General features: G+C 60.7%; 26 protein-coding genes (1 of these 26 cut by a window edge). 18 read left to right on the top strand and 8 right to left on the bottom strand.

The window, feature by feature from the left end; translation table 11 throughout:
• Positions 1–301, top strand: a 301-nt coding sequence (locus VI215_10315; protein HEY6192702.1) for an amino acid decarboxylase, incomplete at its 5' end; no start/stop codon positions are given.
• Positions 302–593: 292 nt separating this feature from the next.
• Here the strand turns inward: VI215_10315 and VI215_10310 are convergent.
• The 6 genes from VI215_10310 to VI215_10285 all read right to left on the bottom strand — a co-directional run bounded on the left by VI215_10310 (position 594) and on the right by VI215_10285 (position 11843).
• Entirely contained in the window at positions 594–1097 is a 504-nt protein-coding gene (locus VI215_10310) for a hypothetical protein (protein HEY6192701.1), read from the bottom strand.
• Between the two features lie 232 nt (positions 1098–1329).
• The gene (locus tag VI215_10305; GenBank protein ID HEY6192700.1) at positions 1330–5820 is read right to left on the bottom strand and encodes a S8 family serine peptidase; all 4491 of its coding nucleotides are present in this window, start codon (positions 5818–5820) and stop codon (positions 1330–1332) included.
• Between the two features lie 48 nt (positions 5821–5868).
• Positions 5869–8019, bottom strand: coding sequence for a T9SS type A sorting domain-containing protein (locus VI215_10300; protein ID HEY6192699.1), 2151 nt, complete (start codon positions 8017–8019; stop codon positions 5869–5871).
• A 78-nt stretch (positions 8020–8097) separates the two neighbouring features.
• A complete protein-coding gene (locus VI215_10295; protein ID HEY6192698.1) occupies positions 8098–8490 on the bottom strand; it encodes a response regulator transcription factor in 393 nt (130 codons plus the stop codon).
• 180 nt (positions 8491–8670) lie between these two features.
• Positions 8671–9342: a response regulator transcription factor gene (locus VI215_10290; protein HEY6192697.1), complete on the bottom strand. Its 672-nt coding sequence runs from the start codon at positions 9340–9342 to the stop codon at positions 8671–8673.
• Positions 9339–11843, bottom strand: a complete 2505-nt coding sequence (locus VI215_10285; GenBank protein HEY6192696.1) for a PAS domain S-box protein — start codon at positions 11841–11843, stop codon at positions 9339–9341. The genes VI215_10290 and VI215_10285 overlap by 4 nt, the downstream gene beginning before the upstream one ends.
• A 332-nt stretch (positions 11844–12175) precedes the next feature.
• Between VI215_10285 and VI215_10280 the strand changes: the two genes are divergently transcribed.
• The 17 genes from VI215_10280 (at position 12176) to VI215_10200 (ending at position 44333) form a co-directional block, all read left to right on the top strand.
• The gene (locus VI215_10280; GenBank protein HEY6192695.1) at positions 12176–13294 is read left to right on the top strand and encodes a LacI family DNA-binding transcriptional regulator; all 1119 of its coding nucleotides are present in this window, start codon (positions 12176–12178) and stop codon (positions 13292–13294) included.
• Between the two features lie 81 nt (positions 13295–13375).
• Positions 13376–17149: a FlgD immunoglobulin-like domain containing protein gene (locus VI215_10275; GenBank protein ID HEY6192694.1), complete on the top strand. Its 3774-nt coding sequence runs from the start codon at positions 13376–13378 to the stop codon at positions 17147–17149.
• A gap of 62 nt (positions 17150–17211) precedes the next feature.
• Entirely contained in the window at positions 17212–19929 is a 2718-nt protein-coding gene (locus tag VI215_10270; GenBank protein HEY6192693.1) for a TonB-dependent receptor, read from the top strand.
• Between the two features lie 12 nt (positions 19930–19941).
• Positions 19942–23211 carry a hypothetical protein gene (locus VI215_10265; protein ID HEY6192692.1) on the top strand — a complete coding sequence of 1090 codons (3270 nt, stop codon included), beginning with the start codon at positions 19942–19944 and terminating at the stop codon, positions 23209–23211.
• Positions 23208–24275 (top strand): PorV/PorQ family protein, encoded by a 1068-nt coding sequence (locus VI215_10260; GenBank protein HEY6192691.1) that lies wholly within the window; start codon positions 23208–23210, stop codon positions 24273–24275. The genes VI215_10265 and VI215_10260 overlap by 4 nt, the downstream gene beginning before the upstream one ends.
• A gap of 8 nt (positions 24276–24283) precedes the next feature.
• Entirely contained in the window at positions 24284–25891 is a 1608-nt protein-coding gene (locus VI215_10255; protein HEY6192690.1) for a hypothetical protein, read from the top strand.
• 5 nt (positions 25892–25896) lie between these two features.
• Positions 25897–27207: an extracellular solute-binding protein gene (locus tag VI215_10250; GenBank protein ID HEY6192689.1), complete on the top strand. Its 1311-nt coding sequence runs from the start codon at positions 25897–25899 to the stop codon at positions 27205–27207.
• Positions 27204–28094 (top strand): sugar ABC transporter permease, encoded by an 891-nt coding sequence (locus VI215_10245; protein ID HEY6192688.1) that lies wholly within the window; start codon positions 27204–27206, stop codon positions 28092–28094. Before VI215_10250 ends, VI215_10245 begins: the two co-directional genes overlap by 4 nt.
• Positions 28091–28900, top strand: a complete 810-nt coding sequence (locus tag VI215_10240; GenBank protein ID HEY6192687.1) for a carbohydrate ABC transporter permease — start codon at positions 28091–28093, stop codon at positions 28898–28900. Before VI215_10245 ends, VI215_10240 begins: the two co-directional genes overlap by 4 nt.
• A complete protein-coding gene (locus VI215_10235; protein ID HEY6192686.1) occupies positions 28900–31191 on the top strand; it encodes an amylo-alpha-1,6-glucosidase in 2292 nt (763 codons plus the stop codon). The genes VI215_10240 and VI215_10235 overlap by 1 nt, the downstream gene beginning before the upstream one ends.
• Positions 31192–31376: 185 nt before the next feature.
• Entirely contained in the window at positions 31377–33935 is a 2559-nt protein-coding gene (locus VI215_10230; protein ID HEY6192685.1) for a hypothetical protein, read from the top strand.
• Positions 33932–34948, top strand: a complete 1017-nt coding sequence (locus VI215_10225) for a zinc-dependent alcohol dehydrogenase family protein (protein HEY6192684.1) — start codon at positions 33932–33934, stop codon at positions 34946–34948. The genes VI215_10230 and VI215_10225 overlap by 4 nt, the downstream gene beginning before the upstream one ends.
• Positions 34945–35928 carry a carbohydrate kinase gene (locus VI215_10220; protein HEY6192683.1) on the top strand — a complete coding sequence of 328 codons (984 nt, stop codon included), beginning with the start codon at positions 34945–34947 and terminating at the stop codon, positions 35926–35928. The genes VI215_10225 and VI215_10220 overlap by 4 nt, the downstream gene beginning before the upstream one ends.
• Positions 35925–37334, top strand: a complete 1410-nt coding sequence (locus VI215_10215) for a hypothetical protein (protein ID HEY6192682.1) — start codon at positions 35925–35927, stop codon at positions 37332–37334. The genes VI215_10220 and VI215_10215 overlap by 4 nt, the downstream gene beginning before the upstream one ends.
• A gap of 150 nt (positions 37335–37484) precedes the next feature.
• Positions 37485–40643 (top strand): LamG-like jellyroll fold domain-containing protein, encoded by a 3159-nt coding sequence (locus VI215_10210; protein HEY6192681.1) that lies wholly within the window; start codon positions 37485–37487, stop codon positions 40641–40643.
• A gap of 140 nt (positions 40644–40783) precedes the next feature.
• Positions 40784–43234 (top strand): sugar-binding domain-containing protein, encoded by a 2451-nt coding sequence (locus VI215_10205; GenBank protein ID HEY6192680.1) that lies wholly within the window; start codon positions 40784–40786, stop codon positions 43232–43234.
• Positions 43235–43373: 139 nt separating this feature from the next.
• A complete protein-coding gene (locus VI215_10200; protein HEY6192679.1) occupies positions 43374–44333 on the top strand; it encodes a TlpA disulfide reductase family protein in 960 nt (319 codons plus the stop codon).
• A 125-nt stretch (positions 44334–44458) separates the two neighbouring features.
• Here VI215_10200 and VI215_10195 read toward each other — a convergent pair whose 3' ends face one another.
• Positions 44459–45517, bottom strand: a complete 1059-nt coding sequence (locus tag VI215_10195) for a glycosidase (GenBank protein HEY6192678.1) — start codon at positions 45515–45517, stop codon at positions 44459–44461.
• Positions 45514–45711 carry the end of a hypothetical protein gene (locus VI215_10190; GenBank protein HEY6192677.1) on the bottom strand. The gene runs 705 nt beyond the window's last position, so the window shows 198 of its 903 coding nt (coding positions 706–903); its start codon lies off the right edge, out of view — the gene reads right to left on this strand; its stop codon occupies positions 45514–45516. Before VI215_10190 ends, VI215_10195 begins: the two co-directional genes overlap by 4 nt.

Genomic DNA, 45711 nt, shown 5'->3' with positions numbered 1-45711 from the left:
GCTCGCCCGCTATTTTCACGGGCGAATCAGCGAGCTCCCCGGGTTCGAGGTCGGCCCGTTTCCCGATCTCTCGGTCGTCACGTTCCGCTATATTCCGAAACGCGGAGATCCGAACGCCTTCAACCAGAAGCTGGTTCAGGGGGTGCAGCGCGACGGGCGCGTGTTTCTTTCTTCGACGCTCCTCAACGGCACTTTTATCCTGCGCGTCGCAATCCTCTGCTTCCGCACTCACCGCGAAACCGTCGATCTGACGATCGACATCCTCCGTGAACAGGTGAAACGCATCGAGGAGGGCGGCTAACGCCACCGGGTTGACACCTCGTTCGCAATAAAAAGCCCGCAAGCTAAAGCTTGCGGCTAGCGGTACCTCGGAGGAATTGGTAGCCGCAGCCTTCAGGCTGCGGGATTTATTCGAGCGATAATACCAAAAACAAATGGAGCGTTCAAATATCCGCTCCAAAAAAGCCCGCAAGCTAAAGCTTGCGGCTACCGGCACCGCGGAGGAGGAACCCAAAAATAAAGCGGTGACGACGTCTCCGCCGCCACCGCTTTTCCCTAGTGCAACAATCCCCCGCTACCCGGCGGGAGAAACTTTAGAAGTAGAACCGAGCGCCGAACCCGGCGTCGATACCCATGCCCGTCCCCGGGGCGAGTATCATCAACGGCGCGACTTCAAGGAACAGGTCCATCGGAGTCCTTGGCACCAGGTAGGTCATGCCGACCACTCCCCTGACGCCGAAGCCGAGGTCCTGGGTCCGGAACAGATAGCTGTTCCTTCCGTCCACGAACAGATAATCCGTTCTTCCGAATCCAAGCGCGCCGCCCACCCCGTAATGCAGAGCGAGTCTGGGCTCGTTGAACGGGTAGCTCTGCCAGAGGTAATCGACGTTGATCCGGTAGCGATCATAGGGCGAGAAACCGATCGACCCGTCGACCGCATTCCGGTCGCTGATCTGGTATTTCCAGGCGATTCCAGTCGGCTCACCGAATACAAACCCCGCGCCAAACCTGCCCCCCTGCTGCGCAAGAACCGGCGTCACCGCGGCAAACGAGAGTGCCAACAGCATGGCTCCGATTGCCAAACTGATCGTCTTCATGAGTTATCACTCCTTTCCGCCTTCCATGTTTTTTTGATCGACGCGCCCGGATGAATTCCCGCGCGGCATCACATTTTTCCGGCGGGTGGTTTGGCGCCATCGATCGATTTGATGTAAACTCAACCCGGCCCCTAGGAGGTAGGGCCGGGTTGGTATCCACCTGAGCAGCGCCAAGGGACGAGACGCTGCTCCTATCCACGCGCTGCGAGAGGGCGCAGCGCAGCCCTTACCGCTATTTCAGAAGCACCATCCTCTTCACATCCGCGAAGGTGCCCGCGGTGAGATGGTAATAGTATACCCCGCTCGGCAGGCGGGAGGCGTCGAAGGCGACCGAGTAGTTCCCGGCCGGCTGGTCTCCGCCGATCAAATCCGCGACCGTCTGGCCCAGAATATTGTGGACCGTCAACCGTACATGTCCATCCTCCGGCAGGCTGTACCTGATCTGCGTCACCGGGTTAAACGGATTCGGGTAATTCTGCTCGAGCGCGTAGCGATCCGGCGCCCCTTTCGAGGCTTCGCGCACGGCTTCAAGCCTCGGTGCGGTTGCGGCGGCTCCCGAGAGCACCCCGGTCCCTCCTGTCTGCTTCACGAAGTACGTCAGCGGGTTGGCGGTCTGCTGGTCGTCGGGATAGACGATCATCGCCTTGCCATCCAGATAGACCGTCGTCGATCCGTACTCCGCCAGGTCGCGGGTTCCTGCCGCGCAGGCCGTCCCCCTCACGCAAATCGGACCCGTGTGAAAGACCCCGGTCGCCGCATTCTCGCTGATGGTGGGGGTTTTCGAGAGCGCGTTCAGGCATTGCGCGAAGTAGACCTTCCACTTTGCGTCCCCCGTCAGATTGCTAGGGGCAGAAGTGGCCCACCACATGATGTCGACTTTCCCGGCGTCCCCTGCGTCGATCCAGGGCGAGAGCGCGGTCTTGGTTTCGATCCCGTTGCTGACCCGGACGGGCTGCGTCCATGTCTCCCCCTGATCGGAGGAACTTGCGAGACAGATACTCTTTCCCGTGGAGTAGACCACATGGAGGTTTCCCCCGCGGTCCACGGCGATGATCGGGAAGACGTTCGCATACGACTCCGTCTGCGAACCCGATTTCACCAACCGGAGGACGAACGAATTTCCCCCGTCGGTGGAGCGCGCGACATACACGTAATTCCCGGGGTGCCCTATGAAGACCGTATAGAGATTACCGTTTCGAGGGTCGATCGCAATGTTCCCCTGAAATTCCGCCTGGACGCCGAGCTCCGGTTTCGTCACCTCGGTCACCTGCGGAAAGGTCAATCCCCCGTCGGTCGACTTCATGCAGAAGATGCTGCTCGTTCCGACGAGGAGCGCTCCGGACTGCGCAAAGGTCAGGTACACCGTCTTGTCGCCGGAGGCCGCGATCCATTGCCGGTCGTCCAGCGGGACGTTCTGCGAGTTGGGATTCGCGACCCATGTGGCGCCGCCGTTCGTCGAGCTGGACATCGTGATGGTCATCGGTTGCTCGATCCCGAAGAGAGAGGCTACGTAGACCCGTCCCGTGGAGCCGATCGCAATATCCTCGTCGCCGCCCCCCACGCCCGGCGTTCTTCCCGCCGTGGCCGAGGCCGCCTGTCCGCCGTCCGGTTGTCCGAGGTAGGCAAACGTGTTTCCGCCGTCCTGCGACTTCCAGACATCCGTCCCGCCCGGCGTCCCCTGGATGGCCGCAACATAGATGTTTCCGGCGGCATCATACGCGGCGCGGGGCTCCAGGTCCTGAACGTTGAACAGGAGCCCGTCCGGTCCGCCAAGGACTTTCGGCTGGGTAAAAGTATACTTTCCGGTTTTATATCTCGCGCTTCGCGCTCCGTCGGCGGGCGGCGGTCCGACCGAGGCGCTCCCCGAGTACGATTCGTTCACCGTCGCAAAGGCGACAACCTGAACATCGTAGGTTCCCGTTGTGAGCTGCCCGAGATCGGCGTCCTCGAAGACGGTCATCCCCTGGGTCGATGAATTGACCGCGTTGCCGGCGAGGTCGTTGACGTAGAGATCGAAATCATCCACCGTATCCTTCCACGCAAGGTGCACCCGGACGGAGTTATTGGGATAGGTGGTGTAATACGAGGCCGGGATGTTCACGGTCAGCAGAAAATGATCGCATGACAACGACGTGCAGAGCACCGGATCGGCGGTGACGGCTGTGTACGGTCCGCCCTGCCACGCGACTGACGGCGTCGCGGGGGAGACCGTTCCCCCCTTCGTCGCCGGGGCGATCGCCTGCGCGGCCCGGACCGCCGCCGCTGCGTCGGCGAGCCCCGCGCCGTATTGCGGATCGGTTCCCGGAACTCCGAGATCACGCGCTGTCTGCTTCAGGATGTCGCGCACTTGCTGGTTGGTGAGAGTCGGATTCGCCGCCCACGTCAGCGCCGCGACACCGCTCACATGGGGCGTAGCCATCGAGGTGCCGCTTTCCTTGATGAAGTCGCCGACCGCGTTGATGAGCGTGACCGTGGGAGCCCCGAGCGCGGCCAGCGCCTGACCGTCGGCCAGCGAGAGGGAAACGCCCGGGATCCAGTCGCGGTTTCGCGCGTCGTCCCTGGCGGTGCCGAGCGTTCCGTTGAAGTTTCCGGCGACATTATTATAGATAATCGCGCCCACAGCGCCGGCATCCTGCGCCTTCTGCACCTTGCTCGCAAAACTGCTGTCTCCGCGCTGGATCAGCGCGATATTCCCGGCCACCTGCGCTGGAAAATCGGACGGCGCCAATCCCTTCTGGCAATTGATCGCCTGCCTCGTAATCCCGGCGGAGCCGGTCAGAGCCGAAAACTCGATGACGTTCGCATCGTACTTGGTGGTCCCCTGCATCACCTTGCTGTCCCGGCCCGTGCCGCGGGGGAACGTCGAAAGGATATCGACCCCCGGGGCGACGATTTCCAGGTCGGCTCCATAATCCGAAAAAGTGGCAAGCGTCAGTGTCTGATCGATCGCGCCGACCGCCATGGGGGCCTGATAGGCCGCGGGATACATCACCACTGGCTCGCCGTCGTTGCCCGCCGCCGTGATGATCAACAGCCCGGCATTGTACGCGTTCTGGTAGGCGAGCTCTTCGGTCGGGCTGTAGACAGGCACCCGGGCGGCCTGCCCCGTCGGAGCGGTAATCCCGAGACCCCCGCCGAGGCTCATGCTCGCGATGTTCATGTGGTTCTGGACTGCCCAGTCGACCGCAGCGAGTATATCCGCGCTTGTCCCGGTTCCGGCGTCGCTGAGCACTTTCAGCGCGTAGATATCGACTTCAGGCGCGACTCCCACGACGCCGACGGAGTTGAGCGTGGCGCCAATAATCCCTGCGCAGTGAGTCCCATGCCCGTGGCCGTCCCACGGATGGGTGTTCTTCGCGACGAAATTGTATCCCCCTTTGTAGCGGTCGACAAGGTCGTAGTGCAGCGAGTCGATGCCGGTGTCGAGAATCGCCACTTTGATCGTCCTGCCTTTCGTCGTCCCCCAGGCCCCCGGGGCCCGCACCGTGTCGATCCCCCAGGGACGGATTTCGGCCTGCGTGGCGGAAGGGACTGCCCCCTTCACCGGCACGACGGCCGGGGAGCCTTGCGCGGTGTGCGTGAAGGTGATATTCCCCAATTGCGTCCCCGCGCCCGTCGGGCTGAACTTGACGAAGAAATTCATCCGTGCCGACGGATTGAGACTCCCGGAGACCGGTGTGACGGTGAAGACGGGGTTGTTCGAGCTCACCGAAGAGATTGTGAACGGCGTCGAGCCGTTGTTGGTGACCGTCAGAGTGTCCGTCTTTGTCTGGCCGGCCTGCAACGTGCCAAAATCGAGGCTCAACGCCGACAGCCCGAACTGCGGAAGGATTGTCAGGAGCGTGAAGTTTCTCCCGCTCCCGGTGTCCGGCGCTTGGTCGATCGGCGCGAGGAGACCTGTCCCGGAGGCTCCGATGAGCTGCGTGGACGAAGCGAAGGTTCCGCTCAGAACATCGCCCGGCTGGGGATTGCCGTTCTGGTTCGGCGCGCCGGAAAAGACGCTGTTCGTCATGAGAAACGTGATGATCCCCTGCGACGTCTGTATGGCGCCGGCGTCGACCGAGCTCTGTTCGCTGTTGATACCGTTGGCGTCGACATAGCCCCACGAGAAGACCTCCGGGCCCGATTCGGGCTTTCGCATCTGCACGAAATACTGATCGGCGGTGGTCCTTCCACCGTTCTGGAGATTGAACGCGACTTTCCAGGCCCCGTTGACCGGAAGCCCGTCGCCCGTCGACGGATTTACGGCGGAGAGATCGCTGACCCTGATAGAAAACCGCAGGTGGCCGTTGTCGGGTTGGTCGATCCAGGCGGAAAGAATGTCCTGCGTGGCGTTCCCCGGCGTCGATTGATCGTTCGGCGGATCGGTGATTTCAGGATCCTGCTGCGTCCCGAGCGCGTAGTAAACCTGGACCGCCTCGACGTAGCTGACGCGCAGGTCGCTCTTTATGGCATTGAGTGAGAGCGCATCCGGCACCCGTACCGCGAAGGCGGGGATGATCCCGTATTGATAGAGTATCGTTGCGCGGTTTCCGGTGACCAGGGCTCGTTCCGCGGCCCCGGGCGCCGATTTAAAAACGACAAAGTACTGACCTGTCACGTCGGCCGGCTGGCGGACGAGCGACATGCCCCCGTAGGTCACGCCATCTTTCGGCTGCCCGGCCAAACCGGCGCACGCCGACAGGAGGATTCCAAGGGCTACCTGTAGTATCGGAAATCTCATGTCCATTCTCCCCTCGATAATTGGATTGGCTGATTTCACGGCGAACTCTCACTTGAGCAACAACATCCGCTTGGTGTCGACGAACGCTCCGCTTCGAACCTCGTAGAAATAGACCCCGGTTGAGAGGAGCGAAGCGTCGAAGGGAACCGAATAGACCCCCTCCTGTTGCTCGGCGTTGACGAGCCTGGCCACTTCCTGACCGAGGAGATTGTGGACCGTCAATTGTACGAAGCCCCGCTCCGGCAGAGAGTACCTGATGTTCGTCACCGGGTTGAACGGGTTCGGATAATTCTGGTCGAGGGAATACCTCTGCGGCGGCTGATTCGATTCCTCCCGGTGCGCCGCGAGCGCCGGCGCAGCGACCGCATGGGGGGACGAAAGCACGCCCGGGCCGCCTGTCTGTTTCAAGAAATAGGTCATCGGGTTCGCCGTCTGCTGATCGTCCGGATAGACGATCATCGCTTTCCCATCCAGGTACACCGTTGTAGAGGCGTATTCCGCGAGGTTTCTCGTGCCCGCTGTGCATGCGGTCCCGTTGACGCAGATGGGGCCGCTATGGAATACGCCGCTCGCGGCGTTTTCGCTGATCGTGGGAGTCTTGGCGAAAGCGTTGAGCGTCTGTGCGAAATATACTTTCCATTGGGCGTCGGGTGCCAGATTATCGGTGGAGGAAGTCGACCACCACATGATATCGACCTTGCCCGCGTCGCCCGCATCGACCCAGGGAGCGATTGCCAGCTTCGCTCCGGGTCCGTTGTTTACTCTCACCGGGAGAGTCCAGGTCGCGCCCTGGTCCGCCGAACTGGTCAGGTAGACGTTCGTCCCGTCGGAGTAGACCACGTGCACGTTCCCTCCCCTGTCGAGGGCGAGAATCGGGAACACATACGAGTACGATATTCCGGGCTCTCCCTGGCGGACGAGTTTCAAAACGAACGACCTTCCTCCGTCCGACGAGCGGGCGATGTAGACCGAATTCCCCGGATGCCCGATGAACACGGTATAGACATTCCCGTTCTGCTGGTCGACCGCAATGTTTCCCTGGAAATCGGGTTGCGTGCCGAGCTGAGGAGTCGTGAGCTGAGTCGCTTGCGGGAACGTGAGCCCGCCGTCGGTCGACTTCACGACCCAGAGACTGTTAGTCCCCTGAAGGTCGACCCCTTCTTGCTGATAGGTCAGATAAACGGTCTTGTCGCCGTAGGTCGCGATCCATTGGCGGTCCACGATGGGAAGGCTCTGCGCCCACGGGTTATCGACCCAGAGCGTCCCGCCGTTCGTGGAAGTGCACATCGTGGCGGCGAGGGGCGCGCCCACGCCTCCGACTCCGGGTACCCCAAGCACCGCTCCCCAGAGCGACGCCATGTAGACCGTGCCCGTCGAGCCGACCGCAATATCTTCATCCCCGCCCCCGGCGCCCGGCGTTCTGCCGGCGAGCGCGGACGCAGCCTGGCCGCCGTCCGGTTGCCCGAGGTAGGTGAAGGAGTTTCCGCCGTCCCCCGACTTCCAGACGTCCGTCCCGCCCGGCGTTCCCTCTATTCCCGCGACATAGATGTTGCCGAGACCGTCATACACCGCGCGGGGTTCGAGGTCCTGGGTGCCGAACAGGAGTCCGTCAGGTCCGCCCAGCGCCTTCGCGGGAGTGAATGTGAAATTTCCATTCTTGTATTTTCCCAGACGCGCGTTCTCCACCGGCGGCGGCCCGACCGTCGCGCTCCCGTTGTACCCGGCGTCGACGGCTGTAAAGGGGATCACAAGAATCTGGTAGGTGCCGGTCGTCAGCTGTCCGAGGTCGACCAGTTCAAACGTCGTGTTCCCCTGACCGGAGCTGTTGATCTGGTTCCCGGCAGCGTCGTAGACGTACATGTCGAAGTCGGTGTTGCTGCTGGCCCAGTTGATCTGGACTCTCACGCTATGGGTCGGGTTGGTCACATAATACGACGCCGGGATATTCACGGTCAGAAAATATTTATCACACGTCATCGATGTGCAGAGCTCGGGGTCGCTGATGATCAGGGTGTAGGCGATGCCCGCGTAGGTGTAGCCGTCCGCGGCGGTGAACGGACCCCCGGTCCACGTTTGGCTGCGGGTCAGGGAAGTCAGTGTCCCCGTCCCCGGCGTGGCTGCGAGGAGAGGATCCGAAAGGTCGAGCGCGATGAAGGCCGCCACGGCGAGGAGAGCTGCAAATCGTAACATGGGTTTCATACTATCATTCCCTTTCCGGCCGGCTCAATTTCCGGTCCTGTCTTAAAGGGTTGGATGGATTGATGGTTTAGTGAAGATTCAGACTTCGGATGCGGCGCGGCGGTCCCGCTCGAAACCCGAGAGCATTTTCGGCAGTTCACGCTTCAGGTCGGTCTTGCAGATGAAACCGTCGACGCCAAGCACTTTTGCGAGAGACTGGTAGGTCCCCTCTTCGTGAATCGTCACGAAGACGACTTTGATGTCGGGGGAGAATTCTTTGATCTCTCTCGCCGCCTCGAGCCCGCTCATGACGGGCATGCTGATATCCATCAGGACCAGGTCCGGGTGCAGCGACCGTGCCTGGAAGACGGCGTCCATGCCGTTTCCCGCGCTCCCCACGATCTCGATCCCGCTCTGGTATCTGAGATACTGAGTCACTTCTTCCCTGAACCCTTCGTGGTCGTCCGCGATCAGGATCCTCAAAGAGCTCATGTCATATTCTCCTTCGCTTAACATACGGCAGTACGATAGCAAAGCAGGGGAAAAGTAACAATCGGGCGAAAGACGTAATCTTGAAAATAGGTGATCCAACGTAGAAAGATACGCTGGAGCGGGGGGAAGGGATGCCGTTTTCGAGGCGGGAGAGGGGGGGGTGGCGGAAGCCGGACCGGGCTAGATCTTCGGCCTGATGTCGACCAGTCCTTTCTGGATCGCGTAGCGCACGAGGCTTGCGGTGTCGTGAATGTCGAGCTTTTGCATCAGGTTGGTCCTGTGGGTATCGACCGTCCGGACGCTGATGAACAATTTGTCTGCGATCTGCTGATTCGTCATCCCTTCGGCGATATGCTTCAACACCTCGTATTCTCTGTTCGTCAGCACCTGGTCGGGCGGCGGCGGGGCGGAATCCTGCTCCGTCGCCCTGCGGATGAATTCCTCCACCATCAATTTTGAAACCCCGGGGCTGAAGAACCGCTCCCCGGCGGCGACGGCCTGGACCGCCATGAAGAGTTCCTCCTTGCCGGCGTCTTTCAGGACATAGCCGCTCGCCCCGGCCCGCACCATTTGGTAAACATACTCCTCGCTCTCATGGATCGTCAGGATCAGCACCCTGGTGCCCGGGCTCTGCCTGCCGATCGTCCGGGTCGCCTCGATTCCGCTCATTCCCGGCATGGAAATATCGAGGATGGCGATATCGGGCTTCAGCTTCGCCACCTGCAGGACGGCTTCCTCGCCGCTGGCGGCCTCCCCGACGACCGAAAACTCGTCGGATCCCTCGAGCAATTGCCGTAGTCCGGTACGAACAAGGCTGTGGTCGTCCGCAATGAGAATCTTTATTTTTTTCATCGGTGTACCGGAAATTCAACGGTGATCGTCGTGCCCTTGCCGGGCGTGGATTCGATTCGGCATGTCCCGCCGAGTTCTTCGGAGCGCTCACGCATGCTGATCAACCCCAACCCCCTGCTCGAGTCCTTCTTCAGATGCACGGACGCGGTGTCAAAACCGGAGCCGTTGTCCCGGACCTGCAGCCGGACGGTATCGCCCTCCAGCCCGAGACGCACGCGAACCTCCGACGCCCCGGCATGTTTCCCGACGTTCGAGAGGGCCTCCTGCACGATCCGGAAGAGGGCGATTTCGACGTGCGGCTCGAACCGCCCCATCTTCGCGTCCGCCGGCTCAAAGAGTATCTTGATGTTCTGGATTTTGCCGATCTCCTCGCACAGCAGCTTGAGCGCCACGATGAGGCCGAAGTCGTCCAGGACCGAGGGATGCAGGTTCGACGAGAGCCGCCGGATCTCGATGATCATCCCGTCGATCTGTTTCTTGAACTGGTCCAGTTTCTCCCTGGTCGGCGCGTCCTGATTCTCGAGGGTGTCTTCGAAGACCTCGATGTTGAACTTCATGCCGCTCAGCCGCTGCCCCAGGTCGTCGTGCAGCTCGCGCGCGATCCGGCGGCGTTCCTCCTCCTGGGCGCGCTGCACTTCTATGGCGAAGCGGCGCAGATCCTCGTTCCTCCGGCGCGACGCCTCGTCCAGCCGGCGCTGGAGGTTTTTTTGCTCCGTGATGTCGCGCGCGATTCCCACGAACGCGACCGGCGTCCCCGCGTTGTCGCGCACGATGGACGAGCTCATGACGATCGGAAAGGTTTCTCCGTTCTTCCTGACGTTCAGAAGCTCCCCGGTCCACCCGCCCCGGAGCGTCTGCGCGTTGATCTCCTCCGACAGGCCAGGCGGATTGTCCGGAGACCGGACGATCGTGATATGTTTCCCGATAATCTCGGCTTCCTCGTAGCCGTACACCCTCAGAAACGCGGGGTTGACGGAGAGAATATTGTCCTTCATGTCGGTGATCGTCACGCATTCCTGCATGCTGGTGATCGTGTGGGCAAGCATCTGGATCCTCCGCTCCGCGATCTTGCGCTCGCTGACGTCGCGAAAGACCCCGAGGAGGAGCCCCTTCCCGTACTCGAGCTCGAAAAAGGAGTGGATCCCTTCGATGTAGAGCGTCTTGCCCGAATGGAGGGTGATCAGCCGCTCGACGTGCGGCTCGATCCGCCGCCGCTCGAACCGCTCCCGGTAGTTTCTCAGCATCTCTTCCCGGTCCGCTTTGCCCGAATAGGTGACCGTAATCGGCCTCCCTGTGAGCTCGCTCTCCTTCATCCCGGCCATGGCGCAGAACGAACTGTTCACCGCGACGATGATCCCGTTCTCGTCCGTCAGCCGCATGCCGTCCGTGGAGTTCTCCCAGACGGAACGGAAGCGGATCTCTGATTGCCGGAGCGCCTCGTCCGAGCGCTTCAGCTCCGAGATGTCGCGCGCGAAATGAGCGAATCCGACCGTCTCCCCCTCGTTGAGGATCGGGGAAACGGACAACAGGCCCGGAAACCTCGAGCCGTTCATGCTGCGGAATTTGACCTCGGAGAGGGCGGACGAAGGGAGTTCGGGAGCGGCCCGGTAGGCGTCGAGGAGCACCCCTCTTCCCTCGTCGACAAAATCGTAAAAATGAAAACGGGTGATGGAATGGTCCTCGGTCCCGATCTTCTCCTTGAACGATTCGTTGGTGAAGACGATGCGCCCGTCGGGGTCGGTCACCGCGAGCAGCCCTCCGATCGTGTCGAGAATCGCCTTCGCGCTCGATTCGGGCGTCAGCGACATGAGCTGGAACCGGACGACGGCGTAGGTGACGAAGGCGACGGTAATCGTCGAAGAGATCTCGGCGATGCGGATCATCTGGATCCCGAGAAGGGGAAGGAGTCCGTCGATCAGCGAACTCGGCAACAGCGGGATGACGACCCCGAGCAGGACCAGGAGGGCCTGGCGGCGCTCTCTCCGGAACCGCCCGGTCATGAATTTCTCGTAACAGAGGTAGAGGCCCCAGAGAAAACAGGATTCAAGCCAGAGAATATAATAGAGAAACCCGTCCGCGGGCGTCGAGGCGTACCCCCAGGGAAGCCGGATGACGTGGGTGATGTGTCCCGTGAATTGCAGGCCGGAGAAGACCAAGGCGGGGCCGTAGATAAAAAGCGGCGCCCACCACCTGCGCAGGACGCGCTGTCTTTCGGTGAACACCAGCGTGAAGTGGAGAAAAAAGGCGGGGAGCATCCGGAGCCCGATTCCGAATATCCGGTTCATCATGTCGGCGACGTCGGGCTGATCGGTGGCCCGCAGGATGACTTCTCCGAACCCCCACCAGACGAGGCAGCCGGTCGCCAGAGCCCAGACGCGGTTCACCGGACTCCGGGGATCCTTCAGGAACACGAAAATAGCGTGAGCGGTGTTGGCCAGGGTGGCCATCAGGCTGATCAGAGCGTAAAAACTGAGCGTGATGGTGGCCTGATCCAGCGACATGGAAGTTAGACCCTCGAGAAAGGCGTGCAAATTCGCGACCCTCCCGTCCTCACAGCTTGCTCAGGGAAGGTTTCACCGCGATTTTTGCAAAGGAACCCCATTGCGGTTTGTCGGCGTGATGAGTTGGTGCGTCCAAGGCCCGGTTGAAAAATGTAGCAATTCAGGCGGTGAATTTCAAGCCACTTGACAAACACCGGGAATTTGCCTATTATCCAAGCGCTTCGATTCCTCAAGCCCGACATCGAGCGATACCCCGAAGAACGGTCTTTTTTCTTCCTTTGTAGGGTAAGTTCCGCACTTTACTCATTAGAACGCTTCGAGATATCGGACAATTGAAGCAGCGCCCCACAATAGAAGATGTTGCGCGCGCAACCTCCCTCTCGATCTCCACGGTTTCCCTCGTACTCAATAATAAGTCGAACGTCAGCGATGATACCCGCCGCAAGGTGCAAAAGGCGATCCGCACCCTCGGCTACCATCCGCTCCGCAGCGCCCGCGGGCTCGCTTCGAAGGCGAGCGGAAACATCGGATTTATTCTGACCGACGATCATTTCTCCGAGGTCGAACCGTTTTACACCCACGTGTTCCTCGGCACGGAATTCGAAGCCCGCGAACACAACTACTACATCCTCCTGACGACCGTGCCGAAACGTTCGAAACGGGGCGGCGCCATACCGCGCTTCCTTCAGGAGAAGAACGTCGACGGCGTTATCGTGGCCGGAAAATTCAACCCTCTGCTGATCGAGCACATCGACCGGCTCGGGCTTCCGATCGTCCTCGTCGACTACGCGGTCCAGGGTGCGGGGTACTCCACCGTCCTGATCGATAATTTCAAGGGAGCGAAAGCCGCGACGCAGCACCTCATCGGAAACGGCAGGACGGAGATCGCCTTCGTCGGAGGAGATCCTGAGCATCCCAGCATTCTTGAGAGGTTCGAGGGGTACAAGTCGGCCCTCCGTGAGAACGGGCTTCCGTTCAACCCGCAACTGGTGATCACGGACGAAGACGACACGCGCATCCATAACGGGTACAACGCCGCCGAACGCCTGCTGAAACAGGGGGGGAAACCAACCGCCCTGTTCGCCGCCAACGACGCGATGGCGATCGGGTGCATGAACTATCTCAAAGCCGCGCGCAAAAGGATTCCGGAGGATATCGCGATCGTCGGGTTCGACGACATCGAGCTGAGTTCGCACGTCGAGCCCAACCTGACCACGGTGCGGGTGTTCAAGGCTGAGATGGGAAAGATCGCCGTGAAGAGAATCGTGGAAATGATCAGGGAAAAGACACGGCACGTTTCCACGGTCCATCTCCCGGTGGAGCTGATAGTGCGTGCCTCTTCGGGTTCTCCCGTTCAGAAGCACTTGAAAGCCGGCACCCGGCAGCGCCTCATGCACCGTCCACGAAGTTCTCAAGTCGCGGCGGGCGAGCACGATCTCGGCCGGTTCTAACGTCATTCGAAATCAGTATCAATTGTACATAATCGTAAATAACGCAACGATGCCACACATTCTCAAGAAGGGAGAGTTTTCATGAAAAGGCATACACTATTTACCGGCGCCCTTTTGCTTGTCTTATTGACGGCAATTGGAGCGTTCGGCCAGCCGGCCACCGTCAATACGGTCGGCGGATTCGAGGGATCGCTTCCCTCATTCTGGACGAAGGGAAACGAACCGGGCACATCGACGTTGAGCTGGGCAACCGACCAGTTCAGTTCGCTCGGCCACAGCCTTAAGATCGCCAAACCGTCATCGACCGCCGATTCCGCCGCCTGGATATCGCAGAACATGACGGGCATCTGGTCTCCGCAGCATCTCAAGAACGTCGACATCCTCCTTGGCGCCTACGTCAAGACAGAGAATGTGAACACCAGCCCGGCAAACGCCGATGAGACCTGGTGGATTTCCTATTCGTTCTGGGATAGCGCGGGAGCGTTCATCGGAGAGACCAAGCTGCCGATCGACCAGACCGCCGCAACAAGCACGGGATGGATCGCGGACACCAACGGCGTGGGCGAGACGATCCTGCCGAAGGATTCCTGGACGACGATCGTAAAGTTCGTCGCGGGTAAGAACGCGACCGGCACGGTTTGGGCAGACGACTTCGTGTTCTACGGACGAGGGGGAGCGTGGGCAGGGCAGGACTGGAATACCGGTGTCGCTGTACCGGCGGGATGGTTCTACTGGCTGCCGCCGAACGGAGGGAACGACGGGTTACTGGCGAACGGATTCGAGAACACCGCCGTGACGAACGAAGCGGCGCATTCGGGAAACTACTCGCTGAAATTCGACCTGCCGCTGGATCGCGCACCCCATGACGGTTTCGTCGGGACGCTGCGATACCCGTTCAGCAGTATCCGGTCGGACATTCAGGAGGGGGATAAGTTGCGCCTCAGCGTCTGGATCAAGGCGAGTAACCTCGTGCCTGATTCCGCCGAGGTCTATCCCGGCACATGGTCCGTTGGATTTACTCCTCTCTTCTTTACGGGCACCGGGCCGAACTACGGCTACAACCCCGTCGGGCCCGCGGTCGATTACACATTCGCATTTCCCGCGGTCACGTCCTTCGACTGGACGAAATATACTCTGGATATTACCGTTCCGTCCGGGGTCAATGCGAAGGAGCTGGAAACGCGGCTGCACGTCTATTCCCGGTTCACCGGGACAATTTACTTTGACGATTTGACCGTGGAGAAACTCGATGTGCCCGAAATCAACCTTGCCGGGGGCTTCGAGGGCTCGCTTCCTGCGTATTGGACGAAGGGGAACGAACCGGGCGGCTCGACTCTGGCCTGGGCAACAGACCAGTTCAGTTCGCTTGGACACTCCCTCAAGATCAGCAAGGGCGTAACCGCCGACTCGGCCTCATGGATTTCTCAGAACATGTGCGACATCTGGTCCCCGCAGCATCTCAAGAACGTCGACATCCTGCTCGGGGCCTATGTCAAGACAGAGAATGTGAACATGAACCCGGCCAATGCTGATGAAGCGTGGTGGGTTTCGTACTCATTCTGGGATAGCGCGGGAGCGTTTATCGGAGAGACCAAGCTTCCGATCGACCAGACGGTCGCCACGAGCTCCGGATGGATCGCGGACACCAATGGCGTGGGAGAGACGATCCTGCCGAAGGATTCGTGGACAACGATCGTAAAGTTCGTCGCGGGCAAGAACGCCACCGGCACGGTTTGGGCCGACGACTTCGTCTTCTACGGGCGGGGCGGAGCATGGGCGGGACAGGACTGGAACACCGGCGTCGGCGTGCCGACAGGGTGGTTCTACTGGCTGCCGCCGAACGGCGGGAACGACGGGTTACTGGCGAACGGCTTTGAGAACACCGTCGTGACGAACGAGGCGGCGCACTCGGGCAACTACTCGTTGAAATTCGACATGCCGTTTGACCGCTCGCCCCATGACGGATTTGTCGGCACACAGCGCTTCCTGTTCAACCAAACCGGAAAAGGATCGACCGTAACGAAGAATAGGGGCGGGATCTCCAGCATTTCTGACGTACAGCCGGGGGATGTATTGCGTCTCAGCGTCTGGATCAAGGCGAGTAATCTCGTGCCCGATTCCGCAGCGATGTATCCCGGAACCTGGTCGGTCGGATTCACTCCGCTCTGGTTCACCGGCAACACCAACAACCTTGGCTACAACCCCGTCGGTCCCGCAAACGATTACACGTTTGCGTTTCCGGCGGTCACCTCCTTCGCCTGGAAAAAGTATTCGCTGGACGTCACCGTCCCGACAGGAGTGGGTGCGAACGCTCTCGAGGTTCGTCTCCACGTCTATTCCCGGTTCACGGGTACGATCTACTTCGATGATCTGACCGTGGAGAAACTCGATCCGCCGCAGCCGAATTTGATCGGCGGCTTCGAGGGAGAATATCCGGCATACTGGACGGAAGGGAGCGAGCCCTCGAGCGCTACTTTGAGCTGGGCAACCGATCAGTTCAGTTCGCTCGGACACAGCCTCAAGATCGCAAAGCCGTCGGTCACGGCCGATTCCGCGTCATGGATTTCCAAGAACATGGCCGACATCTGGTCGCCGCAACACCTCAAGAACGTCGACATCCTGCTCGGCGCCTATGTCAAAACGGAGAATGTGAACACGAACCCGATCAGCGCCGATCAGACCTGGTGGATTTCGTATTCGTTCTGGGACAGTGCGGGAGCATTTATCGGAGAAACCAAGCTTCCGATCGACCAGACGGTCGCCACGAGCTCCGGATGGATCGCGGACACCAACGGCGTGGGCGAGACGATCCTGCCGAAAGATTCCTGGACGACGATCGTAAAGTTCGTCGCGGGCAAGAACGCCACCGGCACGGTATGGGCCGACGACTTCGTCTTCTACGGGCGGGGCGGGGCATGGGCGGGACAGGACTGGAACGCCGGGGTCGGAGTACCGACCGGGTGGTTCTACTGGCTGCCGCCGAACGGCGGGAACGACGGGTTATTGGGGAACGGCTTTGAGAACACCGTCGTGACAAACGAGGCGGCACACTCGGGCAACTACTCGTTGAAATTCGATATGCCGTTCGACCGCGCCCCCCACGACGGATTTGTCGGGACGCACCGGTTCATGCTCGACGGCAGCGGACCGGCTCTTCCGGTCTCGCCGTCAGGCGGCACGACACCGGCATCGGTCAGCGCGGTGGCGGGCGACATTCTGAGGCTGTCGGTCTGGATCAAGGCGAGCAATCTCGTGCCCGATTCCGCAGCGATGTATCCCGGAACCTGGTCGGTCGGATTCACTCCGCTCTGGTTCACGGGCACCGGCAATAATTCCGGCTACAACCCGGTCGGCCCTGCAACCGATTATACGTTTTCATTCCCGGCCGTCACGTCGTTCGATTGGACACAGTACTCGCTCGACGTGCAGGTTCCGACCGGCGTCAGCGCCACGGCACTCGAGGTTCGGCTGCACGTCTATTCACGGTTCACCGGGACCATCTACTTCGACGATCTCGGCGTCCAGGTGATCGGCACCTCCACCGGCGTTTCCGGAAACGACACCAGGGGAATCCCGAAGACGTTCCAACTCTCGGACAACTTTCCGAATCCCTTCAACCCCACGACGGTGATCCAGTACGCGACGCCCAGGGCAGACCAGATCTCGCTCGAGATCTACAATCTTCTTGGACAACGCGTGCGAACGCTCGTTGACGGGGTGATCTCCGCGGGATATCACGAAGCGGTATGGGACGGACGGAACGAGAACGGGCAGCAGGTTGAATCGGGCGTCTATTTTTACCGCCTCCAGACGGGGCAGGTGGGGCTCGTAAAGAAGATGTTGTTTGTGAAGTAAATTCCACAGGGAGGGGTATCTTGACCGATACCCCTCCCTCTATTTTTGGCGGGACCGTTATGATGGTACAGAGGAAAATAACGCGCATCCGTGGCTGCATCCGGCTTTTCCTGCTCCTCCTGTTCGCCAACACCATGGGCATCGCGGGCACGACGGGGAAGATCTCCGGGAAAATCACCGACGGGCAGACCAGAGAAGCCCTCGCCGGCGTGAACGTGCTCGTCGCAGGGACCGCGCTCGGCGCGGCGTCGGATCTCGAGGGAAGCTATTTCATCATCAACCTTCCGCCCGGCACCTACCAGCTGAAGGCCTCCGCTGTCGGCTACGCCCCCACCGTCATCAACGACGTCAAAGTCTTCGTCGATCAGACGACCCGCATCGACTTCACGCTCCAGCAGCAGGCGATCGAAGTCCAGGGCGTGGAAGTGACAGCCACGCGTCCGCTCGTGCAGCGCGACCTCACCTCGACGACTTCCACCGTCACCACGGATCAGATTTCGAAACTGCCTCTGGAAAACGTCCAGGCCGCCGTTAATCTCCAGGCGGGTGTCGTGGAAGGGCATTTCCGGGGCGGCCGCAGCAACGAGGTGAAGTATCTCGTCGACGGCGTGGCCGTCAACGACGTCTTTTCCGGAAACTCCGCCCTCGAGGCGGAGGTAAGCAGCATCCAGGAGATCCAGGTCCTGAGCGGGACGTTCAACGCGGAGTACGGCGAGGCGCTTTCGGGCGTCGTCAACCAGGTCACAAAAATCGGCGGGGAGAACTACAGCGGAAGCGTCTCCTCCTATGTGGGCGATTACGTCTCCACCCACAGCGATATCTTCCGGAACATCGGCCTTGTCTCGCCCTTCGCCCGGGGCCAGCAGCACCGGAAGGCCTTCGGCGTTTATAATGTCGACGGCACCCTGAGCGGGCCGGTCGTCCGGGGGAGCAGCTTCGCAAAATTCTTTCTCTCCGGCAAGTACATCTACGACGACGGGTACCTCTACGGCCGGAGGGTCTTCAATCCGAAAGACTCGTCCTACACGGCCGGGGGCAACCCTCCGGAATGGGTCGTCGTCGCGACCGGGGACGGGAGAGTCGTGCCGATGAATTACAGCGAGCGGTACTCGCTCCAGGCAAAACTCTCTTTCAATCTCGGAAGCGCGCGGACCCTGACGCTCCAGGGGCTCTACCAGAACCAGAATTACCGGCAGTACGATCATCAGTTCCAATTGAACCCCGACGGAGACTATCACTACTACCAGAAGAGCTTTCTGGGGAGCGGAAACTACAACCACGTCATCAGCGACGCCGCATTCCTCGACGCGAGCGCGTCGATCTTCGAAACGGACTTCAAGCAGTATGTGTACGAAGACCCGCTCGACCCGAGGTACGCCAACCCGGAGGTGAGGCGGCTCCTCGGCCCGAACACGTTCCTGACGGGCGGGACGCAGAACTGGCACTTCCTCCACCACACGAACACGTATACAGGCAGGGTCGAGCTCACGGACCAGGTCACCCGGATCCATCAGATCAAGGCGGGGATCGAGGGAAAATACCATACCCTGCGCTACCAGGATTTTCAGATCCATGCGGGCCCGGAGTCGGGATATCGCCCGGCCATTTCGCCCCCCGGCAGCTTCGATAACAACACCTACACGAACCATCCGTACCAGCTCTCGGGATACTTCCAGGACAAGATCGAACTCGACTACCTGGTGGTGAACGTGGGATTGCGGTACGACTATTTCCAGCCCGACGGGCGTTCGCTTCGAAACCCGGACAATGTCGCCGCCCTCGACACTCTCACGCCCCCCTACCCGGACGCGCTGCTTCAGAAGGCGGGCGCGAAATCCCAGGTCAGCCCCAGGGTGGGCCTCTCCTACCCCATCAGCGAAAAGGGAGCCGTCCATATTTCGTACGGGCATTTCTTCCAGATCCCCGCGTTCGAGTTTCTCTACAAGAACCCGAACCTCCGGATCACCGACCAGGGGGTCTTCCCCGATTTCGTCGGGAACACGCTCGGCAATCCAGATTTGCAGCCGCAGCGGACCACCGTCTATGAAATCGGCCTGCAGCAGGAACTGGGCGCCGACCTCGCGATCACGGTCACCGGGTACTACAAAGACATCCGCAACCTCCTCGGGCTTCAACTCCATCAGAAGCTGGGCATCACGACATTCGGGGAATACGTGAACCGGGATTACGGGGCGGTGAAGGGTTTCACGCTTTCGTTTGAAAAACGGATCGCGGGGAACCTGGGAGCGAACGTCGACTACACCTACCAGGTCGCGGAGGGGGACGCTTCGGATCCGAACGCCGATTTCATCAACAGCCAGGCGGGCATCCCGAGCAACAAAGAGCTGGTCCCCCTCGACTGGGACAGAAGACATTCGCTGAACGTCACGCTGACGCTCAGCAGCCCCGATAACTACTCGGGAGGCCTCATCAGCCGGCTCGGCTCGGGCCTTCCCTATACCCCCTCGCTCGAGAACTCGCGCACGGGGATCGAGAACAGCGACAACCGTCCGCCGTTTTTCGACACCGACCTTTATTTCACGAAGTATGTGCGGTTTCTCGACAGGCTCTTTTCGATCTTCGTGAAAGTGTACAACGTCTTCGACACCGAAAACGAAGTGAACGTGTTCACCGACACGGGACGCGCGGGATACTCGCTGGAATCGACGCGCATTCAGGAGCCTCCCCGGGGCGTGAACACGCTGCAGGAGTATTTCACGAGACCCGATTTCTACTCGGCCCCCCGGCAGGTGATCGTCGGGGCTTCCGTTACGTTCTAACACTGGAGTCGCATGCACGACCGGCGGTATCGTCTTCAATCGCTCATCCTGTTCCTTGTTTCCGCGCTCTTCGCGGTACAGCTCGCCGTCGCCCAGCGGGTTGTCGACCAGAACAAAGGGAACCACTTCCTGAAGAGAAAAGGATCAATGGACGGGAATCTCGTGGAAACGATCTATTACAACTACGGCGAGATCGCCGACTGGCAATTCGACCCGACCCACAGCGGAGTCTGGCCGAAGGGGACCAATCACACCTACCTGGACGGAGTCGCGATCATCGTCCAGGCGGAAGCCCACGATCAGCTCGGCAACACCTTCCACCCGCTCGAGACCAACTATTACGAATACACGCGCCAGAACGTGGCGACCACGGTCGCCTACGGCTGGTGGCCGCTGCCCGGATACGACAACCGGTTCGCGACGACCCCGGCGCAGAGCAGCGAACCGGGCACCTGGCCCCCCCACTGGCCCGACCGGCCGAACGACTGGGACGGGTACTGGAACGGATTCTTCGGCAAGGGCGTGCTGAACGCGGACCTCGAAAGTTATTTCGTCTTCGACGACAACGAGGACCGCGACTACATCAACAGGTATAACTACCGGCCCGACGCGGACGACACTTCGCGCGGAGGGCTCGGCATGCAGGTTCACGCGCGCGGGTTCCAGTGGTCGCAGGTCCTGGCCGAAGACGTGATCTTCTGGTACTACGAGATCACCAACATGGGGACCACCGATTACGACAAGACGGTCTTCGCCCAGTATGTGGATTGGGGGATCGGCGGACACGACAATTCCTCGAACAACGCCGGGGATTACGATCAGCTCCTCAATCTTTCGTACGCCTGGTCAACCGTCCCGTTCGGAAGTCCCGGGCACTGGAGCCCGGTCGGCTACGCAGGGTATGCGTTCCTCGAGAGCCCCGGAATATCCTCCGACCATTTCGACAACGATCACGACGGATTGACCGACGAGAGGCGTGATAACGACGCCACCCGGTTCATCTCCGACCCGGCGCAGGACCCGTTCCTCGTCGACGTCCAGCAGGACACCGCGCGCTTCCGGCAGTTTTACGGATATTCCTGGAAGCCGCATTGGGACGCAGACGAGAACTGCAACTGGAGAAGCTACACCGACCTGAACCGTAACGGGACGTGGGATCCGGGAGAGCCTCTGAACGACGACGTCGGCTCGGACGGCATCGGCCCCCTTGACGAGGGGTATGCCGGTCCCGACATCGACGGAAGCGAGGCGGACGGGAAACCGGAGCAGGGCGAGCCCAATTTCGGACTGCTCGACAAGGACGAATCGGACCAGCTCGGGCTGACCGGGTTCCTCATCGCGGCCGTGCACACCTACGACCTGAACAACGACGAGCGCAACTGGACCGCCCTCACTTCGCTCCCTCCCCCGCACGGCCAGCAGCTTGTGGGCGTCAACCTCGCGAATTACTTTTCGAGCTATCTCTTCCATCTCTCGGGCCGCCGGACCTACAGCATCCAGACGGGGCAGCTTCAGCAGACCGGCGCGACCGAGCGGTTTTCCATGGGCCTCATCTTCGGCCTGAACGCGGACGACCTCTTCAGAAGAAAGCGCACCGTCCAGCAGATTTACAACGCCAATTATCACTTCGCGAAGCCTCCGGACAAGCCCCGCCTCAAGGCGATCGCGGGCGATCACCGCGTCACCCTCTACTGGGACAACCGCGCGGAACAGACGTTCGACGCGTTCTACCAGAAATACAATTTCGAGGGGTACAAGATCTACCGGAGCACCGAGCGCAATTTTCTCGAAGACAAGATCATCACCGACGCCTTCGGGGAGCCGGTCTACCGCCAGCCCCTCGCCCAGTACGACCTCGTCGACGGCGTGAAGGGGGTCCATCCGATCCTGGTGAACGGGGCGCCGTTCTATCTCGGCACCGACCGGGGGCTGCAGCACTCGTTCGTCGACTCGACGGTCCAGAACGGCCAGACCTATTACTACGCGGTGAGCGCGTACGACCAGGGGTTCACGACCACGACCGTTTCGGGAGAATTCATCGGCATCCCCCCCTCGGAGACCCCGACGATCATCAAGCTGGACGCCGCGACCGGGCAGTTGAAAACGGACCTGAACACGGCGATCGTCACGCCGCGGACGCCTTCGGCCGGGTATGTCAACCCGCAGATACGCGACTTCATCGCCAGCGGGCCGGGGACGGGAACCGTCTCGATCGACCTGCTCGATCCCGATTCGTTGAAGGACAACCACACGCTTCATCTTGAATTCCAGGATTCCTCGGCTTTTCATAACAACACGGAGCCCTACTACCGGATCGTCGACAAGGCGGGCGGGGACACGCTCGTCCCCCTCACGAAGCTGATCACCAGCCCCCAGCAGACCCCGTTCGTTCAGGGAATGGCGATCAACATCGCGAACGACTCGCTCGTCCAGATCGATCACAGCAAGACCGGGTGGGTCAACGGGAACAGCAATTATGTCGTTCAGATCGGCTTCGATTCGCGCTACGCCAACGCGTACGGACCGCGGAGAGTCGACTACCCGGCCGACTTTGAAATCAGGTTTGTGGAGCCCGACTCGGGCGACCTCGGCCTTCCGCGCTCCAGCTTCAGCCCTCCGCAGCCGTCCAATATCGTCATCAAGGACCTGACGGAGAATCTCGACCATTTCCAGTTCGTCTTCCAGGACAACAACAACGATTCGCTCTTCAACGCCCCGCCGGGAGATACCGACGCCGTGTTCCTCGCGTTCGGAGACTCGGCGGGCAAGCGAACGCCGAGCTTCGCGAGGGCGAAGTTCGGATGGTCGATGAGCATGTTCCAGGACACCTCGATCCGTCCGGAGCTCCAGCGCGCCCCCCAAACGGGAGATGTCTTCCGGATCGTGACGCGCAAGCCCTTCCGGACCGGCGAATCGTTCGAGTTCACCCCGAAGGCGGCGCGGGTCGACGCTTCGCTGGCCAAAAGCCAGCTGGCGAAGATCGCCGTCGTTCCGAACCCCTATGTCGGCGCGGCCTCGTGGGAACCGTTCACCACAACCGCGGGACGGGGTGAGCGCAGAATCTATTTCATCCACCTCCCCCGCCAGTGCACGATCCGCATCTACACGCTGAGCGGCCACCTCGTCCAGACGTTGACTCACGACGGGACGATCGACGACGGCCAGGAGCCGTGGGACCTTCTGTCGCGCGACGGGACGAACATCGCGTACGGCGTCTACGCCTATCATGTCGATGCCCCCGGCCTCGGAACCCACATCGACAAATTTGCGATCATGAAATGAGCATCACGCCCGGAAATATCCCCCCGAAGCGAATCGCAATGCTGCTGTCGCTGGCGATCGCGCTGGCGGCCCCTCTGCGGGTTTCGGGCCAGAGCTTTGTCAGCGACGTCTCGAAGACCGCCACGAATGCCGCGGTGTTCCTCGAGATTCCGGTCGGCGCGGGCGCGATCGGAATGGGAAGCGCCTTCGTGAGCGTCGCCAACGACGCGACGTCCCTCTACTGGAACCCGGCGGGGAGCGCCTCCCTGACGCAGAACCAGTTCGTCGCCGTCCACACGGGTTGGATCGCGGGAACCAGGTTCGACTTCGGCGGCTTCGTCCTTCCTCTCGGCAGGTTTGGAACGCTCGGCCTCAGCTTTACCTCCCTTTCGATGGACGACATGAAAGTCCGGACCGTCGAACTTCCCGAGGGGACAGGCGAATTCTTCAGCGCCGGGGACATGGCCGCGGGGATCAGTTACACGCGGAAACTGACCGACCGGTTTTCAATCGGATTCACGGGGAAATACATCCGGCAATCGATCTGGCACGAAAGCGCCGAGGCCTTCGCTCTCGACGCGGGAACGACCTTCAAGACGGATCTCTTCGGCGGCATGACGATCGGCGCCACCCTCTCCAATTTCGGCACGAATATGCAGCTCGCGGGCCGCGACACGCGCACCTTCATCCGTGTGGACCCCACGAAGCAGGGCTCGAACGACAAGATACCGACCGACATCGAGCTGGAATCGTGGAGCCTGCCTCTCCTCTTCCAGTTCGGAGTCTCGACCGACGTCCTGAAGAGCGAGACGGCCCGCTGGACGGTCGCCGCCGACGCGCTTCATCCGAGCGACGACTATGAGAGCATGAACGTCGGGACAGAGTTCGCCTGGCAGGAGTACCTCTTCATCCGGGGAGGGTATCAATCGCTTTTCCTCGCCGACCATGAAGGCGGCCTTTCGCTCGGCGTCGGCGTCGCCTCCAGCTCCCTCATCGGATCGATCGCGATCAAGTTCGATTACGCCTACCGCGACATGGGGAGGCTGGAGAGCGTGCATACCTTCTCCGTCGCCGCCCAGTTCTGAGAGGATGCGTGGGTCGTGACACGATCATCGCGGCAGTCCAATCCGCCCTCCTCCTCTTCGGACAGGGCGGGTTCTCGCAGACGAAAAGCAGCGGCGAAACCGGGACCATCTTCTCTTTTGACAATCCGAAATACCAGTCGATCGTCGTAGCCCGTGTGGGCCCCCGTCCGATCACCGCACAGGAGTTTTTGTTCAATTACGAGTTCGGCCCGGCGTTCCCCAGACGCGAACAGGATTCACGACACCGCTACCTCAACTTCATGGTCTACGAAAAACTCCTTGCGCTTGAAGGCTTCGAACGCCGCCTCGACAAATCGGACGCGGCGAGGCAATCGCTCGCCGAAGTCGAAGGCGACCTGGCGACCGAGGAGCTCTACAAGGACGACATCCGGAGCAAGGTCCGGGTGCCCCGGAACGAGCTCCTGCTGGGGATGAAACAGGCGGCGATCCAGCTCACCGTGCGCTGGCTCTACGCCCGCACGAAAGCCCGGGCGGACAGCCTGCGGGCCGCGCTCGCAGGAGGGGCTTCCTTCGATTCCCTCTTCCAGCTCGAGGCGCCCGGTTCGATCCGGCGCGAGGACCGCTCGATGGAAACGACCCTCTTCAAATTGCATCAAAAGAACCCCGTGCTCGCCTCCGTCGTCGATACGCTCAAGGCTCGTTCTGTCTCCTCGCCCATCGCCGCCCCCGACGGCTATTACCTCCTCAAAGCCGCCGCGGCCGGGAGCGATCTGCTGGCCACCCAGACCGACAGCGCAAAGCTCGCCTCCGACGTGGAGCGCGCGCTTGTGGAACAAAAATCGGATTCCCTCTCCGATCTCTACGTCAAACGTCTGATGGAAGGGCGGAAGCCCGTCATCGTCCGGAAACAATTCGACATCCTCCAGACCCATCTCGAGGAGATCGTCCTCGGCCCTCAGAAATTCTCCGAGTGGAAAGAAGCGGAGCGCTTGGCGCGCCGGTGGGGAGTCTCCGATTTTCATGATATTAGGAGGCTCGGCAAGGAGACGCTTGTGACGCTTTCGGACCGAAAGTTTACGGTGAAGGAATTTCTCGACTGGTACCATGCGCGGGAAACCACTGTGAATCTGAACAGCACGTCGCCCCGCGCGTTCTTCCTTTCGCTCGAGCAAACCATGTGGCGGATGGTGAGGGATAAGCTCCTGGTTGACCGCGCAAAACGCAGAGGACTCCAACGGCGGGAGGTCGTGCGAAAGCAGCTCCAGTGGTGGAAGGACAAGATCGTCTACCGGCTCGATCGTGCGGCGATTTCCGATTCCATCCGGTGGAGCGATACGACCCTCCGCGGCTACTACAGTGGTCGCCGGAGGGACTATCGCGGCGACAAGGGAGACACCCTTTCCTTCGAGCAAGCCAAGGATCGCGTCCTCGCCGATTTCTATTCCGGCGAACTGACGAAGCGGCTCCTCCGCCGGCTCCAGCATCTCAAGAACAAATTTGGGGTCGCCATCCGCGAGGAGGAGTTGAAGAATCTACCTCTCGAAGGCGAGTTCGATCCGAGGGCGATCGATATCTATACCGTGAAAAAGGGGGGCACATTCCCCCGCCCCGCGTTCCCCTCGATCGACCCGGAGTGGCAGGCATTGACACAATGATACGAATGACAAATCGATTGCGAATCTCATTCATCCTCTTCGCCGCGGCACTCCTCCTGTCCGGATGCGCCCGGGAGCAGACGGGCGGTTCGGTGCCCGACCCGAACTTCGAGCTCACTTACTGGCCGGCTCCCAACACGCAGGAGATCGAGCTCGCCGAAACACTTGTCACCGCCTGGAATCAGCTTCACCCCGACATCCACGTGCGCATGCAGCCGATTCCGGTGAGCCAATCGACCGAGGAGGTGCTCCTTGCCGCGATCGCCGGCAAGACCACCCCCGATGTCTGCTCGAACATCTGGCCCGGCGCGCTCCACGATTACATGCAGTCGGGAGGGCTCGTCGCGCTCGACCGGTTTCCCGATTTCGATTCAGTCGCGCTTTCCCGCACCCCCCGGGAACTCCTCGAGACGTTTCGGGCCTCCGACTCTCACCTCTACCAGCTTCCCTGGAAGACCAATCCGGTCATGATGTTTTACAACGAACGCCTCTTCCGCGAGGCGGGTGTCGATTCGATACCGAGGACCTATTCGCAATACCTGGCCGCCGCGAAGAAGGTGACCCGCGACCTCGACGGGGACGGGCAGATCGACGTCTGGATGGGGGAGCGGGACATACGTCCGATCTGGTGGCAGCGCCTCTTCGACTTCTACCCCTTCTTCATCGGCGCTTCCGGCGGCTCGATGCTCTTCCGGAACAACGAGGTGGCGTTCGACAACCGGGAAGCCGTCGAGGTCTTTTCATTCTTCCGCGAGTGCTACGCGAGCCGGTACTTCCCGAGGACGTTTTTCCAGGGGGGAGACCCGTTCAACCTCGAAAAGAAGGCGACCCACTTCGCCGGCCCCTGGCAGGTGTCTCAAGTCCAAAAATTCGCCCCGCATATAAAATTCGGCGTGGCGCCCCTGCCGGTCCCCGATTCGCACACCGGCCCCGTCTACACGTCGGGGGATTACAAGAACATCGCGATCTTCAGCACGACGAGGCACCCGAAGGAGGCGTGGGAGTTCGTGAAATTTTTGGTCAGCCCGCAGCACGACCTCCTGCTTCTGAAGATCGCCAACCAGATCCCCGTGCGGGGCGACCTTCTGACGAACCCGATTTTTTCAAGCTATTTTGAGAAGAACCCGGTCATGGTCAGCTTCGCGCGCCAGGCTCCCTACACGCGGGGGATGGACGCCGTTCCGGATCTGCAGGAGATCTTCGACGCCATCTCGCAGGAATACGAGGCGTGTTGCGTCTACGGGAGAGTGTCTCCCGCCGACGCGATCCGCGATGCGGCGAAGAGAACAAGGTTGATCGTCGAGTGGAACCAATGACGGGAGCGTGGCTTTTCCGGAGAGCGAGGCGCAGCGACCGAAACGGATACTGGTTCATCCTCCCCTACTGCATCTTCTTCCTCGCGTTCGTCGCCTATCCCCTGATCTTTTCGTTCGTTCTGATGTTCAACCGCTGGAACATCGTCTCGCCGATGGAGTGGGTGGGGATGAAGAATTTTCTCCGCCTGTTCAGCGACCCTCTGTTTTACAAGTCGCTGAGTAATACGTTGTTGTTCCTTGCGATCCACATTCCGCTTCAGGCCGGGGTCGCCCTGGGGTTTTCTCTCCTCCTCCATTCGAAAATCAGGTTCAGGGGCGTGTTCCGGGCGCTCTATTTCTTCCCCGTGGTGGTTTCCGGCGTCGTCGTGACGATCCTCTGGCAGCAATTGTACTCGTTCGATTACGGCATCCTCAACCTGCTCCTGACCGACGTCGGACTGCCGCGGATCCCGTGGCTCGTCGATCCCGGCTTCTCGATGCCCTCGATCGCCGTCATGGCGACGTGGAAGAACGTCGGGATCTACATCGTGCTCTTTCTCGTGGGCCTGCAGAACATCCCGAAAGAGATGTATGAGGCCTCCGAGATCGACGGGGCAGGAAGGAGAAAGCAATTCCTCCACATCACGCTTCCGATGCTCAACCCGACGATCATCGTGATCGCGGTGCTTTCGACGATCGGCGGTTTTTCCTTGTTTATCGAGCCGTACGTGCTCACCGGGGGCGGACCGATGCAAAGCACGCTTTCCGGTATGCTCTATATCTATAACCAGGCCTTCTTTTTCAACCACATGGGGTATGCGGCGGCTCTCGGGTTCGTCTTCGCGCTGATCATCCTGGGCGTCGTCCTGATTCAACGCAAAGTGATCGAATCGGATCCGGGCGGATGAGAACCGCGTTAAAATACCTCCTCCTGGTCCTCGGCGCAATCGTCTTCGCCTATCCGTTTCTCTGGATGATCTCGGGCTCCTTCAAGCCGGAGCTGGAGATCAACGGATTCTCGCTCTGGTCCTCGAACTTCGTTCTGGCGGGATACCGGGCGGTCTTCACCAAGATCCCGATCATCAGGGCTCTGCTCAACAGCCTCGTCGTGTCGCTCTCCGTCACCGCATCGGTGGTCGTATTCGGCTCGATGGTCGGGTACGCGCTCGCGAAGCTCGATTTCCTCGGGCGCGGGGTTCTCTATCTGCTGATCCTCTTCACGATGATGATTCCCTTTCAGATCACGCTGATCCCGCAGTACATCCTTATGGTGAAGCTGGGCTGGACCGACACCTACCTTTCTCTCATTGTTCCGGCGATGATGAGCGGGTTCAGCATCATCCTGTTCCGCCAGTTCTTCATGAGCATCCCGGGTGCGCTGATCGACGCCGCAAGGATCGACGGATGTTCCGATCTCCGGATTCTCTTCCGGATCATCTGGCCGCTCTCCCGGCCGGTGATCATCACCGTGGCGATCCTCACCTTCATGGCGAGCTGGAACGACGTGCTCTGGCCCCTCCTTGTGGTCCGGGAGCGTTCGCTCATGACCATGCCGCAGATCGTGACGATCTTCGTGATCGGCGGCGAGGCGGAGACCCAGCTCGGATCTCTGCTCGCGGCCGCGACCCTCCTCGCGCTTCCGGTGACGGTTGCCTACGCGTTCTTCCAGCGGTATTTCATCGAGAGCATGGCTTCCTCAGGCATCAAGGGGTAATGGAATATCCAACCTACACCTATCCGGTGGGGTCGCTCGCCGCGGGCGCGAGCCTGGGAAACTACCATACGTTCGCCCGGCTTACCGCTGCCACGGACATGGTCGACCTCTGGAGCGCGCTCGACGATCAGTATTATGCGGGGCGTTGGACGATCGAATTCCTCGCAGGCGGGGAACTCCTCAACCCGCTCGAAACGCTCTTCAGTCCCGAGTCGCAGGAAACATTCTATCGTGGCCCGGGCGGGATCGAAATCAGAAAGCGATTCTTTATTCCCTTCTCGACCGACAGGCGAATCCAGGCGCGGCCTTCGGTCCTCCAGGCAGCCATTTTTATCATCCGGGTCGCTTCACCGCAGGGGATGCCGGTCGTCATCCGCCAGACGCTGACCTTCCCCCCGCAACCCGGGACGCTTTTCACCAAGCAACCCCCCGCGGACCAAACGTCAAAGAGGGTGCAAATCTTCCCCCGGGAGAGCTCTTTCGAGGTTCGTACCGTGGGAAGGGAGAGCGAGGCGAGGGTGATGGGGGCCTCCGCGGCGCCACGCTCGCATTCGATCTCGGGCGACTCCCTCACCATGGAATACGAACTGACCGCGCAACCGGGGAAACCTTCCGAAGCGTCGTTCGTGCTCGGATATTCCCCCGAAGGAATCCACGAAGCCCGAAAGATCTACCTTCTTTGCGGCGATGCCCGGACGCTTCTCGACGAAAGCAGGGCGGCCTATTCGGCCCTGCTTGCGGCGAGCGAGCTCCTGACGCCCGACCCGCTGATCAACAGGGGACTTCAGTGGGCGAAGATCAACAGCGTCCGCGTGCAGCAGAAGTACCGCGCCGGAGAGGCGTTTACGAACGATCCTCCCCAGGATATCGCGGTGATCCGCGATCTCGCCTGGTATGTTCTCGGTTCCGATTACTTCACGCCCGACTTCTCCCATAATCTTCTGGCGCTCGCCGAACGCCATGGCTTTCACAGGGACGGAAAACTGACGGAATTCATCCGCGCGAATGAAGAGCGTCCGGAACTTCACGACTACAAGCTCAACATCAACGACGATACGCCCCTCTACGTTTATGCCCTCCACCATCACGCGCTTCTTTGCAGAGAGGAGGACGCGCTCGAGCGGGCCTGGCCGCTGATGAAACGCGCCTGCGATTATATCCTCTCGCAGGTGGAGGACGGCCTCGTCCGGTGCCATGCCGCAGGAACGAACGTCTGGGGAATTTGCGGCTGGCGGAACATCATAGACGGCTACAATCTGACCGGAGCGGTCACCGAGATCAACGCCGAATGCTACGCCGCGCTCGAGTGCGCTTCCGAGACCGCGGGCCGGATCGGAAATCGGGAAGAGGCAGAATTCTATTCGGAGAGGGCCCGGCTCCTCCGTGAAGCGATCAACTCGCAGCTCGTGTCCGAAAAAACGGGCCTCTACCTCCTCAACCTGGCCAATGGCGGAACAAGGCATCATGATATCACCGGAGATCTCATCTTTCCGGTTCTCTTCAAGGCGGCCGACGCGGCGATGCGGAAGAGGATACTCGCCAAACTTACCGCCGGGGAGATCTGGACTCCCTTCGGCGCCCGCACGGTGAGCAAACACGAGCACAACTACGACCCGGACCTCGGCTGCCAGTTGCTCGGCGGAGTATGGCCGAACCTGACGGCATGGATCGCCCTCTGCAGCGGAAGCGACGACCCGGACAGGCTCGTCGAGGGGATGCGGAACATCTACGCACTTTCCGAAACCGCCCGGCCGGCGGATTTCGTCAACGTCGTCCCCGGAGAATTTCCGGAGCGTCTTCACGGAGAGAGCTTCCTCAGCAGGGGAATGGCGATGAGCCCGTGGATGCCGCCGACCTACTTCTGGCTGGGGATGGAAGGGCTGCTCGGCATCAGGCCCACCCTCGACGGCCTGGAGGTAAATCCCTGCATCCCCGCCGGCTGGGGCTGGATCGCGGTAAAGAACTTTTCTTACAAGGGGAGTCCCGTAACTCTCTTTTTCTGCGACGGGACATTGTATTCGAACATCTCCGTCAAAAGCTCGTTCCCCCTCAGACTCGGTGAGCTGGTGAAGACCTCCGCCGACACAGGCGCGATCCTCTGCGCCGGCCTGAGGAGTCCCGACGGGGTCGTACTCTTTGCGGCAAGCGCAGACGATGCACACGGGACGATCACCATTGAGGACGTCGGGCGCACGCTCCGTGAACCGGTACGCCTCCGCGCGGGGGAAGCAAAGGTGTGGGAGGTGACGACAACTCAGACCCAGCTTCAACCCGAAGAGAGAGAACCGTGATCGTGAATACTCGCCTTTTCTCAATCACCTCGTCATCCCGACATGCTTCAGGTCGGGATCTTTATTCTTTATCTCGCTCCCATGCTCCGCGTGGGAGCGTGGAAATGGGACGCTCTGCGTCCCGACCTGGTTGCGGCGCAGAGCGCCGCGGATTGCGTTCCCACGCAGAGCGTGGGAACGAGGCGGTGGATAAATTAACACGCGGTCTCCTCGCAGCACTTTTGCTCCTGCCGGCAATCCTCTCTGCGCAACAGGACCCGCTCCGGTATCGCTTCGACGGCCGTTACGGTCAGGTCGAGGTCGGAGGAGTCTATGCGGGCGCCGAATTTCATGAGAGCCGCCCGCTTCCGGCCCGGATCAGTTTCTACTATCCGGTCGCGAACAGCATCGACCTGAGCACCGACTACTGGAAACGGGGCGACTCCCGGCCGATGGCCCTCGGCATCAGGATCGGCAACGGCCCGAAGCGCTGGCTTGGCCGCAACGGATGGAGCTACACGCTCAGCCCGCACAAGGTGCGATTCGAATCTGAGGAAGGTCAGCTGGGTTGCGCGCTCCAGTACGAGTTCTGTCTCGACGAACCGGCCATGGTCGCGACCCTCGCCTTCACCAATAATTCCGCCTCTCCGGTTCCCCTTGAGGTCTATACCCACCTGAAGACAACCCTCCGCACCTGCCAGACATACGCCAGAAAAGATTCCGCGTGGAGCTTCTCCGACTCCTCCCTTGGCGCGGTCCTGGCGAATTTCGACGACTCCGATGCGGCCCGCGCGGCGGTTTTCGTGATGAACGCGGGCGCCCGCCCCGTCTACCGGTGCACGAGCGCGAGCCAGCTCGCAATCACCGACAGCGGAACATCGGCGTGGATCTCCCCGAACTTCACCCCGCCCCGCCCGGATGAATCGGGCGGGCGAACCATTCCCGCCGCAGCGTTCATCTACCGCGAACAGATCGCACCGCACGATTCTCTTGTGATTGTCCAGATTGTGGGGAGCTGCAAACGGATTGAACTGAAGCAGCGGCTCTCCCGGATCGCCGCCGGGTGGCGCGAGGAACTGAGCGGCTATGACCGGTTCGTCGTCCGGAAAGCGCGGGAAGAGGCGCGCTTCGTGACCGGCGATGAGTGGCTTGACCGCTCCGCGATCTGGGCCCGGGGGCTTCTCGCCACGAACCGGCATGCTCTCGACGGCGAGGTCGTTCCGATGCCCTGTCCGGCGGAATACAACTTCTTTTTCACGCACGACCTTATCCTGACGAACCTGGGAGCGGTCAATTTCGACCTCGATCGCGTTCGTCAAAACCTGTCGTACGTCGCGTCTCATTCGAAAGACCTCATCATCCCCCACGCCTACTACTGGCGCGACGACGGATACAAGACTGAATACTGCGATCCGGAAAACTGGAACCATCTCTGGTTCATCATCGTAACGGCGCGGTACCTCCGCCACTCGGGTGATGACTCCCTGGGGAATCTTCTCTACCCGCTTGTGACGAAGAGCCTGACAGAAATCCTTTCCCACCGGACCCCGGAAAACCTCATGCATGCCTACCGCCCCGATTGGTGGGACATCGGGCACCGCGAAGGCCCGAGATCCTATCTCACGATCCTCACCGTACGGGCGCTGCGGGATTACGTCTATATCAGCACCCTCCTGGGACACCGCTCTGAAGGCCTCCTCGAATACGAATACCTCGCCGAAGCGATGCAGAAGGCGCTGAACGACCGCCTCTGGGACGACTCGCTCAAGTACCTGATCAACTACAACGAAGGAAGAAAAGACGAGCACTATTATATGGGGTCGCTCCTCGGCGCGGTCTACGGCGAACTCGATCGATCCAGGTCGGAATCGCTCGTCGGGAGCGCCGCCTCGAAGCTCCTCCGTTTTCCGGCCGGCATCATGAATGTCGCTCCCCCCGATTTCCATACCGATTCCGCGCGGAGTTTTTTCCGCTTCGCGGGGAACGAAGCGGGCGACCCGTATCTCTACGCGAACGGCGGGATCTGGCCGCACGCGAACGCATGGTATGCGCTCGCGCTCAACTCGATCGGGCGGGCGGATAGCGCCCTGAAATTTGTGAAGGCGGTCATGACGCTCGACGGCGTGGCGCGGAGTCCGCAGGGGGTTCCCGCGATGTACGAATACCGGTTCTCCGATCACTCATCCCCGAAGTTCGGGATGATCGACAAGCCCTCGTTCATGTGGGCGGCCGGGTTCTATCTCAACGTGCTCTACGAGCTCTGCGGGTTCCGGGATAACGAATGGAACCTTTCTCTTGCGGAGGAGCTCCCCCTCATGCCCGATTCGATCCGTTGCACCTACGCCTTCGGCGGATCGCACGAAGTGACGCTGACAGGAAAGGCCGACCGGTTGCGTTCGATCGTGAGCGGAGGCCGGAGCCTGCCCTCGCTTGTCCTGCCGCTCGACGCCCGCGCCCCGGGCTCGCTCGCCGCAACCTACGGCACGCCCGAGACCCCTTACCTTGAGAGCGTCAACGCGATCCTGCAACACGCCGGGTATTCCGGGAATACCGGGACGATGACGCTGCTCCTCTCCTCCTTCAAGCTCCATCGGATCGCCGCACGCGTCATCTCACCCTTCTTTCTGAAGAAGATGTTGATCGACGGGAAGGCCAGAACCTCCTACAAGCGGTCGATCGGCCCCGACGGGCTGATCGAGTACCGCATTTCTCTTGTCGGGACCGACGCGCCCCAGACGGTGGAACTCAAATTTCAGAACAGATGAAAGTCGCGCTGTTTAACAAGCCGCACGACCTGACGGTCACGACGAAGCCCCTCCGCAAACTGGAGGCGGGAGAGGTGCTCGTCCGGGTGGACGCCTGCGGCGTCTGCGGGACGGACGTCCACATCGTGGAGGGAACCTCGCGTTCCACTCCTCCGGTCGTGCTCGGGCATGAATATGCCGGGGTCGTCGAGTCCGGGGCGCGCGGGGCAGGCAGCGGCAAGACCGGCCTCCGCGTGGCGGTCGATCCGAACATCTCCTGCGGCGCGTGCTTTTTCTGCCGCCGGGGCCTGGTGCATCTCTGTTCGAATCTCCGGGCGCTCGGTGTGGATATCGACGGGGGCATGGCCGAGTTCTGCATCGTTCCGGAGTCCCAGCTCCATCCGATCCCGGCCGGGATGTCGACCGAGGCGAGCGCTTTCATCGAGCCGGTCTCCTGCGCGATTCATGGAATCGACAGGGCGAACATCCGGCAGGGAGATGCGGTCGCCATCATCGGAGGAGGAACGATCGGACTCCTGATGCTCCAGCTCGCCAGGAATGCCGGCGCGGGAAAGACGATCGTTCTCGAGCCTTTGAAGGAAAAGCGGCAGATCGCCTCGCTTCTGGGAGCGGATCTGGTCTTGAATCCCTCCGACGGAGACCCGAATTCCGCCCTGCGCGATCTCTTCCCCGAAGGCACCGATGCGGTGATCGAGTGCGTCGGAAAGGTGGAAACGATGAAACTAGCGGTCGAGCTGGCCCGGCGCGGCGGAACCGTCGAATTCTTCGGCGTGAGCCCCCCGGGCGCCACCATCCCCGTGGAGCCCAACCAGGTTTATTTCAAGGAGCTGACGATCGTCGGTTCGTACGTGAATCCGCACACCTTCGGCCGTTCGATCGCCCTGCTCGACGCCGGGAAGGTCCGGACAGACCTCTTCCGGATAGACCAGTTCCCCCTCGACGGGGTGGGCGAGGCGCTTCGGCACCAGCGCGAGGGCCTGACGATCAAGAGCATCATTCTACCGCACTCATGAAACGGCCTGCTGAGGTTTCGTGCGTCGGTGAAGTGATCGTGGATTTCGTGTCGACGAGGGCGGGGGTTACGCTTGTAGATTCGCCCGGATTTTTGAAACATGCGGGAGGGGCGGCGGCGAACGTCGCTGTCGGACTTTCCCGGCTGGGCGTCCGCACCGCATTCCTCGGAAAAGTCGGGCGCGATCCCTTCGGGGAATTCCTGAAGCGCGAACTCGGGAAGCGGGGCGTGGACACCTCGGGCATCCGCACCGACGGCGCGCGCCGGACCAGGCTCGCGTTCGTCTCGCGGACGAAATCCGGCGACCGCGATTTCGCCTTCTGGGAACGCGATCCGGCGGATGAATTCATTGAGACCCGGGACATCGACTTCACGCAGATTTCAGGATCCAGAATCGTTCATCTGGGATCATTTCCGCTTCTGAGAGAGCCTGCACGCACGACCATGATAGAGATTGCGCAAAAGGCCGTACGATCCGGAATGGCGGTCTCGTTCGACCCTAACATAAGGTTGTCCCTCTGGAACTCCCGGCGCGAGGCAAAACACGTTTCTCTTGCCATGGTGAAGCTGAGCTCGATCCTGCGGCTGAACGACACCGAGGCGCAATTCCTGACAGGGAGCAGGAGCGTCCATGGCGCCGCGCGAAAACTCCTCGGCCTCGGACCGCTCATCGTCGTGATCACCGCCGGCGGGAGGGGATGCCACGCCTACACCGGCGGGACCTCGGTGTTCGTCCCCGGATTCAGGGTGAGGGCCGTCGACACGACCGGATGCGGGGATAGTTTTCTTGCCGCCCTGCTCTTCGGGATTCTGAAAAACGCAAACCGGTTCGGAGAGCTTCCTGCAACCGCGCTTGAGTCGATCTGCAGGTTCGCGAACGCGGCAGGCGCCCTGACGGCGACAAGATTCGGCGTCATTTCCTCTCTCCCGACCCGCTCACAGGTGGAGTCGTTTCTCGAACGAACATGGAGGGGCTCATGAAACGGGTGCTCGCGGCTTTCTCTCTTCTGCTGATGGTCCTGCCGATACTCTGCGCGCAGGAACAGGCAGGGCTCGTCAATTTCAATCACCTCCGGCACCTGACGGAGCGGATCGAATTTCTCGGAGACAGCGTCGATATTGTGCACGTCTATGCCAATTACCCCGATTACGGCTGGGTCGGCGCCGCCGAATCGGGGCTCGAGGGCGTCGCTTGCGTGGATGACGCCGGCCGGGCTGCCGTCGTCTATCTCCGCCATTATGAGCTCACCGGATCTGAAGAGAGCCGAAAGAGAGCGGTTTCGCTCCTGAAATTCATCGTGAAGATGGAAACTCCCGACGGCAAATTCTACAACTTTGTCCTTCAGGACCACTCCATCAATACCGGGGGCAAGACCAGCTTCAAGTCGTTCGGGTGGTGGGCCGCCCGGGCTGTCTGGTCGATGGGGCTCGGCTGCAGGATACTGGCCCCGAAGGATTCGTCGTTCGCGGCCATGCTTCGCCTGGGGGTGGAACGAACCTTCCCGAATATCGATTCGCTCCTAGCGGCCTACGGCAAGGAGAAAGAGGTTCGCCATCTTCGCATTCCGGGGTGGCTCTTCTACGAGTCTGGCGCGGATGCGACGTCTGAGCTGCTCCTGGGGCTGAACAATTATTTCGCGGCCACGAAGGATAAGAGGGTGAAGGGGTACATCGAGAAGCTCGCCCGCGCTCTTATGACGATGCAGGAGGGCGACCTGAAGACATTCCCCTACGGGTTGCACCGGTCGTGGGAGACGATGTGGCACATGTGGGGAAACGGCCAGACTCAGGCCCTCGCGCTCTCGGGCAGGATTCTGAAAGACTCGACGATGGTCGAATCAGCCAGGCGTGAAGCGGAAGGGTGGTACAGCCGTTTGCTCATCGAGGGGTTCATGAAGGAGCTCGACGTGGCGGACAGCACGAAGAGGACCGGGTTTGAACAGATCGCGTACGCCGTCCGTCCGATGGCGGTGGGCTTGATCCGGTTGTACGAAGCGACGAATGACCCCCGTTATCTCACGATGTCCGGATTGGCGGCCTCGTGGCTTCTTGGGAACAACGTCCTCGGGCAGCCGATGTACGATTCCGCAAACGGGCGATGCTTCGACGGAATCAGGGATTCGACGACGCTCAACAGGAACTCGGGCGCGGAGTCGACGATCGAAGCCCTCGCCACGCTTGTCGAGGTGGAGCAGCTCCCTCTTGCCAGGAAGTATCTTTATTACAAGAAGGTCTTCAGCCGGCGTGGTTCGGACTATATCTGTGGGCTCTTCCGCAATCCGGCCGGTGAGGAGCTGACACTCGCAATCGACCTGAAGAAGCCGGAGTTGCTGATTCTGGAAGGGACGAAGAGTGCGGAGTTTCAGGAAGCGCGAAAACATGATTGAGGCGGGGCCCGGTAGGCGCGACCTTCAGGTCGCGTTCCGTTTCGCGGGACAGAGACCGCAGCCTAAAGGCTGCGGCTACCGAATATCTAGAGGCATCGGTAGCCGCAAGCTTTAGCTTGCGGGATCCGGATAACAATCAGAGGTAGTTGGATGAGCAACGTACGGGTGATCATAATCGCCGCGGCCCTGGTCCTCAACGGGGCTGATCTCTCCGCCCAGCAAACGTCCGTTCCCCGCATCGATCTGATGCCCAACCGGCCGTCCCCCTATCTCATGCGCAACTGGAAAGAGGTCGCGCGAGGTTACGATTCGCTGGTCTTCAATTTCAACCTCACAGGCGCGTATCTTCCTCTTGTCTGGCTCAACACATCCCCCGTCAATTACCCATCCCATAACAGTTTCGGGCTCCACACGGTCGTCGGGACCAACGCCCCCGGATCGGCGGAGGGGATCAATTGCCTGCCGGCCGTCGTGAGCGCGACGCTCGCCGGTATAGATAAAAGCAACCAGAACGGTTACCCTTGGAGCCTGATGGCTGAAGAGTGGTTCAACCGGCGCGCAAGCCAGAATGTCTACAAGAACCACCCCGTGGACGATACGGGCGACGATTGGTGGTATGAGACGATGCCGAACGTCTTCTTCTACCAGCTCAACTCCCTCTATCCCGGGACGGGCGATTTCAACTACCAGTTCACCACGGTCGCGGACCGGTGGAACGAGGCCCTCCGTGCGATGGGCGGAAACACCGCGCCGTGGCAGGTCCCTAATATGAATCACCGTGGATGGTATCTCCAGACCATGACCCCGTACGATAACGGCGTGCGCGAGCCGGAAGCGTCCGGGGCCATCGCGTGGCTGTCGTACAACGCGTACGTCAATACAGGGGATGCGCGCTACCGTATCGGGGCCGAGTGGGCGATGGAATTTCTCAACGCGCAGGCCTCGAATCCCTCCTACGAGTTGCAGCTCCCGTACGGCACATACCTCGCCGCGCGGATGAACGCCGAGCTCGGAACGGCGTACGATGTCGATAAGATGGTGAACTGGTGTTTTAACGTGGGCCCCCTTCGCTCCTGGGGCGCCATGGTCGGGACCTGGGGCGGGTACGACTGCAGCGGACTGATCGGCGAGGTGAACGGGATCAACGATTACGCCTTCTCGATGAATACCTTCGAGCAGATCGGCGCGCTTGTCCCCCTGGTGCGGTACGAGCCGCGGTTTGCAAGAGCGATCGCAAAATGGGTCCTGAACGCGGCCAATGCTTCGCGGCTCTTCTATCCCAATTACCTGCCCGACAACCGCCAGGACAGCAGACAGTGGTCGAGCCACTACGATTCGGGCTCCGTGATCGCCCATGAGGCGCTTCGCCAGTTTAACGGAAGCACTTCGCCCTATGCGACGGGAGACGCCATCAGCGGCGGATGGGGACAGACGACGCTCACGCTCTACTCCTCCTCCCACGCCGGAATTCTCGGAGGGATCGTCGACACCACGGGGGTCCCGATGATCCTCAAGCTCGACGTTCTAAAAACGGATTACTACCATGCCCCGGCGTATCCGACCTATCTGTTGTACAACCCGTACGATTCTGCGGCGACGGTCGGCATCGACGCCGGACCCGGGCAACACGATCTCTACGACGCGGTCTCGAAAACATTTCTGAGCACGGGAGTAACGGGTTCCACCCCGCTCCTGCTCGGGCAGAATAGCGCAGCGCTGATCGTTGTCGCCCCCGCGGGCGGCGCGGTCGCTTACGATCTCGACAGGATGCTCATCGACGGTGTCGTCGTCGATTTCCATTCAGGGCATCCCGTTGCGAATTATCCCCCGAGGATCAAGGCTCTCGCGGCGGACAAGTCAACCCTCCTCCGCTCGGACACCGCCAGATTCTACTGTACCGCCTCCGACCGCAACGGCGACAACCTCACGTTCGTATGGCGATCATCCCGCGGAAGCGTGCTCGGCGCCGGGAGCTCTGTTCGGTGGGTCGCGCCCGATTCGATTGGGAGCGATACGGTGAGGTGCACCATCATGGACGGCCACGGCGGGGAGGACTCCGCGCGCGTTATCCTCAGCGTGGCCGCCTTTATCGACCATCCTCCCTTGATATCGAAAATGGCCGCTGACCCGAGGAAAATCGACCTGGGATCGGGGACCCAGTTGGCCTGCAGCGCAAGCGACCCCGACTCCGACTCTCTCACCTACACATGGGCATCGAACCAGGGTTCCGTTGCCGGCTCAGGGCCCACGGTGAGCTGGACCGCCCCCTCTGTTGCCGGCAACTACTTTATTTATTGCACGGTCGACGATGGGCGCGGCGGTGAGGCGCTCGACAGCATCGGCATTGAAGTGAGAGATTTTTCGCTGGTTCAGAACGGAAACATGTTGGCCTATTTTCCGCTTAGCGGCAACGCGGTCGATTCAAGCGGTTTCAACAACAACGGCGCCCTCCACAACGTCACGTTCGTGGCCGACCGGAACGGCGCCGCGGGGAGAGCCGCTTCGTTCAACGGAACAACGGGGTATATAGACGTTCCCAATTCCGCGGGCCTCAATTTTCAACAGGCGATCACGGTGAATTTCTGGATGAAAATCGGCGCTTTTTTTACCCGGGAGCAATATCCGCTTTCCCATGGGAACTGGCAAAATCGCTGGAAGCTCTCCATCACGAATAATCATCTCCGGTGGACTGTGAAGACCTCAGCCGGAATTAAGGATCTCGACTCCGAGACCGAACTCACGACCGGGACCTGGTACAACGTGACGGGGCTCTACGACGGATCGGATTTTGAGCTTTACCTGAACGGCAACCTTGACGCATTCTCGACCTGGTCGGGTCCAATTCTGACGACCACGATCGATCTCACCGTCGGGCAGGATCTCCCGACGGAACAGACGTACAACTTTCAGGGAGTGCTCGACGAGATCCGCATCTACGACCACCCGCTGACAGTCAATCAGATTCAGGGGCTTGCGAGCGGCCTCTCCTCCGCCGGGCAGGATCCAGTCGTCCCCAACGGCTTCATGTTGAGCCAGAACTATCCGAACCCGTTTAATCCCGTCACGCGCATCGATTATTCCGTTCCGGCCGCGCCGGGACACAACGACAGAAATTTCCGGGCGGGCCGCGTAGTGCTCGCGGTTTACGATCTGCTCGGCCGCGAGATCGCGTTGCTGGTCAATCAGGATAAGAGTCCGGGAACGTACCATGTCACATGGGATGCCGGCAACCAGCCGGGCGGCGTCTACTTTTACCGGCTCACGACTCCCGGTTCGCAGATGACGAGGAAACTGCTGCTGATACGGTAGCCGGACCGGTAGCCGCAAGCTTCAGCTTGCGGGCTTTTCTCGCTCCCACGCTCCGCGTGGGAGCGGACCGCATCCTAAAGGCTGCGGCTACCGATACGAATGGTAAACTGCATTCCACTAACTTAGGATCTCATCCGATCATGACAAAATCTATCAATCTCAACGGGCGATGGCAATTCAGGGCGGTGGATAAATACCGGACCCTCCCGCCGAAATCCCGGAGCCTCACGCGCTGGATGAAGGCGTCGGTCCCGGGGACGGTCCACACCGACCTGCTGGCCAACAAAAAGATTCCCGATCCGTTCTACCGGCTGAACGAGTCTGCGGTTCAATGGGTAGATTCGGTGGCCTGGGAGTACCGCCGCTCATTCCGGATTCCGGCCCGTCTCTTGAAGACGTACAAGCTCGAGCTCGCGGCCGCGGGGCTCGACACCTACGCGACGATCCGGATAAACGGAAAATCGGCGGGATCCTCCTCAAACATGTTCATCGAGCACAGGTTCGATGTGACCCGGTATCTCCGTGCGGGGATGAACAGGATTGAGATCCTCCTCGATGCGCCCGAGGTGCGTGCGAACCGTCTTGAACAGAAACACGGCAGGCTCGCCGTCTCCCACAGCCCCCAGCGCGTGTACGTCCGGAAGGCCCAGTACTCCTTCGGCTGGGATTGGGGGCCGAAACTGACCACATCCGGCATCTGGCGCAGAATTTCGATCGAGGCGACCCCGTATGTTCGGTTGGCGCATCCCTTCGTCAAGGTCCTTTCGGTTTCCGGGAGTGAGGCTCATCTCGAACTCTCCGTGGATATCCGGGGAATATCCGCCGGGCCGCTCGAGCTTCGCGCGATGGTCAAAGGAGGAAGGACCTCTTTCGAAGCCGTGAAGGTCGTGAAAAAACACCGTGAGACGCTTCGTATTCGCATCCCCGACCCCGAGCTCTGGTGGCCGAGCGGATCGGGGAGCCAGCCGTTGTACTCCGCCCTCTTCTTCGTGTCGATCGGAGGAAAGGTGGCGGACAGGGTTGAGACCACATTCGCAATTCGCACGGTCAAACTCCTCCAGGATCGCGACAGGGAGGGAACAACGTTCATCATCGAAGTCAACGGCGTCAAGACCTTCTGCAAGGGAGCCGATTGGATCCCGTGCGATACCTTTCTTCCGAGGGTTTCCGATGAGACCTACACGACGCTCCTGACGATGGCGCGGGACGCTCACATGAACATGATTCGCGTCTGGGGGGGCGGAATCTACGAGGAGGAAATCTTCTACGAGCTCTGCGACCGGCTCGGACTGATGGTATGGCAGGACTTCATGTACGCCTGCGGGGAGTACCCCGAGGAGCCGTGGTTCCTGAATCAGGCTCGTGATGAAGCTGAATCCGTCGTCCGAAGATTGCGCAATCACGCGAGCATCGTCCTCTGGTGCGGGAACAACGAATGCGAATGGTCGTATTGCACCGATCATCCGGGGAAGAAGCCGGACGACATGAGGGGGGCGAGGATTTTTCGGGATATCCTGAAGCGCGTCTGCCGGGAACTCGACGGAACGCGGCCCTACTGGCGAAGCTCTCCCTTCGGAGCGGGCTTCCCGAACGCCGAATCGAACGGCAACCATCACCAGTGGACAGTCTGGAGCGCGTGGAAGGATTACACCGGATACGAAAAGGATTCTGCGCGATTCGTGACGGAGTTCGGCTTTCAGGCCGGGGCCGACCCGGAAACGATGAAGGAGGTGACACTGGAATCGGACCGCCACATCCAGAGCGCGGTGATGGAACGCCACAACAAGCAGGTCGAGGGGACGGAGCGGCTGATCCGTTTTCAGGCGGCGCATTACCGCCTGGGGGAAAGGTTCGACCGCTTCCTCTATAAGAGCCAGCTGGTCCAGGCGCATGCGCTGAAATGCGGGGTGGAGCACTGGCGGAGGAGGAAGTTCCTCTCGGCGGGAGCTCTCTTCTGGCAATTGAACGACTGCTGGCCGGTCAGCAGCTGGGCGGTGATCGATAGCGGGCTCCGCCCCAAGGCGGGGTACTACTTTGCAAAGAGGTTTTACGCTCCCCTGCTCGTCAGTTTCAAGGGGGTCCCGGAGGGGGTCGAAGTGTGGGTCACAAACGACCGCACAGAACCGGCGGCGGGCTCGGTTGCGATCGCTCTTCGCTCAGTCGAAGGGAAGCAGGCCTGGCTGAAGGTGGTGCCGCTCAGCGTACCGCAAAACACCTCGCACCGGGTCTTTACGATCGATCGCGGGCGCTATGAGGACTTTGATCCGTCGATTCATTATCTTCATGCGACTCTGCGCGACCAGGGAGCGCCGCTCTCCGAGAACCGGTTCTTCTTCCTGGAACCCAAACACCTCGGCCTGCCTCGCGCGCGCGTGACCGGGACGTTTCGCAAGACGAAGGATGGAACGGTGGAATTAAAGCTCCGCTCGGATAAATTCGCAATGGGTGTCTGCGCTCGCATCCACGGCGGGGAGACGACGTTCAGCAACAACTTCGTGGATCTCGACGCAGGCGGCGCTGTGACCATCGTCGTCGCGTCGCGGTTCGGGATCAAAGAATTACAGAAAAAGCTTTCGCTCGGTTGGCTCTAGGCGTTTGTCCAGCTTTGTCACCCTGAGCCTACGCTTGTCATCCTGAGCGAAGCGAAGGATCTCTGCGCTAGATGAATTAGGATGACAGATTCTTCGTCGCTTCGCTCCTCAGAATGACAATCGAAAGGAAAAAACTACAATGCGCTTCGTAACATCGATTTTACTCATACTGTTCTTCACCGCCGGGTTCGCCCACGCCCAGGTTGCCGCACCGCCTGCCGCGGCCGCGGCGCCTGCCCCGCCACCGTCCCCCTCTTCCGGAATCCGGAACAAGATTGCCGCAGGGGACCTCTTGAGCGCGGAGTCGATCCTGGAGGTGCACCGCGCGAAAAATGGTGAGGACGGCCCCTGGCTCACGGCGCTTTCGTGGCTCGCCCGCGGCGCGCTGCTGGTGGGCGACACCATGAAGGCGGGACGATACGCCGCCCAGGTGCGCGCGAGCTGCGCCGACCGGATGGCACACGGCACCGAGATGAAAAAAGATCATGACCTCGAGTACGCTTTCGGTACGGCGATCGAGGTGGAGGCCCAGCTCCTTGAGCGGTCCAAAGGTGTCTCCCGGGCCGCGGAGTATATCAACGGGGAGCTTGCTCAGGTGAAAGACCCCGTATCACTGGTTTCACGGCTCAACAAACGCCTCAATATGCTGACGCTTGCAGGAAAGCCTGCGCCCGAGCTGAAGGTCGAAGATTTCGTGGGGAACCCGCCTCCGACACTCGCCTCGCTTCGCGGCAAACCGGTTCTCCTCTTCATCATGTACCAGGGGTGCGGCGACTGCAAAGCGCAGGAAGCGACGCTCGCCCGTGTCAAGTCGCGTTACGAGAAGAAAGGGTTGCAGGTGGTGGCGCTCACCCGCTATTACGACGAGGATTCAGTCCGGGTGCATGAAAAATTCATGATCGACAGCGTCTGGAAGTCGGTCTACGCCGACGTGGGAGCCATTCCCATCGTGATCAGCACCGCATCAATGGAACGATACGGGGGTTCCAGCACGCCGACGTTCGTGTTTGTGGATGGTGAGGGGATCGTGAGGGGATATACTCCGACAAGATTGACCGAGGCGGAATTTGACCGGTTCCTCGAACCGATCATGAAGTGAAGTAGTGGTAGCCGCAATCTTAAGATCGCAGCAAGAAAAAGCCCGCAGCCTGAAGGCTGCGGCTACCTATCACAATGGGTATCGGTAGCCGCAAGCTTTAGCTTGCGGGTTCTGAGCCTTGCGTGCTAAGAATTGAAGAACCGCTCGATCTCGGCCCTGGAAATCCTCCCCGCGAGAACCACACTATCGGCCCCCGCGTACGGAAAGTAGCAGTCCCCCCCGTAGAAGTGAGCTCCGCAGACGAAGAGAACGTTATTCACACCAAGTTCCGGGTCGCCTGACGTCTCCGCGGGAGTCTCCGGGCACATCAGCATTTCATTCCTCCCTACCACGAGCGAGCCCGACTTCCACTCCAACGAAGCTATCCCCAAATCGTACTCCCTCGTTCCATCCACCGCCCGGTTGCCGATATGATAGAGCATCAGGTGGCGGTCCGATACCCGCATCGGCGGCGCTCCTCCCCCGATCCATGTGTCTTTAAACGGAGGATTCGGAACAGGCTTCATCAAGACTCCGCGGCTCTCCCATTCGCCGAACAGGCCCGGGCTCTGAGCCCAGTGAACGCACATCGGATCTTCGCCTTCCATCGGGCGATGGAGCATGGTGTATTTCCCGCCCATCTGCTCCCCGAACAGAATCGCATTCTTGTTGTCGATCGTGTTGATTTTGCCTTGAAGCAGGCCGTGTTTTTCCCAGCGGACGAAATCAAGCGTTGACGCGACAGCGATGCGGATCTTGTTTTTCGGTGTTCCCGATCCGTACGCCGTGTAGATCAGGACAAACCTTTCGCCGACCTTCGTAATCCGCCCGTCCTCCACCCCCAGGTTGTCGTACGGCGTGTCAGGAAGGAGAACCGGCGCATCGTGCCGGGCAAGCAATTCCAGTTGGGGGGAAAGGAGAGCCAACCCCATCGAGGACGGGGCCACCCCCGTGCCCTTGACCGTCGCTCCCTGCGCCCGGTAGAGGAGAACGCACAGCGCATCCCGTCCGGCGAGTGAATCCCTTGTGCGGCGGTCGAAGGGAGAACTGGCGACAATCTCCGCGATCCGGTCCCGCCCTTCGACGAGGACAGACGCGGGGTTAAACGTGACCTTGCTCTCCCAGGGATGGGCTGTGATCTTTTCCAGAACCGGTTTGCCGCCGTGCAGCCGTTCGACTCTAACTGTGGACGGGAGGGGAGTCACTCGGTGGAGTGTTCATGGAGGCTGTGCAGAATTTCGTCGAAGTAGGGCTTCTCCTTCAATCCCGCGCGGGAGCCCGGGAACTCCAGAATGCTGATGTCGGCGCTCTCATCTTCGAAATCGTTCAGGACGACCGCGCAGCGCTGATCGTGGGAGAGACGGATGTTGTCGATCACCGGAAAGTCGAAAAAGTCGAC

It is taken from the genome of Bacteroidota bacterium (assembly GCA_036522515.1).
GTDB lineage: Bacteria > Bacteroidota > Ignavibacteria > UBA10030 > SZUA-254 > VBOC01.
Note: the sequence above shows the minus strand (reverse complement) of the source record. Positions and strands in the feature narration are given on the sequence as shown.

Bases quoted from the DNA above. Each gene is read 5' to 3' on its own strand.
- VI215_10310 (HEY6192701.1), bottom strand. From the start codon at position 1,097: ATGAAGACGATCAGTTTGGCAATCGGAGCCATGCTGTTGGCACTCTCG.
- VI215_10305 (HEY6192700.1), bottom strand. From the start codon at position 5,820: ATGAGATTTCCGATACTACAGGTAGCCCTTGGAATCCTCCTGTCGGCG.
- VI215_10300 (HEY6192699.1), bottom strand. From the start codon at position 8,019: ATGAAACCCATGTTACGATTTGCAGCTCTCCTCGCCGTGGCGGCCTTC.
- VI215_10295 (HEY6192698.1), bottom strand. From the start codon at position 8,490: ATGAGCTCTTTGAGGATCCTGATCGCGGACGACCACGAAGGGTTCAGG.
- VI215_10290 (HEY6192697.1), bottom strand. From the start codon at position 9,342: ATGAAAAAAATAAAGATTCTCATTGCGGACGACCACAGCCTTGTTCGT.
- VI215_10285 (HEY6192696.1), bottom strand. From the start codon at position 11,843: ATGTCGCTGGATCAGGCCACCATCACGCTCAGTTTTTACGCTCTGATC.
- VI215_10275 (HEY6192694.1), top strand. From the start codon at position 13,376: ATGAAAAGGCATACACTATTTACCGGCGCCCTTTTGCTTGTCTTATTG.
- VI215_10270 (HEY6192693.1), top strand. From the start codon at position 17,212: ATGGTACAGAGGAAAATAACGCGCATCCGTGGCTGCATCCGGCTTTTC.
- VI215_10265 (HEY6192692.1), top strand. From the start codon at position 19,942: ATGCACGACCGGCGGTATCGTCTTCAATCGCTCATCCTGTTCCTTGTT.
- VI215_10260 (HEY6192691.1), top strand. From the start codon at position 23,208: ATGAGCATCACGCCCGGAAATATCCCCCCGAAGCGAATCGCAATGCTG.
- VI215_10250 (HEY6192689.1), top strand. From the start codon at position 25,897: ATGACAAATCGATTGCGAATCTCATTCATCCTCTTCGCCGCGGCACTC.
- VI215_10245 (HEY6192688.1), top strand. From the start codon at position 27,204: ATGACGGGAGCGTGGCTTTTCCGGAGAGCGAGGCGCAGCGACCGAAAC.
- VI215_10240 (HEY6192687.1), top strand. From the start codon at position 28,091: ATGAGAACCGCGTTAAAATACCTCCTCCTGGTCCTCGGCGCAATCGTC.
- VI215_10235 (HEY6192686.1), top strand. From the start codon at position 28,900: ATGGAATATCCAACCTACACCTATCCGGTGGGGTCGCTCGCCGCGGGC.
- VI215_10225 (HEY6192684.1), top strand. From the start codon at position 33,932: ATGAAAGTCGCGCTGTTTAACAAGCCGCACGACCTGACGGTCACGACG.
- VI215_10220 (HEY6192683.1), top strand. From the start codon at position 34,945: ATGAAACGGCCTGCTGAGGTTTCGTGCGTCGGTGAAGTGATCGTGGAT.
- VI215_10215 (HEY6192682.1), top strand. From the start codon at position 35,925: ATGAAACGGGTGCTCGCGGCTTTCTCTCTTCTGCTGATGGTCCTGCCG.
- VI215_10210 (HEY6192681.1), top strand. From the start codon at position 37,485: ATGAGCAACGTACGGGTGATCATAATCGCCGCGGCCCTGGTCCTCAAC.
- VI215_10205 (HEY6192680.1), top strand. From the start codon at position 40,784: ATGACAAAATCTATCAATCTCAACGGGCGATGGCAATTCAGGGCGGTG.
- VI215_10200 (HEY6192679.1), top strand. From the start codon at position 43,374: ATGCGCTTCGTAACATCGATTTTACTCATACTGTTCTTCACCGCCGGG.